Raw genomic sequence first — 46928 nt, forward strand, 5'->3', positions numbered from 1 at the left:
TTCGGCTGTTAACCGAAGGGTTGTTGGTTCGAGCCCAACTCGGGGAGTGAATGAGACCTGCAGGGATCCTGCAGGTCTTTTCGTATATTGAGTTGCCCTGTGTGATGTGATACAATAAGGCGTAGCTACTGTAAACGATGAAGGAGAAAAGAAAGATGAATGAAAGTTATACCAGTTTTGCCCAGGTATATGACATGTTCATGGACAACGTGGACTATCCTGCCTGGAGCAAATATCTGATTCAGCTTTTAAAAGAATATCAGGTGGAAGACGGACTGGTGCTCGATCTTGGCTGCGGAACGGGAAACATGACCGAGCTGCTCGCCAAAGAGGGCTACGATATGATCGGCGTGGACAATTCTGAGGATATGCTCGAGATTGCCAGTGAAAAACGCGCCGAGTCCGGCTTAAACATTTTATATCTGCTTCAGGATATGCGGGAATTTGAGCTCTACGGAACCGTGAAGGCGGTTGTGAGCATCTGCGATTCTATCAACTATATTCTGGAGGAAGATGATCTGCGGGAAGTATTCTCACTTGTCAACAATTATCTGGATCCGAAGGGCATGTTTATTTTTGATTTGAATACAAAGTATAAATATGAACAGATGGGTGAGACTACGATTGCGGAAAACCGCGAAGAGGCAAGCTTCATCTGGGATAATTACTATGACCCGGAGGAAGAAATCAACGAATATGAGCTCGCCATTTTCATCCCGGAGGGAGAAGATTCCGATCTGTACCGTAAATTTGAGGAGGTACATTATCAGAGAGCGTACGATCTTGCGACGATCTGCCGCTTATTGGAAGAGGCAGGCATGGAGTTTGTAACGGCTTACGATGCATTCACAAAGGATGCGCCGAGACCGGAGAGCGAACGTATTTATGTCGTAGCAAGAGAAAAAGGAAAAAGTGAGAAATAGGAGAGAAACATGGATTATATTGTAAGAGCAACAGCGGCAGACGGACAGATTCGTGCGTTTGCAGCGACAACAAGAGAAACCGTAGAGACAGCACGCCAGGATCACAACACGAGCCCGGTTGCAACCGCAGCGCTGGGCCGCCTTCTGACAGCAGGTGCAATGATGGGCGTTATGATGAAGGGAGATAAAGACCTTCTGACCTTGCGCATCCATGCCGGCGGACCGCTGAATGGCATTACTGTAACAGCAGATTCCAAAGGAAATGTAAAAGGTTACGTCGGAAACCCGGACGTCGTGATTCCGGCCAACAAAAAAGGAAAACTTGACGTGGCAGGTGCTGTCGGCGTCGGATTCATGGATGTCATCAAAGACCTGGGACTGAAAGAGCCGTACGTCGGACAGTGCGTTCTGCAGACGAGTGAGATCGCAGAGGATCTGACCTACTATTTTGCAACGAGTGAGCAGGTTCCGTCCAGCGTCGGACTCGGTGTGCTGATGAACAAAGACAATACCGTCCGTCAGGCCGGCGGCTTTATCATTCAGCTGATGCCGTTCTGCGATGAGAAAGTCATTGAAAAACTGGAGCAGCGTCTGGCAGAAGTCAATTCCGTTACCGCATTCCTTGACGAGGGCCTGACTCCGGAGCAGATTCTTGAAAAACTGCTTGGAGACATGGACCTTGTGATCAACGATACCGTGCCGACCCAGTTTTACTGCAACTGCAGCCGTGAGCGTGTATCGAAAGCGCTGATAGCGGTCGGAAGAAAAGAACTGAACGAGATGATTCAGGAAGCAAAACCGGTGGAGCTGAAATGCCATTTCTGCAACAGCGCCTATGAATTTTCTACCGAGGATCTGAAAGAATTATTGCGTAAGAGCAAATAGCGGAGGGATAAAGAGATGAAACAGGGATTCGTAAAAGTCGCAGCCGCTTCCTGTGCGGTGGCAGTAGCGGATGTCAGAGAAAATACGAGAGTCATTCTGGAAACCATTCATAAAATGGAGGACGAGGGCGCAAAAGTGATGGTGCTCCCGGAGCTGGCGCTGACCGGCTATACCTGCAGTGATTTATTCTGGCAGAGCCAGATGATCGACGCGGCGAAAGAGGGATTAAAAGAGATTGCCGACGGAACGAAAGGGACCGATGCACTGATTTTTGTCGGCCTTCCGTGGGAACAGGGCGGAAAGCTGTTTAACGTGGCCGCTGTACTCTGTCATGGAGAGCTGCTCGGCGTTGTACCGAAAAAGTATCTGCCGAACTACAATGAATTTTATGAGCTGCGTCACTTTACGCCGGGAAAAGAAGCGGTGACAACGACGGAATTTTTCGGAAAAGAGGTTCCGTTCGGCATGAATCTGCTCTTCCAGTGTGCGGAGATGCCGCGCCTCAAAGTTGCTGCAGAGCTCTGCGAGGATCTCTGGACCCCGAATCCGCCGAGTGTGGCGCATGCCCTGGCCGGTGCGACAGTGATCGTCAATCTTTCCGCGAGTGATGAGATGGTTGGAAAAGATAGCTATCGGAGAAGCCTCGTGAGTGCACAGTCGGCACGTCTGATCTGCGGTTATATTTATGCGACAGCAGGCGAGGGCGAGTCCACGACGGATCTCGTCTTTGGCGGACAGCATCTGATTGCGGAGAACGGAACGATTCTTGCCGAGGCAAAACGGTTTGAGAATCAGATCGTCTGCGCGGATCTCGATGTTGATCGTCTGACGAGTGAGCGCAGAAGAATGACCACATATCCGGAACAGAGAACCGACGGTTATCAGGTGGTTAAGTTCTCATTAACAATAGAAGAAACAAAGCTGATCCGTTACTTCGATCCGCGGCCGTTCGTACCGTCGGATAAGCACAACCGGGATCAGCGATGTGATGAAATTTTAAATATTCAGGCCATGGGACTGAAAAAACGTCTGGCGCATACGCACTGCCAGAGCGCGGTTATCGGTATTTCCGGCGGACTCGATTCGACGCTGGCACTGCTCGTCACTGCCAGAGCGTTCGATCTGCTCGGCCTTCCGAGAAACCAGATTCTTTCTGTGACCATGCCATGCTTTGGAACGACGGACCGCACGTATCAGAATGCCTGTGAACTGACGCGGTGCCTTGGTGCAACCTTAAAAGAGGTTGATATCAAAGAGGCCGTCAATCTCCATTTCCGCGACATCGGACAGGATCCGGAGAAGCATGATGTGACGTATGAAAACGGACAGGCGCGTGAGAGAACCCAGATTCTGATGGATCTTGCCAACCAGTCCGGCGGTATGGTCATTGGAACTGGTGATCTTTCCGAGCTGGCACTTGGCTGGGCAACGTACAATGGCGACCATATGTCGATGTATGCCGTCAATGCGTCCGTACCGAAAACCCTGGTGCGCCATCTGGTGCAGTATTATGCGGACACCTGCGGGGAAAAAGCACTTTCCGATATCCTTCTGGATGTGCTCGACACGCCGGTCAGCCCGGAACTGCTGCCGCCGAAAGATGGTGTCATTTCTCAGAAAACAGAAGATCTCGTCGGACCGTACGAGCTTCATGATTTCTTCTTATACTATATGCTGCGTGTGACGTACGAACCGCTCAAGATTTACCGTGTGGCAAAACTTGCATTTGCCGGTGTCTACGATGATGCGACGATCTTAAAATGGCTGAAAACGTTCTACTGGAGATTTTTCGCGCAGCAGTTCAAACGCTCCTGCCTGCCGGATGGCCCGAAGGTCGGAAGCGTTGCGGTATCCCCGCGCGGCGACCTGCGTATGCCGAGTGATGCGTGCGTGAAGCTCTGGAGAGAGGAACTCGACCAGCTGTAAAAAACAAAACAGGAAATACAGAAAGAAACAAAGATAATCCAAATTGGTGCAGGGAATCAAATTTTGAGATGCACGACAGAAAAAAGGCTTCGGAGCAGAAGAATGCTTCGAGGCCTTTTTGCATGGAAAGATCAGGATTCTGCGGAGGAAGGATTTTGAGCCTGTTCGAGCGCCTGATTGATCGCGGAGACGAGCAGTTCGGAGGTGTAGCGGTCGTCCTCTCCGTAGATGAGGCCTTCCGTCGTCTGATTCACATAGATCTGGCTTGCGATGGAATCGAGCGCGGGCTCCATGAGCGGATACATGGCGGCGGTGGTTTCACTTAAGTTATTCAGTGAAATCGCGGTGATGCGGTCCTGCTCAACATTGACCTGCACATCGAAGGTCTGGTCGCCGAGGGAGATCGTGGAGGTGTAGATGCCGGGAATGTAGCGTGCATTTTCGGCGGAAGCAGCAGTGGTGACAGAAGGTTTTTTCGCAGAATCCTTCTTCCCGGAGAACATGATCAGAAACACCACGAGAAGAATCAGCGCGAGAGCAAGAAAAACAGCGGTGTAAACCACTTCTTTCATATGTAGTACAACAATTTTCGTTTTGGAACTCATGGGCGGGCACACTCCTTTTTGAAAAGCCGTCTGCGGGGCGGGAAGCGGGGGCGGAACAGGCGGGCGTTTTTACTATAATGTATGTGGGAAGAATGGTTTTTATGAAGGTTGTTCTACAGCAGGTTGATTGCATCAAAAAAAAGAGTCTGCTATACTGTAGCTATGTTTATTTTGGGGCAGAAATGGATCAGAACAGGAGGAGCAAGGTATGAGTCTGCAGTTTATTATGGGAAATTCGGGGGCCGGAAAATCGCGGTATGCGTATGAAAAAATCCTGGCGGAAGCGGCGCGCCACCCGGAGAAAAATTATCTGATCGTCGTGCCGGAGCAGTTTACGATGCAGACGCAGAAAGAACTCGTGTCTCTGCATCCGGCGGGCGGAATTTTAAATATTGATATTTTAAGTTTTCAACGTCTGGCCTACCGTATTTTTGAGGAGACCGGAGGAAGCCTGTATCCGGTGCTTGAAGAGACGGGAAAAAGCCTCGTGGTGAAGCGCGTTGCGCAGGAAAAGAAAAAGGAGCTGACAATTCTTGGCAGCACGTTAAAAAGAACCGGTGCGGTTTCGCAGATGAAATCGCTGATTTCCGAGCTGAAGCAGTATCAGATTGCGCCGTCCGAGCTTGATACGTGGGCGGAAGAGACGGGAGAGAAAAAGCTGCTGGCGGCAAAGCTGAAGGACACCGGTGTGATCTACCGTGCGTTTGAGGAATATCTGGAAAACCGTTACGTGACGGCGGAGGATGTGCTGGAAGTTCTGGCGGGAAAGCTGGAAGAATCGGAGCTGATTAAAAACAGTGAGGTACTGGTGGATGGGTTTACCGGATTTACGCCGGTGCAGATCGGTGTGCTTGGAAAGCTGTTCCGGCTCTGTGCGAAGGTTTATGTGACGATTATTATGGATGAGCGGGAGGACCCGTATAAAAAGGCGATTCCGCATCAGCTTTTTGCGATGAGCCGCCAGCTTGTCCAGCAGCTCATGAAAGCGGCAGATGAAGCAGGGTGCCCGGTGGAGCCGGAAATCTGGGTCAGACGCTCGGGACATGGCCGTTTTCAGCCGGGAAGCACGATGGATCAGCTGGAGCAGAGACTGTTCCGGTATGGAAAGAGAGGATTTTCCGGAAATGGAATAGAAAAAAGACCAGAATCAGGAACGGAAGCAAAGACAGGAAATCCGGCAGCAGGATACGAGGCGAAACAGCAGGGCATCTACATCAGCGTCGCGCCGAATCCGCGTGCCGAGCTGGAAGAGACGGTGCGTCTGATCCGCCGCATGGTGCGCGAGGAGGGCATGCGTTACCAGGATTTCGCCGTTCTGACCGGAGATCTTTCTGTTTACGGCACGTATGCGCGGGAAATCTTTGAAAAATGTGGTGTTCCGTATTTCGTGGACGAAAAGCATTCCGTGCTGATGAATCCGTTCGTGGAATTTCTGCGTGCGGCGATCGAGATGGTGGTACAGAGTTTTTCGTACGAGAGCGTCTTCCGCTATCTGCGCTGCGGTCTTTCGAGTCTGGACCGCGAGGAGACGGATGCGATGGAAAACTATGTGCTCGCGCTTGGTATCCGCGGGCTGAAAGCGTATGGGGAAACCTGGACGAGGGGCTACCGCGGCATCAAGCCGGATGAAGTGCCGCAGCGCAATCTTCTGCGGGAGAAGTTCTATGCTGAAGTGCAGCCGTTTGCGGAGCGGATGAAGAAAAAAGATGCCACGGTGCGGGAGCGGACGGAGGCCCTGTACGCGTTGGCGGTACAGAATCAGATGCAGGAAAAACTCGAGGAGCGGCGGCAGCAGTTTGAACAGCAGGGCCAGGAGGCATTTGCAAAAGAATACAGTCAGATTTATGGCATCGTCATGGAGCTGCTGGACAAGATCGTCGAGGTGCTGGGTGAGGAGAAGATGACGCTGGCAGAGTATCAGGAAATTCTGGAAGCGGGATTTGCGGAGGCATCTGTCGGTATTATTCCGCCGACGGCGGACCAGGTACTGATCGGTGATAATGAACGGTCGCGTCTGAAGGACATCCGCGTGCTGTTTTTCGTCGGCGTGAATGACGGGCTGATTCCGCGCCACGACGCGGGCGGCGGCATTCTCTCGGAATATGACCGCGAGGAGCTGGAACGGGCGGATGCGAAGCTGTCCCCGACGGCGCGGGAGACGATGTATCAGCAGAAATTCCATCTCTACCGAAATCTGACAAAACCGTCGGAGCGGCTGTACCTTTCCTTTGCGAAAGCGGGCGCGTCCGGCGAGGCGCAGAATCCGTCGTATCTGATCAACGAAATACGAAAACTCTTCCCGGAGATTCCAGTGCGGGATATTGAAAAAGAGGAAAAACCGGAGGAAAAACTGGAAATGCCGCGTTCCGGCGAGGCACTGTTTCTGGAGGAGCTTGGCAGAGCGGCGGAGGGAGAGATCGATCCGCTGTTTGAGGAGCTTTACCGCTGGTATGCGGCGCACCCGGAGGCTGGAATTCCGGCGGAGACGTATCGAAAAGCGGCGTTTCTGCGGTGTGCGGACGGCGTAATCGGAAGGAGTGCGGCATCGGCACTGTACGGAGATACGTTAAAAAACAGTGCAACGCGGCTGGAAAAGTATGCGGCGTGTGCGTTTGCCCACTTTATGGAGTTCGGCCTTCAGATCCGCGAGCGGGATCAGTATGAGCTGAAAGCGGCGGATATGGGAACGGTCATGCATGAGGCGCTTGAGAAGTTTTCGAAAAAACTGCAGGAGAACGGTGAGACCTGGAAGACGGTGACCGATGATACGCGTGACCGTCTGATTGAGGAGTGTGTCGAGGAGACGATGGCGGACTATGGAAACACAATTTTTCAGAGTTCAAGCCGGAATCAGTACCGCATTATCCGCGTGAAGCGGATCCTGAAACGAACTGTCTGGGCACTGCAGCAGCAGATCCGGCAGGGAGAATTTGAGCCAGGGGAATTCGAGGTTTCGTTCTCGATGGAGGACTCGCTGTCGGCGATCAACATCGATCTGTCGGAGCATGAGAAAATGCGTCTGCGCGGACGGATTGACCGCGTGGATCTCTGCGAGACGGACGATAAGGTCTATGTGAAAATTATCGATTACAAGACGGGAAATACGTCGCTCGACCTGGTGGCGCTCTATTATGGACTGCAGCTGCAGCTTGCTGTTTATCTCGATGCGGCGGTGGAACTGGAGCAGAAAAAGCATCCCGGCAAGCAGGTGGAGCCGGCGGGCGTGTTCTATTATCATATTGATGATCCGATGCTCGATCAGGAGGAGGATGAGACCGACGAGGCGTGGGGCCGGCGGATGCTGAAAGCGCTGCGGATGGACGGTCTTGTGAATGCGGACCGGAAAGTTGTGGAGCTTCTCGACCGCGTGCTTGAGGACGGAACGACATCCGATGTGATTCCGGTTGGAAAGAAGAAGGATGGAAGTTATACGAGCTATTCGAAAGTAGCATCGCCGGAGCAGTTTGATGTGATCCGTACGTACACCAGAAAGAAGGTGCGTGAGATCGGCGAGGGCATTTTTTCGGGCAATGTAAAAATTTCCCCGTATCAGCGGGACGGTGCGACGGCGTGTGCGTACTGTGAATATCAGGGAATCTGCGGTTTTGACCAGAAAATTCAGGGATACGAGTACCGCAAACTGAAGGGCATGGACACGGAACTGCTGATGAAGGCGATGCAGGAGATAACACAAAGTGATCAAAAGGAGTGACTGCCTTCCGGAAAGGAAAGAGAAATGCAGTTTTCCATGTATGAGAAAGTAATCAGCCAGAAAGAAGAGGGAGAGATAAATGGCAGTAAAATGGACAGCGGAACAGCAGAAAGTCATTGATACGAGAGACCGGAATCTTCTGGTCAGCGCGGCGGCAGGTTCCGGAAAGACGGCGGTTCTGGTAGAGCGGATCCTTGCGATGGTAAAGGATCCTGTGCGTCCGATCGATGTTGACCAGCTGCTCGTTGTGACTTTTACGCGGGCAGCGGCAGGTGAGATGAAAGAGCGAATCGGCCGTGCGCTGCAGCAGAGTCTCGAGGAAGATCCTGAGGATGAGCATCTGCAGAGGCAGCAGACCCTGCTTCACCATGCGCAGATCAGCACGATTCACGGATTCTGTTCGTACGTTATCAAAAATTATTTTCAGATGATCGATCTTGATCCGGTGTACCGCATGGCGGATGAAGGGGAGATCCGTCTGATGAAAAGCGATGTGATCCAGAAGGTCATGGAAGAACGCTTTACGGAAAAGGAGTCTGCATTTACACGGTTTGTGGAGAGCTACGCGGCGGGAAAGCAGGATGACGGGCTCGATGCACTTGTGCTGAAACTGTATGAGTTTTCCATGAGCTATCCGTGGCCGGAGCAGTGGCTCGAAGAGTGCCGGGCGGCGTACCAGATGGATTCACCGGAAGCAGTGCAGGAGAGTATCTGGGTACAGGAGCTGATGAGCGAGGCGAAAAAGCGGCTCTCGAGTATTCTGGAAGGGATTCAGGAAAACCGGAAAACAGCAGTAAGCTCTGGAGGACCGTATTTATATGATGAGGCGCTGGCTTCTGACCAGCAGATGGTGGAAGAACTGCTGGAAACAGAATCGTTTGATGAACTGGTGCGCGCGATGGCCGGAATGAAGTTTAAAGCACTTTCGCGGAAAAAGGCAGACGATGTGAGTGAAACGCTGAAAGATCAGGTAAAGGCGGAGCGCGATGCATGCAAAAAGGAGCTGCAGAAGTTAAAAGAGCAGTTCTTTGAGAAGGACAGCGCTGCGATTGCGGAGGAGATTGCCGACTGCCGGGAGCCCATCGGGGTGCTGATTGATCTGACGGAGCAGTTTGCAAAAGCGTTTGCGGAGAAAAAACGGAGCAAAAATATTCTCGATTATGCCGATCTGGAACACTTTGCGCTTGAAATTCTCGTGCAGCAAAAAGACGGCTGCCTGGTGCGGACCGATGCGGCGCGGGAGCTGTCGGAGCAATTCCGGGAAATTATGATCGATGAGTACCAGGACAGCAACTTTATCCAGGAGGCACTGCTCTCTGCGGTGTCCGGTGAGGAGGACGGCAGGTGGAACCGGTTTATGGTCGGCGATATCAAGCAGAGTATCTACGGATTTCGTCTGGCGCGGCCGGAGCTGTTTCTGGAAAAATATCGCACGTATCAAAAAGACGGAGAAAGCCAGCAGAGGATTGATCTCGATAAAAACTTTCGAAGCCGGCCGGAGGTGCTTGCAGGGGCGAACTATGTGTTCCGTAAGCTCATGAGTCCGGAGCTTGGCGGCATTGCGTATGATGAGGCGGCGAGCCTCCATGCGGGTGCGGCGTTCCCGAAGAAAGAAGAGGGAAATACGGATCCGTGGCAGAGGGCATACGAAACGGAGCTTCTGCTGCTGGACGACCAGGCGCCGGAGCTGGAAGATGATAAATCCCGCGAGACGAAGATGGAAACGGAGGCGGCTGCCGTTGCGGCGCGCATCCGGGAAATGGTTGGAAATGAGGAAGTTGTGGATAAGGAGACCGGGGAATACCGGAAAATCCAGTACCGGGATATCGTCATTTTACTCCGTGCGGTCAGCGGCTGGTCGGAGACGTTTTCGCGTGTGCTCCAGGCGGCTGGAATTCCGGCTTACAGTACATCAAAAACAGGGTACTTTTCCACGCAGGAAATTGTTACGGTGCTGAATTATCTGCACCTGTGTGATAATCCATGTCAGGAGATTCCATTTACGGCCATTCTGCGTTCCCCCATCTGCGGATGCACAGACACGGAGCTTGCGGCGGTGCGTTGTGTGGATAAAGATGTGAAAATTTACGAGGCATGTGGAAAATATGCGGCGATGGGGGATGATGAAGCACTCCGGGAGAAGCTGAGGAGGTTCCTTGCACAGCTCGAAACGCTGCGAAGCCGCGTGCCGTATACGCCGATCCATGAGCTGATCACACAGATTCTCGAGGAGACGGGCTACGGCGGCTATGCATCTGCAATGCCGGGTGGTGTGCAGCGGCGGGCAAATCTGGAGATGCTGGTGGAAAAGGCGGTGGAATTTGAGGCGACGAGTTACCGTGGACTGTTCAACTTTATCCGTTATATCGAGCAGCTTCAGAAGTATGAAGTCGATTTCGGCGAGGTGAATATTTACGGGGAGAGCGCAGACACGGTGCGTATCATGAGTATTCACAAGAGTAAAGGACTGGAATTCCCGGTTGTGTTCCTCTCGGGCATGGGCAAATCGTTTAACCAGATGGACAGCCGTGCGGCGCTTGTACTCCATTCCCGCATGGGTATCGGCGCGGATGCGATCGATCCGGAGCACCGCGTCCGTCAGGCGACACTGCCGCGGCAGATCATCCGGCAGAGCATGAAGCTGGAAAATCTGGCGGAGGAGCTGCGGGTGCTTTACGTTGCCATGACGCGCCCGAAGGAGAAGCTGATTATGACGGGCATGGCGTCGAAGCTGGAGAGCCGCGTGAAGCAGTGCGCGGCACATGCGGGGCGGCAGGAGGAGCTGCTGTCGTATCAGACATTGAGCAGTGCATCCGGGTATCTCGACTGGATTTTGCCGGCATTTTCGAGAAACCGGTGTTTCGACGGGCTGTATGAACAATTCGGTCTGGCAGGGAATGTGGACAATCCGCTGTATGCAGAGAAAATTCCGGTAACGATCCGCCTTGTATCACCGGCAGGACTTGTTGAGGGAGAGGTGCTGCATCAGATGGAGCGCGCGGTGAATGAGCAGAAAATCATGGAAATTCCGAAGCAGCCGCCGAGAGAAGCAGCGCTGAAGGAACTTGTGGAGGAGCGGTTTGCCTACCAGTATCCGTATGAGAAGGAAAAACAGATTCCGGTAAAGGTTACCGTTTCACAGCTGAAGAAGGTCGGGATGGAGGAATCCGAAATCGGAAAAGAGCTGTTTGCGCAGGAAGAACTCGTACCAATTGTGCCGGGCTTTCTGAAAAAGGATCATGTTGCGGCTCTGACGGGCTCTGACCGCGGAACGGCGTACCACCGCCTGCTGGAATGTCTCGATTACCGCAGAGCGTACAGCATCACAGAGCTGATGGCACAGACGGAGGAATTGATTGCAGAAGGAAAGATGACGAAAGAAGCAGCGGAATGCATTTATTTCAAATCGATCCTCGCTTTCGCAAAAAGTCCGGTTGGAATGCGGATGCGGAATGCCTTTTTGAATGAAACCCTGAAACGGGAGCAGCCGTTTGTGATGTCCGTTCCGGCAAGTGAGGCAGATCCGTCCTATCCGGAAGACGAAACCATTCTCGTGCAGGGAATCATTGACGCATGGTTCCCGGAGGGGGATGAGATTGTTCTTGTGGACTACAAAACGGACCGTGTGAAAGAAGTCGGGGAGCTGAAAAAGCGGTATGAAAAACAGCTCGCCTACTACCAGCAGGCACTGGAGCGGACGACAGGAAAAAAGGTGAAAGAGAAGATTATTTATTCGCTGGCTTTGGACGAAGAGTTGGTATTGTAGGAAAAAACTACTAAAAAAAACAACTGTCAAAACAGGGATAAAGTATGATATCATGGTTGAGAAACAAACAGGTATTGAGAAACAAAGAGAAAAAAGGAGATTCAGTGATGATTCGAAAAATTGTTCAGATAGAGGAAGACAGATGTACAGGATGCGGGCTTTGTGCGCATGCCTGTCATGAAAGTGCGATTGCGATGGTTGACGGGAAGGCAAAGCTGATCCGGGATGACTACTGCGACGGATTCGGCGACTGCCTGCCGGTTTGTCCGGCAGATGCGATTTCGTTTGTGGAGCGGGAGGCGCTGCCGTACGATGAGGAGGCGGTAAAAGAGAACCAGCGGAAGGCAAAAGAGGCGGCCGGGCAGGAGAATACCGGAGCAGGAAAAGCAGGTGAAAACAGCTGGGCGATTAACCGTGCAGATGCGCAGGAAAATTCTGCAGCAGTTCCGTCCCGGCTCCGCCAGTGGCCGGTGCAGATCAAGCTGGTGCAGGAGCGGGCTTCGATGTTTGCAGGAGCAGACCTTCTCGTTGCGGCGGATTGTACAGCGTATGCGTATGGAAACTTCCACCAGGATTTTATTCGGGATCATGTCGTTCTCGTAGGCTGTACAAAACTTGACGATATCGATTATTCCGAGAAACTTGCGCGGATTTTCATGCGGAATGATATTAAGAGTATCACGGTTGCACGCATGGAGGTTCCGTGCTGCGCAGGAATGGAGCGTGCCGTGAAGATGGCGCTGAAAGAGAGTGGAAAGAAGATTCCGGTGAAAACCGTGGTGATTTCTACGGAGGGGGAAATTTTGTAGAAAATCAGATATAGTAATTAGCGTGTGCCCTTAAAAGTATTTTTACAATTGGTACATTCTGCTTTGTGGAATATGTAAGACGAAAAAAATGAAAAGCTCGGTAAGAGGTATTAGAAAAATGAGTATGACGAAGATACAAAAGGAGCTTCTTGGTGCGCTGATCGGTCTGGCCCGGTCGGTAGATGGAAGAGGAGAAGCAGCAAAAGGTGAATCGCAGGAGTTTTCCAGCGGTGACAGCAATGGTCACCGCCCGGACAAAGCCACGCATGAGATTCTGCTTGGCGGAATTTGTGCGGCAAATCCGGAAAAAGAGCTGAGGGAAGAAGAGGGGAAATCCTGGATTGTACGCGTGGAGGCAGAAAAGAACCGTCTGAATCCGGATTGCGCAGTGTGCAAGGGAAAATGCGGCAGAACAGATAACTATGATCTCGAAGAAATGGAGACAGATGAACCGTCGGATCGGGCACGAAAAGAGCAGATTCTTGCGGAATTGTTTCCGATGGCAGAAAAACTGCAGCAGCTTCGGAAAGAAACAAAAGAGCAAAACGAAGAATTGCAGGGGGCGGTTAATTTTTTGTATAAGGCATTGTTTGCGATTGGAAACTATGTCGGGGAAAAGAGTCTGCAGAGCGTGGTGCAGGAGATGAATAACCTTTTTGTTAAATTGGAAAATGTATTAAAATAAGTAGAAAATAAGAAAAATCCTCTGTCCGGAGTGTATAAAAAACCCCGGAAACAGGGGATTTTTTGCGTTCTGCGCCAAGTGCATAAAACGTATTATCGCGTTTTCACAAAGTTTTGCAAAAGCAGACAAAATTGCAGACAGGCGCTTGCAACAGAAAAATGAATAGGTTATAACATTATAACAAGGTGGCAGGAGAACCAATACAAAGAAATGAGATCCTAGTGGCATATAAACAGAAAGAATACAGGGAAAAGATGAAAAGGGACGGAAGCGGGATGGAGAAGAAAAAATATATCCTTCTGGATGTTGGCGGAACGGAAATCAAAGGAAGTGTGTCGGACAGAAATGGAGTAAGAACAAAAATCCGGAAATTTCCAGCACAGGCGCAGAAGAGCACAGAGAAGATTCTGGACAATTTTGCAAAGATCTGCCGGGAACTGATGAGAGAAGCAGACGGAAGTGTTGTCGGAGTTGGGATGGCGATTCCGGGTCCGTTTGATTATGAAAATGGAATCAGCCGGATGCAGGGACTGAATAAGTACGATGCCATTTACGGGATTCCACTGGAAAGAGAAATCAAGGCGCGCGTGCCGGAACTTGGATCAGCACGATTTTTGTTTTTACATGACATTGAAGCATTTGCACTGGGAGAAAGCTGGTACGGAAACTGTCGTGATGCGGATAAAATTCTGTGCGTCTGCATCGGAACCGGCGCCGGGTCGGCTTTTGTAGAAAACGGGAAAACGGTGAAAACAGGAAAAGGTGTGCCGGAAAATGGATGGATTTATCAACAGCCGTTTGGAGATTCCATTTTGGACGATTATCTTTCTGTGCGCGGTCTGGAGCAGATTAGCCTGGCTGTGACAGGAAAAGTGTGGAGTGGAAAAGAATTGTATGGTCTGGTAAAAGCGGGAAACATGGAGGCAGAAGAAGTCTGGAGAAGATTTGGAGCAGATGTGGCGGCTGGCCTTCTTCCTGTGCTGGAGAAATATCAGCCGGATCTGCTGCTTCTGGGCGGACAGATTGCAAAAAGTTTTTCCTGGTTTGGAAAAGAACTGGAAAGAGAGTGCGAGAAAAGAAAGATTCGGATTCAGATAGAAACGGAAACATCCGGCCGTGCCATGGAAGGCCTGTTGTCACAGTTTCCTGAAAAAACACAATAGAGCAAAAATATTTTCAGAAACAAAAATATAATGCTATGGAGAGAAAAGAAGAAGGAGAAACTGCAAAAATGGATAGAAATCCGGGAGCACCGCCGCTATATGCGCAGCTGGAACAGATTCTGAAACAGCAGATCGAATGCGGTACGTACAAAAAAGGAGATTTTCTGCCAACAGAAAAAGAGCTGATGGAAAAGTACGAGCTTTCGCGTGTGACAGTACGCCAGGCGATGGCGAATCTGGTACAGAGCGGTTACGCACGTGCACGGCGTGGCATCGGAACAGATGTTGTCTACGAGAAAGTCGAAGAGCAGATGGAAGGTGTCATCAGTTTCACGGAAGAAATGAAAAAGCATCATATCGAAATGCAGACAACATACTGCAAGATGGAACTGATAAGTCCCGGGGAAACGGTAGCAAGAAGTCTGCAGATTCCATTGACGGAGCCATGTTATTGCCTGAAACGTGTGAGGAATGCTGTGGGAAAACCCATGGTCTATACCATTACGTATCTGAAAAAAATCTGCGAACTGCCAACAGAGCCGGAGCCATACATGGAATCGCTGTATCAGTATCTGCGGGAGGAACATGGAATCTATATTGAATCCGGCCGGGATACGCTTGAGGCGGCACTTCCATCGGAAGAGGTGCAGAAAGCACTGAAAATTGATGCGCAGATGCCTATTTTTATCCGGACACGGCAGACATTCCGGAAGGGCGGCGAGGTTTTTGAATATTCGATCTGCTATTATCCGGGAAATCGTTATAAGTACACGGTGGAACTGTAAACATATGACATGTAAAAAAACGAAACCGGACAGAAGTGCGAAATCCGCCAGATGCGAAAGCGTTGAAACAAAGATGATAGGTCTGATCGGCGCAGGAAACACCCCAATGGATGGAAGAAAAATTAAGAAAAGGAAAAGAATCCAAATGAATTTAAAAAAGAAATATGGAAACTACGAATTACATCCGCAAATGAAAATCACAGGATATGAAAATGAAATCTGGGATGAAAAAAAGGAGATCATTGAAGAATTAAAACGGGCGGTTCAGGAAAAACAGAAAGAAAAGAAAACCTGTATTCTTTCCTTTGATCTGTACCCGGGTGTACGAAAAGAAGAAATAATGGAACTGGCCAATGCGCTGCAGCCAGACCGGATTTTTGATATCGAAGACTGTGCCAAAGACGAAGAAACGCTGTTAAGAGAATTTAAAGATTACATCACCGATGACCGTGTTTTCGGCATTATGTGTCATAAAACCATAGACACCTGGTTTGAGAGCGAAAAGCTGGAAACCATGAAAAAAGCAATTGAGACAGAACGTGCGGAAGAAAAAGATACAAACGGTGGTCTGATCGTGATCGTTGGTACAGCGGCAGAGCTTCTGACCGAGGCAGATCTACTTGTTTACTGCGATCTGACCCGCTGGGAAGTTCAGCTCCGCTATCGGAGCGGCATGCCAAACTGGCACAGTACCAATTATAATGATCCGATCCTGACGAAATATAAACGGGGATTTTTCATTGAATGGCGTCTGGCGGACCGCTATAAAAAAGAGCGGTATGAAAAATTCACGTATCTTCTGGATACGGAGAAAGAAAATGCACCGGTTCTTACAACGGGAAATGCCTTCCGAGGCGCACTGCAGCAGCTTGCCAGAAAGCCATTTCGTATGGAGCCGTATTTCGACCCTGGCGTATGGGGCGGTCAGTGGATGAAGGAAAACTTTGGTCTGGATGCATCGAAGGAAAATTTCGCGTGGAGCTTTGACGGAGTTCCGGAGGAAAACAGCCTGAATCTGGAAATCGGCGGAAAAGTCTTAAAAGTACCGGCACAGGATCTTGTCTTCTATGCGCCGCATGAACTGCTGGGTGAAAGAGTCCACGGCCGGTTCGGCGCAGAATTCCCGATCCGTTTTGACCTGCTGGATACGATGGGCGGTCAGAACCTTTCCCTGCAGGTACATCCGCTGACCGAATATATCTATGAAAAATTCGGCATGCCATATACGCAGGATGAGAGCTACTATCTTCTGGATGCCGATGAAGACGAGGAAACGTATGTATACCTCGGTCTCAAAGAAGGCGTGGATAAAAAAGAGATGGGGCGGGAACTTCGTGCAGCAGAAAAAGGAGAAGAACTTTTCCCAGCTGAAAAATATGTCAACAAAATTCCGGTCAAAAAACACGATCATGTGCTGATCCCGGCAGGAACGGTGCACTGTTCCGGCAAGAATACAATGGTACTGGAAATCAGCGCGACACCGTATATTTTTACCTTTAAGCTCTGGGACTGGGGCCGCCTTGGCATGGATGGACTGCCGCGTCCGATCCATCTCGACCACGGTATGAAAAATATCCAGTGGAACCGCGATACCAAATGGGTGTACGACAATATCGTCGGCCAGCAGAAAACGCTGGAAAAAACAGAAAACTGTGAAGTAGAGCGCACCGGACTGCACAGCCGCGAGTTTATCGACACAATCCGCTATACACTTTCCGGGCCGCACACCATCTCGATGGATGACACGGTTCATGTGATGAATCTTGTGGAGGGACGAAGTGCCCGCATCGAGAGCATGGATGGCAGCTTTGCACCGTTCACGGTACATTACGCAGAAACCGCCATCGTTCCTGCAGCGGTCGGAACATACCGGATTGTACCGGAAGAGGGCGAAATGATTAAAATGCTGGTGGCATCTGTGGGGTAAAGAGAGATAAAAATTTTGAGCAACATAGAACAGGAAAAGGAGAAATTATCATGACACACAAAATCAGAGAAGTCTACATCGTACATCATTCCCACACTGACGTGGGATACACCGATCTGCAGGAGCAGGTGATCTACAATCAGGCAAACAACATCCGCCGGGCAGTCGAACTGATTGAAAATGGAATCAAAAACAACACAACCCAGAAAGATCTGAAATGGAACTGTGAGACATGGTACTGCGTGGAGCAGTTCTTCAAAATGGCAACGGAGGAAGAAAAAGAAAAGTTTTTCGATCTGGTAAAAAAAGGAAACATCGGTCTGTCTGCCAATTATCTGAACTTTAATGATCTTGCCGACTGCAAATATCTGAAAGAAAAAATCCATACGATGCAGGAAATCTGCGGCGAAAAAGGAATCCAGATCAAAACAGCCATGATTGCAGATATTAATGGTATCTCCATGGGACAGCGCGATGCCCTGATCGAAAACGGAGTAGAATTTTTGTATACCAATATCCATACCCATCACGGCATGTATCCGCTGTATCAGAACCAGAAACCGTATTTCTGGGAAAATGAGAACGGACAGCGTCTGCTGGTATGGAATGGTGAGCATTATAACCTGGGAAATGCCCTCGGCATTGTTCTGAACAAAAATGTTAATTTTATGACGGAAAACTACTTCGGCAAAAAGAATGGTGATGTGACAGGACTTCTGGAAAATCTGCACACGAATCTGGCTGCGAGCATAAAGGAATATGAAGAAAACGGTTATCCGTACGATTTCTATATCACCAGTGTTTCCGGCGTTTTTTCGGATAATGCGCCGATCAACCCGGCCATTGCAGATACGGTTGCGCTGTTTAATGAAAAATATGGCGAAGAAGTCACCATGCATATGGTGACGCTTCAGGAATTGTATGACAAAATCCGGGATAAAGTGCAGGATGCACCAGTGTATCGGGGTGCCATCAATGACTGGTGGGGCAATGGCGTTGGAAGTACACCATATGCGGTAAAACATTACAAAGAAGCCGTACGACTGAACCATATCTGCGACCGACTGGAAGAAAAAACAGGGGTACATAACAAAGAACTGATTCAGGCATATGGCGATAATTCTCTTTTATATGCAGAGCACACCTGGGGTCATTCTGCTACGGTAACCAATCCGTATGATACCATGGTAACAAATCTGGATATGCGAAAAAACAGCTATGCTTCCAAGGCACATGAGGCCGCGGCAATGCGTAAAAATGAGCAGTGCCATAAACTGGGTGATATCCTGCGGTATTACAATCTGTCCGGCAAAGTGAAAGCTGTTTCCACAAGCCATCAAAAGAGAGTATTTCCGGTAGAATTTTACGTAGAAACTTTAAGTCTTTCTGCAGTTAAAGTAACCGATGACAAAACAAAACAGGAGATGGAGGTGCAGCTGTCTGCTCATCCGCGCGGAGTCCTGATAAGTTTTCTGGCAGAATTTGAGCCAATGGAAGAGAAAACGTTCACGTACGAAGAGCAGCCGGCTCCGTCCCAGACCCTGTTCACCAGAACTGCCTGGGTAGGCGCAGAGCGGGTGCGCGATATTGTGAACACGTACGATCCGGAAAGTTACAAACTGCCTTACGGTCTGGAAAACGATTTCTTTCAGATCAAATGGAAAGTCGGAGAGGGTATTACCTCCTTTTACAATAAAAAAGCAGAGGTTGAAATGTGCAAATCCGGTCTGGAAACGTTCTTCACGCCGGTTTATGAACGCACCGAAATACGGAAGGGGGTTTATGCGGAACGCAGTCTGATCGGAAGAAATATCCGCGGACTTCACGCAGAGCAGTATCAGGGTGACCTTACGGATGTGAAAATTCTGGATCACGGACCGGTGTTTACCAAAGTAGAACTGATCTTTACCCTAGAGGGAACGTATCACAGCAGTGTTGTGATCAAAATGTACCGTCATCTTCCGAAAATTGAGTTTTCTTACCGGGTAGCAAAAACATTAAGCGAGGATATCGAAAGCCTGTACCTTCCGTTATCGTTAAATCTTCCGAATGCGGAAGTGATGATCCAGAACGGAGGTGTTACCATGCGCCCTGGTATTGATCAGCTTCCTGGCACCAATATGGAATACTATATTGCGGATGAAGGGCTCGTTTACCGGACAAAAGATCAGACGATTCTGGTTAATACTTTTGACACACCGTTACTTTACATGGGGGAGATGGAATCCCACCCAATCCTTCTGTGCGATAACAAAGAGGAGAATAATAAACGGCCGGTTTACAGCTGGATTATGAATAACACATGGGAAACAAACTTCAAGATGGACCTGTCCGGATTCAGTGAGTTCCGTTATGGAGTGGAGATTGTGGAGCAGGAAACCGCAGAGAAAGATATGGAAAGCCTGTCGGATAATGACAAGGGTGTGGTTACTTTTATTTGCGGATAACTAAAAATATGGAAAAGAAAAAATATATTGTTCTGCTGCTGCAGATTGCAGCAGTCGCTGCAGCCGGGGTGATTGGCGGGGACACGCTGTTTGCCCTGGTAACAGCCCTGATCGGCATTACGTTTAATTTTATGGTGTCCATGAATTTTGCACCGGGATTCCTGATTGGCTTTGTCTATGCGATCTGCAATGGCATTCTGGCATGGCAGACGAAGATATATGCAACTTTTGTATTTATGATTTTTATGCAGGCTCCGATGGCTCTTTACAGCTTTTGGAAATGGAGAGGGAAGAAGAAACAGACGGAAACCATTATGCGGAAGATGAACCGCAGGGAGCTGAGCTTTACGGTTCTTGGAGCGATGATACTGTTTGGAATTATAGCGGCTGTCCTCTCAAAAGTAAATGGAACACTGGATATCAATGTTTTCTTTGATACATTCTTTTTTGTCTGCAGTGCGATTGCCTGTATCGGACTGGCGGCCTGTTATAAAAATGCCTATATTGTTAATCTGGGTTCCGGGATTGGCGGAACAATTTTATGGGTGTTCAAAGCAGTAACAATGGGAACAGGGATATCTGTAGCCGTCTTTTTTCTGGCGGTGGCAATCAATGCGGCTATGGCGATCCGGCAGCAGTACGGAAGATAATAGAAAAGTGAAAGGCAGCGAAAGGGCGACAACAAGACGAAAAAGTCAGACTTTCCGCTGCTTTTTCGTTAAAAATGAAAACAGGCGAAAAAGTACTGCGTTAATATTAAGATGTTATGTGACTTAACACAAGAACACAGATTTTCTGTCTAAAAAATCAAAAGAAACAGAAGAATACTCCTCGATCTATACAAATTAGGACTGGAAAATAAGAATTTTAATATACAAAATAACGAAAAGGCTATTGACAATCTTTCTAAAAGATGTTAACATCTAAACACAAGTTAAGAAACAAATAGAGGGGCTGTTGGTAACATGGCAGAGAGAAAATCAGTATCCATGCAGGACCTGGCAGATAAGCTGGGCATCAGTAAAGTAACAGTTTCCAAGGCGCTGAACGGAAAAGACGGCGTGGGAGAAGAACTGAAAGAAAAGATTTTTGCGCTTGCGAGAGAATCCGGTTATGTCCTTCCGGACTACGGAAAACGGAAGAGCAAAAAAGTCGGTATCATCATGAGTCCGCGGTTCAGCTCCGGAGACGAAGGAAAATTTTATATGGCAATGTACGAGCGGATCATCTACGAGCTGCAGAGAGCATCCTGTTCGAGTATCATGATTTCTCCGACAACAGCAACACTCCCGTCGGACATGAACACGATACAGACCAGAGGGCTGTTCGACGGCCTGATCTTTCTTGGTATTCTCGATAAGGGTGTCCGGGAGCAGATTGCACAGATTGATCTCCCGAAAGTGTATGTGGACATCTACGATCGAACCCACAAATCCGATTCCGTCATCACCGAGAATATTTACAGCTCCTATGAGCTGACCAATTACCTGATCCAGCAGGGCCACACAGACATCGGATTTGTCGGAACCGTAGGAAGTACAACCAGTATTTCCGACCGATATCTCGGATATCTGCGGAGAATGCTGGAGGAGGGAATTTCCCCGAAAAATGAGTGGAGAATCCCGGACCGAAGCGAGGAAGGCATTGCCATTCCGCTTTTGCTACCGGAGAAGCTGCCCACCGCATTTGTCTGTAACTGCGATGCCACCGCATTCAAATTAGTGCAGGCATTAAAAGAGCGTGGAATCTGCGTACCGGAGGATGTTTCCGTGACCGGTTTTGATGATTCCATTTATGCACAACTGTGCAGTCCGTCGCTCACCACGGTTGCGGTTGACACCGACGCGATTGCACGTCTTGCGGCAAAACGTATGATCAAACATATGAATGAACCGCAGAAAAAGAGCGGCGAGGTATACCGCATTCCCGGAAAGATTATTTACCGGGATTCCGTTTGTAAGATAAACGGATCAAGTGATAAGCCCGAGCAATCGGGAGAAGGAGGAAAAAATCTTGAGTAAACCAAGCAAAAAGAAAAAAGGACGCTGGACCAAGAATGACACGGAGCTGACCGTCATGGCGCTGCCGACCACCATCTGGTATATTCTGTTCTGCTTCCTGCCTATGTTCGGTCTGATCATTGCGTTCAAGAATTACAAAATCACCGGCGGAAAGAGTTTCATTTATAACCTGCTCCACAGTGACTGGGCCGGCTTCAAAAACTTTTCGTTCCTGATCAGATCCAACGACCTGTTCGTCATCCTGAGAAACACAATCCTGTATAACCTTGCATTTATCGTTCTTGGTATGGTATTTTCCGTAGGACTGGCTATCATGATCAGCCTGCTGCACAACAAAAGAGCGTCGAAGGTATATCAGACGATGATGTTCTTCCCATATTTCATGTCATGGGTTGTAGCTTCCTACTTCCTGGATGCATTCCTGAACCAGGACAACGGTCTGATCAACAGTATAATGAGAAATGCAGGCAAGGAACCGATTCAGTGGTACATGAGTGCCGGTGTATGGCCATTTATCCTGATCTTCATGTATCTGTGGAAATCTACCGGATACAACATGGTTATCTACCTGTCCAGCATTTCCGGTATTGATACCACACTGTACGAGGCAGCCGTTATGGACGGCGCCAATAAGAGACAGCAGGTATGGCACATTACCCTGCCTTGCTTAAAGAGTGTCATCATCATGATGTTCATCCTGAATGTCGGAAAGGTCTTCTACTCCGACTTCGGACTGTTCTTCCAGCTTTCTCAGGGAGCAAGCGGTTCGATCTTCAAAACGACAGCAACTATCGACACATATGTATACAACGCACTGCAGTCTTCCACTCCGATCGGAATGACTTCTGCGGCAACATTCTTCCAGTCTGTTGCATGCTGCATCACCATCCTTCTTGCCAATGCCATTGTGAAGAAGATTGATGAAGACAGCGCGATTATTTAAGGAGGTACAAAAATGGCAAAAAAGAAAAAAGATCTTGATCTGGCTTCCTCTTCACATTTAAATCAGATCCAGGGATCTACAAATGCAATTTTCAATGTTATTTTTGTGATCCTTGCCCTGGCCTGCATTATCCCGGTGGTATTCATCTTCATGATCTCGATTTCTTCCGAGCATTCGATCAAGATGAATGGCTACCAGTTTATCCCGAGTGCATACTCGCTGGATTCCTACAAATTCCTTCTTCGGGAAGGACAGATGATTGTGACTGCACTTGGCGTTTCCGTTGCGGTAACGGTTATCGGTACGGTAATCGGAGTTGCCCTTACGATGCTGATGGGTTACGTTCTTTCCAGAAGCACCTACAAACTGAACGGATTCTTCACCATGGTCGTTTTTATTCCAATGATCTTCAATGGTGGTATGATTTCTTCTTATGTAGTTAACACACAGTTCCTCAACCTGAAAAACAGTATCTGGGCGCTGATCCTTCCGCTTTGTGTTTCTTCGTTCAACGTTGTTATCTGTAAAACGTTCTTCAAGACCAACATTCCGGAATCCATCATTGAGTCGGCACAGATCGACGGAGCAACCCAGTTCCAGATTTTCGGAAAGATCGCCCTGCCGCTGTCGAAACCGCTGATGGCAACGATCGCCCTGTTCCTCACCTTCGGTTACTGGAACGACTGGTTCCAGTCTTCCCTGTACATCAGCGATACCAAGCTGTATTCCCTGCAGGCTCTGCTGGATCACGTACAGAGAAATATTGAGGTGATGGCAAACAACCCGTCTCTTGGCGTTACCACGGCACAGTACATGAACTCGATGCCAAAAGAGGGCGCCCGTATGGCGATGGCAATCATCATCATCATCCCGATCGCATGCTGCTATCCGTTCTTCCAGAAATACTTCATTTCCGGTCTGACGGTCGGTGCGGTAAAAGGCTGATCGACCATTTACCTTTATGGATCTCATACTGAAGCAAAAGGCTTCGGTTAAGGATAATTTCAACATTCTATATTTTATATCAGGAGGATGCTACAATGAAAAAGAAACAGTTTTTAGCTCTTGCACTTTCTGCTGTTATGGCCGGTGGCATGCTGGCAGGCTGCGGAAGCAGCAACGGAAGCAGCAGCTCTTCAAAGAGTGATGCAAAAGATGAAGTTGTTACACTGAAATGGATTCAGGTTGGTAACGGAATGCCGAAGGATTATGATGAGTGGCTTGCACAGATCAACCCATATCTGGAGGAGAAAATCGGCGTTAATGTAGACATGGAAATCGTTCCGTGGGGTGACTGGGATAACAGAAGAAGCGTTATCACAAACTCCGGCGAGTATTTCGATATCCTGTTCACCGACCAGAACCGTTACTCTTCTGAGGTGAACACCGGCGCACTGATGGACATTACAGATCTGCTCAAAGACAACGCTTCCGAGCTGTATGACATGATTCCGGAAGATTACTGGAAAGCAGTAGAAGTAAATGGAAAAATCTACGGCGTACCGACCTACAAAGACAGCTCCCTTTCCGAGTACTTTGTATGGGATCAGGATATTGCAGACAAATATAACATTGATGTAAATTCTGTAACAGATTTCAATACTCTGTACGATGCTCTGAAGACAGTAAAAGAGGGCGAAGGCGGATCTCCGTACTTCATGTCCAAAAATGGTGCAAACTTCCTGCTGAACCTGAACTACGATGATTTAAGCTCCGGACTTCCGGCAATCGGCGTTAAATACGGCGATGACAGCAAGACCGTTGTCAATCCGCTGGATGACGAAGAAATCCTTTCCAACCTGGATATCGTTCGTAAAATGTATCAGGAGGGCATCATCAACGGAGACGCTCCGACAGCAGATGATTCCAGCAAATACGCAATGTTCTTTGTTGCACAGGGATGGAGCGGCGCTGCAAAAACAACATGGGGTCCGAACAATGGTATCGCCAATTGTTCAGCAGTACAGTATGGCAACACAGTCGTTTCCAACACAACTGTACGTGGTTCCATCAATGGTATTTACTCCGGATGCAAGCACCCGGACAAAGCACTTCAGCTTCTGAACCTGGTAAATACGGATTCCAAAGTACGTGACTGGTTCTACTATGGAGCAGAAGGAAAAGACTTCGAGTACACCGATGACAATAAGGTACACCGCCTGACCACTGACTGGGGTATGGCCGGATATACCCAGGGTACTTTCTTCAACGTAACTCAGACAGACGATGTTGACTTCAACCAGTGGGATGAAGTAGAAGAGCTGAACGAGAAAGCAACTCCGTCTGAGATGCTTGGATTCAACCTGGATACCTCCAACATCGAAACAGAGCTTGCAAACTGCCGTGCCGTATATGAGAAATACTATTCTGAGTTATTCACCGGCGCACAGGATCCGAGAGAGCTTGTAAAAACAATCGATGCAGAGCTTGAGACCGCAGGCTGGGAGACCATCCGCGAAGAAGCTCAGAAACAGATTGACGCACAGAAATAAGTCTGATACATTAATTTTATAAGAACTACAACAGGGCATTTTCGATTGCGGAGATGCCCTGTTGTAGAATAACGGGAAATGAGAAAAATTGAGCGAAAGGATGAAAAAAGAATGAAAGAGACCTTACCAAAGTCCATTCAGGAGCTGATTTTAAGCCTGAGAGAAAAACTGAAAGACGAGCCGGAAATCGTTGATATGTTTGAACGATGCTACTCCAATACCCTCGACACAACCGTAAAGAAAATGGAGGACGGCAGCACCTACGTCATCACCGGAGATATCCCGGCCATGTGGCTGCGTGACTCGGTAGCACAGCTGCGCCCGTACCTTGTTCCGGCGCAGAACGACCCGGAGCTGGCTGACCTGATCGCAGGCCTGATCCGCCGCCAGTTTATGTGCATCAACATTGATCCATACGCAAACGCATTCAACGAAGGACCGAACGGCAACTGCTGGGAGAAGGACGAGACCGATATGGGACCGTGGATCTGGGAGAGAAAGTATGAGATCGATTCTCTCTGCTATCCGCTGCAGTTCTCCTATCTGTTCTGGAAGAACACCGGAAGAACGGATCAGTTTGACGAGGTTTTCTGGGAAGGTGTTGACAAAATCCTGACTGTATTTGAGACTGAAATGAACCACGAGGAGAAATCCCCGTACAGCTTCATCCGTAAAAACTGCTCCTACACCGATACGCTTTCCCGCGATGGAAAAGGTGCGCAGGTAAAATCCGGCATCGGCCTGATCTGGTCCGGCTTCCGTCCAAGCGATGATTCCTGCCGTTACGGTTATCTGATTCCGTCCAACATGTTTGCGGTTGTCGTTCTGAATTATCTGAAGGAGATCGCAGATTTCGTCGGCGGAAAAGAGGAGATTGCGAAGAAAGCAGAAGAGATGGCAAAGACCGTAAAACAGGCCATTGAGACTTACGGTACCACCCATATCTGGGGACTTGGCGATGTTTATGCTTACGAGGTAGACGGCTTTGGCCAGTATAATCTGATGGACGATGCCAATGTACCGAGTCTTCTGGCTATGAGCTATCTCGGCTACGAGCCGGAAAGCCAGGAAGTGGCTGACAACACAAGAAAGCTGATCTTAAGCGAGGCAAACCCGTTCTATTATGCAGGAACGAAGCTTTCCGGTATCGGAAGCCCGCACACACCGGTCCGCTACGTATGGCACATCTCCAAAGCCATCGAGGGACTGACCGCACCGACAAAAGAGGAGAAACATCAGATGATCCACGAACTGATGGCAACCGACGGCGGTACAGGACTGATGCACGAGGGTGTTTTCGTAGATGATCCGACCGTTTACACCAGAGAGTGGTTCTCCTGGGCAAACGCAATGTTCTGTGAGCTGGTGATGCAGTATTGCGGATATGAGATTAAGAAATAAAGATGAAAAAATAAAGATGAAAAACACGAAAAGAGGAGGCTGTGCTCAGTGCACGGCCTCCTCTTTTACCTACACCACAGAAAACTGTCTGCGACAGCCTTCACTGAAAGGAGAGACAGCAGTGGGGAGAATACTGCTGTCCCAGGGGAATATGGGATTTTCATCCCGCTTCTTTTCTCTGCCCACGGGGTATTATACACAGTTTTTTGCGATATGTAAAAGATATAATTGATATGAAAGATATAATAAATTGGCATGATGAAGAAATGTAAAAGAATCTGAGCATCAGAAAATCTTAGGAAATCTATAGGGATTTCTTTGGAAAAGAAGAAGCGGAATCCTAAGAATGTTTTGGTAGAATCCTCTTATCAAGTGAAGATGAGAGAGGAAAGAACATGACCTGGAAAAACGAGAAAAAATCAAAAGCATTACTTGTGGTATTCGGCATTTACCTGGCGCTACTTGTCTGGTGCATTTTATTCAAATTCGCTCTGCGCCCGGAAGAAATTCCGCACCTGCGGGGGATTAATCTGATTCCGTATGCGGCGTCGGTTGTGGTGAACGGGAAAGTGCAGATTAGTGAAATTATCGAAAATATGCTGGTCTTTCTGCCGTTCGGCCTCTGCATCTCAGCCTTCTATCCGGACAGCGAAATCCAGAACCGCATTCTCCTTGCATCGGGACTGAGCCTGTTTTTTGAGGTGACGCAGTATATTTTTGCGATCGGCGCGAGTGATATTACGGATGTGATCGATAATACGCTTGGCGCGGTGATCGGAATTCTATTGTATCTGGGGATGAAAAAAATCTGGAAAGAGAAGACGGGAAAGATCATTACCATTCTGGGAGCGGTGCTGGAAGTGCTGTTTCTGGCGTTATTGTTTTTTACGTTTGCGGCGAATAGGATGTTTTAAGATTGGAATTCAGGAAAGGATAGTGTATAATCGAGAAAAGGACAAATTCCGAAAGCAGGTGTGATGGATGGAAAAAGTAATCAGTATAGGAAAACAGAATTTTGCATCCTTAAGGGAAAACCATTATTTCTTTGTGGATAAATCTCACTTCATCAAGGACTGGTGGGAAAACGGGGATGAAATCACCTTGATCACCCGCCCCCGCCGCTTTGGCAAGACACTGAATATGAGCATGCTGGACTGCTTTTTCTCTAATAAATATGCCGTCCGGGGCGATCTGTTTGAAGGACTTGGCGTTTGGGAAGAAGGAAAATATCGGGAACTTCAGGGAACATATCCGGTGATCTTTTTGAGTTTTGCAGCCGTGAAAGCAGATCAGCTTTCGGAAGCGAAAATCCAGATCAAACAGCAGATTGCGAGAGTATATGAAGAAAACCGGTATCTTCTGGATGGGGATCTGCTGAGCGGAAATGAGAAGAAAGCATACAACGAGGTCAATCTGCATATGGGCGATGCGGAGGCCGCAGCGGCACTCAATAATATGAGTATGTATCTGGCGCGGTATTACGGCAGAAGAGTGATTATTCTGTTGGATGAGTACGACACGCCGATGCAGGAAGCGTATGTCCATGGCTACTGGGCGGAATTTACAACGTTTGTGCGGAGTCTGTTTAATGCGACGTTTAAAACGAATCCTTATCTGGAACGTGCGATGATGACCGGAATCACGAGGGTTTCGAAAGAAAGTATTTTTTCTGACTTAAATAATCTGCGTGTGGTGACGACGACATCGGATCTGTATGCGGACTGTTTTGGATTTACCGAAAAGGAAGTTTTTGCATCTCTGGACGAGTTCGGAATGGGAGACAAAAAGGACGTTGTGAAGCAGTGGTATGATGGATTTATCTTTGGCGGACACCGCGATATCTACAATCCATGGTCGATTACCAATTATTTAAAAGAAAAGAAACTGCGCCCGTACTGGGCAGATACGAGTTCGAACGGTCTGGCAGGAAAGCTGATCCGCACCGCCTCGCCGGAAATCAAAGAGTATATGGAAGATCTACTGAACGGACAGGCAGTCACGGTGAACTTTGATGAGCAGATGGTGTTTGAACAGCTGGATTACAATGAAAATGCAATCTGGAGTCTGCTTCTCGCGAGCGGTTATCTGAAAGCGGAAGAGGTGGAGTATCGCGGAATTACTTTGAAGCCGTGGTATCAGCTCCGTATCACCAATCTGGAAACGGTGAGCATGTTTGATGATATGTTCCGCGGATGGTTTGAAGCATCGGAAGCTGGGTACAGCAGCTTTGTGAAAGCACTGATGCAGGGCGATCTGGAAGCGATGAATTATTATATGAATAAAGTGTCACTTGCAACCTTCAGCCATTTTGACGTTGGCGGAGAGAACAGTGAAAGTCTGGAGCCGGAACGATTCTATCATGGCTTCGTCCTGGGACTGATGGCAGAGCGTGCGGAGTGTTATCAGATCCGGTCGAATCGGGAAAGTGGATTTGGACGGTATGATGTGATGATGATTCCGAAGAATAGAGAAAAAGATCCGGCGATTATTATTGAATTTAAAGTCTGCAGCCGGGTAAAAAAGGAGACACTGGAAGATGCGGTGCAGGAGGCTTTAAAACAGATCGTGGATAAAAAATACGACGCAGAACTGGTGGCCCTTGGCGTGCCGCAGGAAAGGATCCGGCATTATGGGTTTGCATTTGCGGGGAAGAATGTATTGATTGGAGCAGAATGAGAGAAACGGGTGATGAAGGTCATCCGTTTCTTTTGGCGTAAAATGGTATTCCTATTGACTCACTATGATATAGATAGTATGATAAATTTAATTTTTAAAATTTATTTTTACGTGAGGATATTTTATCTATGAAACGATTTTCTTCCACTACCTTAAAAACTGCTTTCGTAAAATCCATCCCGATTTTCTGCAGCTACGTTTTCGTCAGCATGGCCTACGGCATGATGATGGCATCCGCCGGCTTTCCCTGGTATGATTCACTGTTGGTAAGTCTGACGGTCTATACGGGCGCGTTCCAGTTCGTTCTGATTACGTTTCTTTCTAGCGGCGCTTCCCTCATCACCATTGCGCTCACTGCACTTCTGATGAACAGCCGCCAGAGTTTTTACAGCATTACCTTCCTGAAGGAATTCAAACAGATGGGGCGCCGCAAGCTGTACATGATTCACACGATGACCGATGAGACATACGCCGTAAACTGTACCTTAGATCTTCCGAAAAAAGAAAAAGAGGACACCATGTTCCTCGTCGCTCTGTTCAGCCGCTGCTATTGGATAGTTGGTTCGGTTCTTGGCGGCATTTTAGGCCAGATCGTTCCATTTGACCTGACGGGCCTTGATTTCTGTATGACAGCCCTGTTTCTCATTATCTTCATTGACCAATGGGAAAAAGCAGAGAAGCACACGCTGTCGCTGTCTCCGCTCTGATCACCTTCGGACTCCGTGCACTCCCGTTTCTTGCATTTTCCGGCAGCCGTAAAATGCCCGCATCACTCGAACGACTCGGCCAGGCACTGCCGTCTGCCATCATGGCGGTACTGATCATTTACTGTATGAAAGATATTCCCACCGGCGGTATCTCTGCCGCAGTACCGAAACTGCTCGCAGCAGCGGTCGTTTTTATCACCTACAAATGGAAACACCAGACCCTCGTCTCCATCCTTCTTGGAACCATTTCGTATATGATGCTTCTGCGTCTCTTTTAAAAAGAAACGGTGCAGTTCTGAATTCATGGCAGAAATTCAGAACTGCACCGTTTTTCTATTCTCTATATGCATTAGAAGGATTGGCAATTATTCGATGACTTCGTACTCTCCGTCGCCCGTCTTTTTGAATAACGGAAGCTTCTGCAGAAATACAATATCTTTTCGATCAGCAGCATCGCCCTCAGCAAGGATCGCTGCTTTTTTTACAACCTCTGCACTGGCATTCGCCATCAGGCATTCCAGTGCGTGCAGGGACTCGCCGGTGGAAATGACATCATCCAGCAGGCAGACACGTTTGCCGCGGATTTTATCTGCGTCTTTTCCATCCAGATAAAGATGCTGCTCACCCGCTGTTGTAATCGAATGAACGGATGCGGAAACCACATCTTTCATGTAGGATTTTGTGCTTTTTCGTGCAACGATAAATTCTTTATGGCCCAGCTCTTTGCTTACTTCATACGCTAGGGCAATACCTTTCGCTTCTGCGGTGACAATGGCATCGACTTCTCCGATTTTTGCGACCAGCTCCGGCGCACATGCACTTACCAGCTCGGTGTCACCAAGGACAACAAAGCTTGCAAACGCCATCTCCTCACTGATCGGGATAAATGGAAGTGTTCTTTTCACTCCGCAGAGCTCCATGCTGTATTCTTTCATACGATTTTCCTCTTATGTTACTGAATTTATAATCCAAGCAGTTTTGCAGCAACACCGGCCAGCATTCCGAGGAACGGGTTTGTTACTGCAGTGACAACCATTGTGGTTCCGCCGACGGCTGCATTGACAGCGAAGGCAGACGGCGCATCCAGTACAACGGTTTTGAAGATACCGAGTACAAACAGGAAACCTGCGATCGAAGAAGACGGAACAAATTTTCCGATTTTCGGAAGCAGTTTCAGAAGCAGAATTACACCGATCACAACCATCATGATGACACCAGCCCATACAGCGTGCGGTGCATTGGCAGTTGCGGAAATGATTGCCTCAACCGGGGCTCCTCCGAAAAAGGAAGAAAACATATCGGCCAGGGAAGAAATCACGGTCAGGTTATCGACGTTGTAATTTCCACCGGTTGCCATTCCTGCGGTAATTCCGCCGAAGGAAATGTTGGAACCAATGTTCAGGCAGACCATACCGAGTGCGCCGAGAATTACGTTGGCATTGATTGTAAATTTCTGGCGGACAAATTTATCATCCTCTACGACAATGCTGGATTTCTCTTTGTTGAAAAATGCATTGGCAATGCAGGATGCTACAACGGAAATGACGATGGTATAAACCAGGGTATTGGCACTGGCTTTGGTAAAGTAATAGGTGATCAGTGCTGCGGCCAGGGAAACACCGCCGGAAATGGCATCACTCTTGATCATATCGATCGCGGCCTTTACCAGAATGATACCGACACCGGCCATCATTCCATAGGCAACATCCTCACCTACAAAGTTTACGATTTTTGTCAGCAGTCCAAACACTCCGATCAGAGCCATAATCACACCGCCGATAAAAATCATCGTACAGCGTTCCGAACGGTCTTTTCCAGCCGTTCCGGCGTAAGTGATCGTCTCCGCCTGGAAGGAAATTGGTGCGACACTCTGCGTAATCGTATTGCCCACCGCACCAACAAAGAATGCCAGCGCCGTCGGAACCGATGCAAATCCAAACGTCAGAGCAAGAAGACCCTGCGGCAGACCATTCAGCACAACGCCGATGATTGCCAGAAGATCTGTTAAAATGGCTTTCATACTAAATACTCCTCCTCACTATGAAATATGTCGTTTTGAAGCAAAGAAAAGTGTAGCACCAAAACCGGTCAAAGTAAACCAGATCAGTCATGAAAGGTTTTTGTCAGTGATAATAAGTCAATCTTATATACAAAATATTATTATTTCTGTGTGCTAATAAATCAAGAGGATTTTTAAATGTCTGCATAACCAATAATCAATAGTTACAAAACTGGGTGCCATTATTTGGAATTGTGCATATAGAAGCGAAGAAAAAGATTTGCTATACTAAATCTGTATGAGGGTTTTTATCACAGTTATAAGAAATGGAAAGGGGATTTTTACTTATGGCAATTACAGAGACAAAAACAAAATATGGACAGATTCATGGTGTGCAAAAAGACGGCTACACGGTATTCCGCGGCGTTCCGTACGCAAAGCCGCCGGTAGGCGAAAAACGATTCTGCCCGCCGGAAGAGCCGGCGTGCTGGGAGGGCGTTTATAAGGCGGATCATTTCGGATGCGTCTGCCCGCAGACCGAGCATGAGCCGGACTCCTTCTATGGAAAAGAGTTTTATCTCGACCCGGAATTCGGCATGAAGCAGAGTGAGGACTGTCTGTACTTAAATATCTGGACACCGGCAAATACAGTGGATGAAAAACTGCCGGTTGCTTTCTGGATTCACGGCGGCGCGTTTATGCACGGCTTCAGCCACGAATCCGAATTTGATGGATCTGCTTACTGCGAACGCGGCGTGATTCTCGTTACGATCAATTACCGTCTCGGTGCTTTCGGATTTCTGGCACATCCGTGGCTGTCCGAGGAGAGCGGTGTCGGAAGAAGCGGAAACTACGCGATTCTCGACCAGATCGCAGCACTGAAATGGGTAAAAGAAAATATCGCAGCATTCGGCGGCGACCCGGAAAATATCACCGTATTCGGCCAGTCCGCGGGATGCATGAGCGTACAGACACTCGTCAGTTCTCCGCTGACTGAAAACTGGATCAGCAAAGCCATTTTCCAGAGCGCCGGCGGCTACGACACCGGACTGAACCGCGATATGCCGCTTTCCGAGGCAGAAACCATCGGCCAGGAATTTATAGAGCTTAGCGGAGCAAAATCGCTGGAAGAACTGCGTGCGATTCCGGCTGAGAAAATTGTGGAGCTGCAGGAGGAGTTTGGCCGCGTAAATCCATCGAGAATGCTGAGCTTCGTACCGAACATCGACAATCATCTGCTGACCTGCGGCTATAACGATGCCGTAACCGAAGGAAAAATCAAGGACATCCCATATATGCTCGGATCAACCGCAGACGACATCGGCGTGTTCCCGGAGATGAAAGAAAAAGGCGAGCACGGCGGCATCTATAAGGGATGCATCAACTGGAGCATTGCGCTGGAAAAACTCGGAAGAAAACCGGCTTACGTTTACTACTTCACCCGTGCCCTGTTAGGTGACGACGCCGGAGCGTTCCATTCCTCCGAACTCTGGTACATGTTCGGAACCCTGGGCCGAAGCTGGCGCCCGAAAACCGAAGGCGACTATGCCCTCAGCAAAGAAATGATGGACGACTGGACCAATTTCATGAAAACCGGAAACCCGAACGCAGAGGGAAAAGACGACTGGAAACCATGCACAAAGGACGACCCGTATGTGCAGGTGCTGGATGTGAGAAAATAAGCAGAAGGAAATAAAAATGGCAATCGAATATAAAAGACTTACCCAAAAGGAACTGGATTTTTTCATTCAGATGAGAATCCATCAGCTTCGCGAAGAGGGGGCAAAAGAAGAAATTGATTTAGCACCTGCGTTAAAAGATTACTATGAACGTCATATGGCGGATGGTACTTTTGTATCTTGGATTGCTGTTGACGGAGAGAGCATCATCGCAACAAGTGGAATGTCATTTGTAGAAAAACCTCCATACTTTGGATGCCCGAGCGGCAGAATTGGATTACTGTCCAGTATGTTTACAGATCCGGCGTATCGAAGAAGAGGTATTGCAAAAGAATTGCTGTCCCGTGTGATAGAAGATGCAAAAGAATATGGATGCGGAACAATACAGATTACGGCATCGGATATGGGCGTTAAGTTGTATACAGATTTTGGATTTGTGCACAATGGGAATTTTATGCAGTATAAATTGTAATGCCCCTCAGAAAGAGGAAAAATTAGAATAAAGAAAGAGCAGCATTTTACCGGCGTGTGAAAGGTAAAAATGCTGCTCTTTTTGCGTGGCAGAATCAGTCGTCCAGATCGTTGCGCTCGCGGAAGATCTGATAAATGGTGTCGATCAGTTCATCGTCATCGAGGCCTTCGAACTCGGCTTCGTTGACATCGAGATTCTCGGAAATGATGCGCAGAATGTGTACCGGTTCGTCATCGCCGCCGTCGGCCGGATAGAGAACGGCGTACTCATCCTCCTTGTATTCTACGATATCCAGAAGCTCAAAACGGACAGAATTTCCGTCCTGATCGGTAAGGACAATAAGATTGGAATCCATAATTGCAATATACTCCTTTATGTGTTATTTTTGCCGCTCAAAAACATGCAAATATAAATTTATTGCAACTGTTCAGAGTCAGCCTCCAAAATGCTACGCATTTCGTCGGTGTGGCGTATCCGTCAAATAAAATTTCAAAAACAGTTTTAAAAATGCAAGCATTTTATACCTGTTTTTTGAAATTTTATTTGGCTCTGAACAGTTACAATTTATTATACTATGAGCAGTTGGGTTTGAAAAGAAAAAAGTGTCTGGTGCGATACGCTTGATATTTTGCGCTGATACGGTATAATGACAACAGAGTAAAAACGGACGGCTGTGGCCGTGCCAGGAAAAATGGGGGAAAGGAAGAACTTATGAATTATCAGGTATTAGATGTCAAAGTAAAGGATACAGAAGAAATCGGAAAATTATACACGTATTTTCTGGACAATTCACAGGAAATTGATCCGAACCGTGTGCGTCCGGTCATCGTGATCTGCCCGGGCGGCGGATATGGAATGGTCTCCGACCGCGAAGCAGAGCCGATTGCGATGAGGTTTTTAGGAGCAGGTTATCATGCCGTTATTCTGCGCTACAGCGTTGCACCGGCAGCTCATTACCCGACCGCACTTCGCCAGCTTGCCTGGACTGTTGCGTATCTGCGGGAGCATGCGGCAGAATATCACATTGATCCGAACAAAGTAGTAGTAGCCGGATTTTCCGCAGGTGGCCATCTGGCGGCATCGTACGGTGTATTCTGGAAAAAGAAAACATTTCTTGCAGAAGAGCTTGAAGTAGACGCGAAGCAGCTTCGCCCGAACGGACTGTTGTTATCCTATCCGGTAATCACATCCGGTCCGAAGGCACACCGCGATTCCTTTAAAAATCTGCTGGGCGATCAGTATGATAACCTTGTAGATGAAATGTCTCTGGAAAATCAGGTCACTCTCGATACACCGAAAACGTTTCTGTGGCATACCGCGCCGGACGACTGTGTGCCGGTAGAAAACTCCATTCTGTTCTTTACAGCACTGCATGCACTGGAGATTCCGGTAGAAATGCATATTTATCCGGTCGGCGGCCATGGCCTTGGGCTTGCAAACGAAGAGACACAGAGCTATGAGTATCAAAATGCCGTGCGCGAAGAGTGCCAGAGCTGGATTTCTCTTGCGATTGACTGGATGCGGCATTTATAAAAAACGGAATTTTAAAGGCTGCCGGAATGAGAAAAAAATCCGGCATGAGATCAACAGGATGACAGCAGGCGAAAGGATAATATAGCATGAAGGTATTGATTGTAGTAGATATGCAGAATGATTTTATTGACGGAAGTCTTGGCACAAAAGAAGCGGTTGAAATTGTGAACCGTGTTGCAGAGGTGATGGATTCGTTTGACGGAGCCGTCATCTGCACCAGAGATACACATTTTGCAGACTATCTGAACACTTCCGAGGGCAGAAAACTTCCGGTAGAGCATTGTATCGAAGGAACGAAGGGTCATGCACTGCAGGATACAATTCAGAAAATGGCGGAGAAAAAACAGGCCGTGGTGACGAATAAAATCACCTTCGGTGCAAAAAATCTGCCGGAGGAGATCGAAAAACTGGCAGGCGGCGTGCCGGAATCCATTGAACTCGTGGGACTCTGCACCGACATCTGCGTGATTTCCAATGCCATGCTGCTGAAAGCATTTTATCCGGAAGTGCCGATTTCGGTCGATGCATCCGCGTGCGCGGGCGTAACGCCGCAGAGTCATAAAAATGCATTGGAAGCTATGAAAATGTGCCAGATTGACATTGTAAACGAATAGACGGAAAAGAGGAAAAATTATGAGCACAACAAGATTATTTGATCAGGATGCGTACCTGGGTGAATTTGAGGCAACCGTAGAACGGAGCGTCTGCGAGGGCGGCATGTACCGCGTGCTGCTGGATCAGACCGCATTTTTCCCGGAGGGCGGCGGCCAGCCGGCAGATGAGGGAACACTGGATGGAATTTTTGTAACGGATGTACAGGAAATCGACGGCGAAATCTGGCATACCGTGGAAGCACCGCTCGAGCCGGGCAAAACGGTAGTTGGAAAACTTGACTTTGAAAAACGTTTTTCCAATATGCAGAATCACTGCGGAGAGCATATCGTGTCAGGTATCGTGCATCGGATTTACGGTTTCAACAACGTTGGATTCCATATGGGAAGTGATGTCATTACCGTTGATTTTGACGGCGTTCTGACCGAGGAGCAGCTCTACGATGTGGAGCAGGAGGCAAACGAAGCCGTGCTTCGAAATGTTCCGGTTACGATCAGTTATCCGTCAAAGGAAGAGCTGGAAACCATGGATTACCGGAGCAAAAAAGAGATCGAGGGCCAGGTGCGGATTGTGACGATCGAAGGCTGCGACAGATGTGCGTGCTGCGGAACCCACGTTGCAAAAACAGGGGAAATCCGTCTGATCAAAATCTTAAGTGCCCAGAAATACAAAGGCGGCGTCCGCGTGACCATGCTTTCCGGTGAAAAAGCGTATGCGGATTACTGCTTAAAACACATCAATACCCTCGGCATTGCACGTTTACTTTCTGTAAAACCGGAAGAAGCTGGGGATGCTGTCGTACGGCTGAAACAGAAAAATATTGAGATGAAAAAAGAAATCAAACAGCTCAAAAAAGAACTGTATGCACTGCAGGGAGCACCGGAGAGAAAATAATGGCAAAAGAAAAAGAAATCAAAACAAATGCAATGCGGATTCTGGACCGCCAGAAAATCAAATACGAAGTTCTTCAATATGAATGCGATGAATTTATCGACGGGCTTCACACAGCAGAGAAAACCGGCGCGCCGGTCGAGCAGTCGTTTAAAACGCTTGTGGCACAGGGAAAAAGCAAGCAGTATTATGTGCTGGTGCTTCCGATCGCAGAGGAAGTGGATCTGAAAAAAGCGGCGAAAGCGGTGGGGGAGAAATCCATCGAGATGATCCATGTCAAAGATATCACTGCAGTCAGCGGATACGTCCGCGGCGGATGCAGCCCGATCGGAATGAAAAAACAGTATCCGACCGTGATTCAGGAATGTGCGGCACAATTTGATAAAGTTTACGTGAGCGGGGGAAGAATCGGAACCACGCTGTGCATGGCGCCGGAGGATCTGAAGAAGGTCAGCAGAGCGGAGTATGCGGATTTTATTCAGTAAAAACAGAAAAAACTGTATGGAAGCAGACCAGAACGAAGAAAAAAGTTCTGGTCTGTTTCTTTTTGCTGTGATGCGGCTGGAAAATTTCTTTCAAAAAAGGATCATAAAATAATAGCCAAAAAGCAGCGGCGAAATTGCGATACGATTCTACGAATCCGCGAAAAACGGAAAACCTTTCACACGATTTTTCTTTTTGGTGTGAGAAATTTTCATCCCGTTTTTGGAGGCAATTCACAAACCGGAAAAAATTGCCGAAAACCGCTGGACAAATCGAAAAGAGGCAACTATAATGACCTCACAATCAAGTTGACCCAAACGAAACGGGAGGTGAGAGACAAAATGTCTTTGCAGCACTGTCTGGTACTGACAGTTGCGACAGGGGCGGTATGGATGGATTTAAGAACACGCAGAATTGCAAATGAATGGATTATCACCGCATGGATCGCCGGGCTGGTTACACAGCTCATCCGCTATGGCGCCGCGGGAGTGGGTATTTTTCTTTTTGGGATGCTTTTCCCGATACTCGCACTTTACATTCTGTTCTATTTTCATATGCTGGGCGCGGGAGATATCAAACTCCTATCCGCTGTTGGAGGCTTTCTCGGTGTGCCAGCGATCCTGAAATGTATGATTGTGTCGTTCCTGTCTGGAGCGGTCTTATCTATCGGAATTATTCTCGTCTGCGGAAATTTACCGCAGCGTCTTACCAAATTTTTCAATTATTTCCAAACTTATTTTACCAAAAGAAAATACCAGAAAAAAACAGAGCCGGTTCCCTATTACGATGGGAAGTGGGGCATGGAGTGCATCCATTTTTCCGTTCCCGTGCTGATGGGAGTGCTGCTCTGGATTGGGGGATTTTATTGAATACTGCAAAGAAAAAGAGTGTTTTTGCAGTCTGTGACACGGAAATGGAATATGCACGCAATTTTATGGAATATCTGAACCAGAAGAGAAATATTCCGTTCGAAGTGCATGCGTTTTCCAGTGCGGAGATGTTCCTGGAGTTCGCAAAGAATAACGAAACAGAGATTCTTCTGATTTCGGATAAAGCGATGAAAGAAGAGATCCGCCGGTATCCGATCCGTCAGATTATCATTCTGTCTGAGGGCGTACACAGTCCGGTGCTGGATCAGTATCCGGCGGTCTACAAATACCAGTCATCGGAAAAGGTGATCCGCGAGGTTATGGCGTGCTACGGCGTAGAAAATGGTGTCGATACATCGCCTGCACTGCTGCCGAAAAAGGAAATGCGTATTATCGGCATTTATTCGCCGGTCGGACGGACGCAGAAGACCTCGTTTGCCCTGACGATGGGGCAGATTCTGGCGAAGGAGCGGGCAGTGCTGTATCTCAATATGGAAAGCTATTCCGGATTTGAACGGCTGCTGGAATGCAGCTACGACAGGGGGATGAGCGATATTCTGTATTATGCGAGACAGGAAAATCAGGGCATCATCTACAAACTGGGCGGAATGGTCCAGTCGATGCAGAACCTGGATTATCTGCCGCCCGCCGCATCGCCGATGGACATTCAGACTGCAAAATATGAAGAATGGAAATGGCTGTTTCAGGAGATTGAGAAGAACAGCAGTTATGAAGTGCTGATTCTCGACCTCGGGGATGGCGTGGCGGATTTGTATCAGATCCTGGATTTTTGCAATGAAATTTACGTTCCGATAAGGAATGATGTGATTTCTGCGGCAAAAATGGAGCAGTTTGAAAATTTGCTGCGCCGGTGGGACTGCCAGTCGGTGCTGGACAAGATGCGGAAAATCCACGTTCCGTTCCACACGGCAAACCGGACGGGAAAAGCCTACTTTGAGGAGCTTGTCTGGAGCGAGCTGGGCGACTATGTGCGTCAGATTCTGCGGGACGGCAGAAGAGGAGAAGAAACATGACAATGCCGGAAATTCTGCGGAGAAAACTGATGGAGCGGATCGATATCGCATCCGAACCGGATGACGGAGAGGTTCTCGAAGAGATTGACGGTCTGATTTTAGGGGAAGAAGAAACACGGTATCTTCCAGTGGCACAGAAGGCGGAGCTGCGCAGACAGCTGTTCTACAGTGTGCGGAGGCTCGATGTCCTGCAGGAGCTGCTGGAAGATGCGGGAATTACCGAAATTATGGTAAACGGTTATCAACATATCTTCGTGGAACGGAACGGCAGAATCGAGAGATACGGCAAAAGCTTTACCTCCGCGGAAAAGCTGGAGGATGTGATTCAGCAGATTGTAGGCCGGTGCAACCGCGTGGTGAATGAACAGAATCCGATTGTGGATGCACGGCTGGAAAATGGAGACCGCGTCAACGTTGTCATGAAACCGGTCGCATTAAACGGACCGATTCTGACCATCCGCCGCTTTCCGGAGCAGGCGGTGACGATGGAATTTCTGGTCTCCATCGGGAGTATTACAAAAGAGGCGGCAGAGTTTCTGCAGGCCCTCGTCCGGACCCGCTACAGCATGATGATCGGCGGGGCGACCGGATCTGGCAAAACGACATTTCTGAATGTGCTTTCCGCCTACATTCCAAAGGGCGAGCGCATCATAACCATCGAAGACAATGCAGAGCTGCAGATCCAGGGTGTGGAGAATCTGGTGCGGCTGGAAGCAAAAGAGGCAAATCTGGAATCAGGAACAGAAATTACGATCCGCGATCTGATCCGCGCAGCTTTGCGTATGCGGCCGAACCGCGTAATTATCGGCGAAGTGCGCGGAGCGGAAACGTTTGAATTATTATCCGCACTCAATACCGGGCATGCGGGATCTTTGAGCACGGCACATGCAAACAGCGTGAAAGATATGATCTCCCGTCTGGAAACGATGGTACTGATGGGAGTGCAGCTCCCGTTGGAAGCAATCCGCCGCCAGATTGCATCGGGAATCGAAATTCTCGTGCATTTAGGACGCGGGGAGGATGGAAGCCGTCGGGTGGAGGAGATCGCAGAGATCACAGGGATGGAGGAGGACGAAATCAAAACGGTTTCTTTGTTTCGAAGAGAATATGGGAGAGGCCTGCAAAAGACAGGCGAACTGGTACACAGAGAAAAACTGGAGGGGAAAACAGGATGAGAATACGTGAGGGAAGCCAGGCAAAGACGGGCATGGCAGAGGAGAAGGAGACGAAGGGGATCGATTATCAGACCTGGGAATTTACCGGTCGGGAATATCTCGAAATAGCGGGAATCAGTCTTGGGATTGCCGCCGCTGTGAACCTGCTCTGTTACCGGGCGTGGTGGGCATGCATTGCTGTGGTTCCGGTTGGAATCGTATGTTTTCACACGTATCGGAAAAACCGGATTCAGAGACGGAAAGAGGAGCTGTACGACAGCTTCCGGGATCTGATTGCGTGGATGCACACGGCACTGCGTTCCGGCTATTCCATGGAAAATGCAGTGCTGGAGGCGGCAGGACAGCTGGAACAGTCGCTGGGAAAAGAAAACATTCTGGTACAGGAACTGCGCCGGATGCGTCATAAAATGATGATTTCCGTGCCGGTGGAACAACTGTTTCAGGATCTTGCGGTGCGAAGCCGCATTGACGATATTGCGACGTTTGCAAGTGTACTGGTGATTGCGAAGCGGACAGGAGGAAATGTCTGCGAGATCTTTCAGAATACGTGGGATATTTTCTGTACGAGAATTGACACGATGCGGGAAATCCGTGCGGGCGTTTCTTCCCGGCGGTTCGAGCAGAATATTATGAGTGTTGTGCCGTTTGGAATTCTGGGATATGTACAGCTTTCCTTTCCGGAATTCTTAAGTGTGATGTATGGGAATGTAATCGGGGTTTTCTTCATGAGCGGATGCCTTGCCGTGTATCTGGCAGCATGGGTGCTTGGAAAGAAGATTCTGGACATTGAATTTTAAGAAGCAATTGAAATTTAAAAAGTAAGACTGCGAATCATAACGATTCGTCCGCAAAAAAGGGGAGGAATCAAATGTTGTGGATTTGTCTGACCGCATGGGCGGGGCTGTTCATCTGGTATTTCCGGATGAGAAAAAAGGCGGAAGATCACAAATTGGTGAGACGGATTTTCTGCCTTGCAGCGACAGGGTTTATAGCGGGCACTGCACTCTGCCTTCCGATCGGAGTGCGAAAAGTTTCAGGAGATGAAAAAGCGGAACTTCAACTGGAACGGGGTGCCTTAGGCAGCCAACCGACAGAGGAAAAACTTGAGGTTTCTGTTGGAAATCAGAAACCGGAAAGAATTACACTGTCTGTACCTGCAAGAGCTTACAGCGCAGAAGAGATAGAAGAGGCGTTCAGTGCGGCGATAGAGGCGCTGGATGAAATCATCTTAGGTGAGAATCTGTCTTTTCATACGGTAAACAGAAACATGGATCTGGTTACGGAAATACCGGGAAGCCCGGTGGCGCTTAGCTGGGAAACAGACAGGCCGTTGTTGATTGACAGCCGGGGTTTGCTGTCAGACGAGATTCCCGAAGAAGGAGTGGAGGTTACGCTGAAAGCGGAACTGGAACTTCAGGGGGAAACAACAGAATATATACGGAAGGTTCAGGTCTATCCACCGGAGATAAAAGGGCGGGATGCGGTTCTTAGGGCACTGAAAAAAGCAGTGGAAAAAGAAAACGAAGCGCATCCCGAAGAAACAGCCTATTATCTGCCGGAGACACTGAACGGAGAAACTGTAACATGGTCAAAAGTGCCGGATCTGACAGGTCTGGAACTTATGGCACTTGCCGCGGCGGCAGGAGCAGTCTGCTGGGCGGCAAAAGGAAGGGAACAAGAAAAAGAAAGGCAGAAAAGAGAAGAACAGATGCTGCGGGATTATCCCGAAATTGTCAGCAAAATGGTTCTTCTTCTGGGTGCCGGGCTTGGGATGCGGAAAGTACTCGAGCGGATTGCAGTGGATTACCGGAAAAATCTGGCGCTTGGCGGGCAGAAACGTTTTGCCTATGAAGAGATTGTATTTACCTGCCAGGAGATGGAAAACGGTGTTTCCGAGCAGGAAGCGTACCAGCGCATGGGAATGCGTATGGGAACCGGAGCGTATCGTTCCCTTGCTGTTCTGCTGACGCAGAATCTGAAAAAAGGCAGTAAAGGACTGCTGGAATTATTGAAACAGGAATCGCAGGAGGCCTTTGAGGAGAGAAGAAGGCAGGCGAAAACAACAGGAGAAAAGGCATCGACAAAGCTTCTTCTTCCGATGGGCATGATGCTTGCGGTTGTATTGGTCATACTCACGGTTCCGGCATTTTTGTCCTTTTATGCATAGGGGATGTTTTTATCCCCACAACAGCTGGTAAAGAGAGGGAGGTGGGAATTATGAAGCTGATATCGGAGTTCTGGAAAGAGGAAGATGCGGTGGGTGTTGTGGAAGTGATTCTGATTCTCGTTGTGCTGATCGGACTCGTACTAATCTTTAAAAAGCAGCTTGTGAGTCTGGTCAACAGTCTGATGGAGAAGGTCACAAACCAGAGCAACACCGTATAAACGGGAAAATGTCCAATACGGAACTCCAAAGAAAAATTTAGAAGCCGGTACGGACCTATATGTCATTTGCATATCTGTGTCTCGGTATATCCTTTATCCGATCCACGGCATCTAAAGTTCGAAAAAGTAAAAGTAAAGTGGAAGGAGCTGTATTCCATGAGGGAAACGGAAAGACAGAAAAGATGGGCAGCCGGAAGCATAACAGCATATTTGTGTCTCGTTCTGATACTGATGCTTTCACTGATTTCCGGGACAATTGCGTCGGTGCGAAATGCCCATGCACGGGTGATGACGGCCTGCGCAATGGAACAGGGACTGTATTCTCTGTTTGCCGGGTATGACAGAACACTGCTGGGACAGTACGAGCTGTTTTTTTATAACGGCGGGGATAAGAGCGGTGTCTGGAAACCTGAAACCATGAGCAGAAAAGTCGCAGAAACTGCGGGAGAAGTTCTGTCCCCCACTGCATCGGGGATGGGAATTCTATCAGGAAGTTTATCTGGCGGACAGGTTACAGAAGTTTATCTTAGCGGCTATCGTCTTGCGACAGACGAGGAGGGAAGTGCTTTCTCCCGTCAGATCTGTGAGGCAATGAAAGCCAGCCTTGGAACTTATGGAATACAGCAGCTTTCCCAGAAATTAAGAGGAGAACAGGAAACCGTGAAACGTCAGGAGGACGGACAGAGCGGTTACGAGGAAGAGGAGGTTTTAAAACAGTATGAAGAATCCAAACAGCCAGAAGAGGGAACAGAAAAAACAGAAGGTGAAGGAGAATCTGGAAACGGCACGCCTTCGGAACCGGATCAGAAGCAGCCGGTACCGGAAGATTTTGTGAATCCGATTGAGGTCATTCAAAAAGTAATGAAAATGGGAATTTTAGGACTGGTCCTCCCGGAAGGGCAGGCACTGTCGCAGGGGGAAACGGATGTATCGTTTCTTGCATCAAAACGGGAGCTGCAGAGCGGGTTTGGCATGGCAGAGTGTGGAAAAGAACTGAGCTTTGTGGATAAGATGCTTTCGTCCGAATATATTCTGTGGAAATTTCCGTGCTTTACTAGCAAGGAGAAGAAGGAAGGGCTGCAGTGCCAGGTGGAATATGTGCTCTGCGGAAAAAACAGTGACCAGGATAATCTGGCGGGAACCGTGAACCGTCTGATGGCGCTGCGGGAGGCGGCAAATCTGGTGTATCTGGCGAAAGATGCGCAGAAGCAGGGCGAGATGGAAGCAATGGCGGGGGTAATTGCCGCGTCATTTGGAGTTCCGGCGGCGATGCCGGTTGTGAAAATGGCACTTGCCGTGTGCTGGGCATTTGCAGAAAGCATTCTGGATCTGCGGGAACTGCTGGATGGTGGAAAAGTAGCACTGTTCAAAACGGCAGAATCGTGGCAGCTTTCTCTGGAACAGCTTCCGAAACTGCTGGAAACAGGGGATCAGAGCAGAAAAAATGCACCGGGCGGCATGGAGTATTCCGATTATCTGCGGCTGCTTTTGATGCAGAAATCGGGAAAAGCGGTAACGTTTGGAGCGATGGATCTGGTGGAATACAATATGCGGACAGAACAGCAGCAGCCGGTTTTCCGACTGGATTGCTGTGTCGATGAACTGGAAGCCGGTTTTACGGCGGTAATTGGGAAACGAGAGTATGAGATTACGAGAAATTATGGATATGAGATGCAGGGAGCAGCCTGAAAAATGGGATGACTCCGGCAGGGATACAAAAGGGTGTTCTTCTGAACGGCACATTTATTTCTGGAACCTTATCAAAAAACTTATCCACTCTTCCGGGAATTTTTATAAATCCGGATCAGGAGAGCAGCCTTTTGTAAAACGAAAATGGAACAGGGCAAGCCTGACGGTGGAAGCTTCACTGGCACTTCCTGTTTTTCTGATCGCGGTTCTTGTGTTATTAAAAATCGTGGATCTTTACCGGCTGCATGGAATGCTGACGGTATCTCTGCAGGAGTCCGCGCGGTATCTTTCCGTTTGTGCCTACGCGGTGGATGAGACGGGAAAAGAAACGTATGAAATACCAGAAACGGCCGCGTGCATTGCTTATGCAGAAGCAAAGATTCCAAAAGAAATCCGCGAAAATGGAATGGTGACACTGGCAGGAAGCCGTGTGAAAAATGGATGGCTGGAACTGAAAGCGATTTACTGGCCGAAAATGGGAAACCGCCTCGTTCCGGTGCGGAACCGGGGAATTGCAGCGTGTGCGAAAGTGCATCTGTTCTGCGGAAAGACAGAAGAGGAGGCGGATGAAGAAGAGGGCGAAGCAAAACAGATGGTGTGGGTGACTGAGAACGGCAGTGTGTATCATACCGATTCGTCGTGCAGTCATATCAATCTTTCGATCCAGGTTTCCTCACCGGGTGCGCTTGCGTGGAAACGGAATCAGGATGGAGAAAAATATAAGGAATGCGAACAGTGCGTGGGAAATGGCGCTGCGGGTGCGGAAGTTTACTATACGAAATACGGAAACCGGTATCATAACAGTCTTTCCTGCAAAGGGCTGAAACGTAAAGTAAAACTTGTAGCACTGGAACAGACGGATGGACTGCCGCAGTGCTCGAAATGCGCGAAAAAGGCGGCGTAAGAAAGCCGGATATGAGCAGAGCAGGTGTCTTCTTTCCGGGTGAGACCGGAAAGAAGGACGGTAAACAGAAACTCGGGTTTGCGGAAAGGAGGAAAATATAAGTAACTAAATATATTGTCAAATGTGATATAACGTGTTTAAATATGTAAAAGGAGAATCATATTATGAACACATCAAATATCACAAACTACAAGCCGAAAGATTTTGCTGAACTGTTAGGGATATCTGTTAAAACGTTACAGCGTTGGGACAGAGAAGGAATTTTAAAAGCAAATCGAACTCCGACCGACAGGCGTTATTATACGTATGACCAATATCTTCAATTCAAAGGCATAAATATCGAAAATGATAAACGTCAGGCAGTTATTTATGCCAGAGTATCTACAAAAAATCAAAAAGACGATTTGCAAAACCAGGTCGCATTTTTGCGACAGTTTTGTAATGCCAGAGGAATCATTGTAGACCAATGTATCGAAGAGTATGGAAGTGGTCTTAATTACAACCGCAAAAAGTGGAATAAATTATTAGATGAAGTAATGGAACAGAAAGTAAAAACGATCATCATAACCCACAAAGACAGATTTATCCGATTCGGTTATGATTGGTTTGAAAAATTCTGTATGAAATTCAATACAACGATCGTGGTGGTAAACAATGAAGAATTATCACCACAGGAAGAACTTGTACAGGACATTGTTTCCATACTTCATGTGTTCTCCTGCAGATTGTATGGACTTCGTAAGTATAAAAAACAAATAGAGAGGGACGAGGAAATTGCTAAAGAGCTTCAAGACGGAAATCCATCCGACAGAAGAGCAGAAAGTCAGGATTCATAAAACAATAGGAACTTGTAGATTTATTTACAATTTCTATCTGGCCCATAACAAGGAACTTTATCAAAATGGCGAAAAATTCATGAGCAGCAGTAAATTCAGAGTCTGGCTGAATCATGAATATCTTCCACAATATCCAGAATATTTATGGATTAAGGAAGCATACTCAAAAGCAGTGACCCAGGCGGTAAATCATGGACAAACTGCATTTAAAAAATTCTTCGATCATGAAAGTGCTTTTCCGAAGTTCAAAAAGAAAGGCAGATCTGATGTGAAGATGTATTTCGTAAAGAATAATCCGAAAGATTGTCGCTGCGAGAGACACAGAGTTAACATCCCGTCGCTTGGATGGGTTCGCATCAAAGAAAAAGGATACATTCCTACGACGAAAGAAGGATATACCATAAAAAGCGGGCATGTTTCCATGAAAGCGGGCAGATATTATGTTTCGGCTCTTATAGAAATTCCTGACAACAAAACTGCTGATCCTTCTAACG

41 protein-coding genes are annotated in these 46928 nt (G+C 48.2%); 37 read left to right on the plus strand and 4 right to left on the minus strand.

From position 1 onward, the window contains the following. Positions 1-155 precede the first annotated feature (155 nt). The 3 genes from DXD92_RS14865 to DXD92_RS14875 are packed head-to-tail and all read left to right on the plus strand — an operon-like array spanning position 156 to position 3734. Positions 156-923 carry a class I SAM-dependent DNA methyltransferase gene (locus tag DXD92_RS14865; RefSeq protein ID WP_117509992.1) on the plus strand — a complete coding sequence of 256 codons (768 nt, stop codon included), beginning with the start codon at positions 156-158 and terminating at the stop codon, positions 921-923. 9 nt (positions 924-932) lie between these two features. Next, on the plus strand, positions 933-1808 hold the full coding sequence (gene hslO, locus DXD92_RS14870; RefSeq protein WP_022462421.1) for an Hsp33 family molecular chaperone HslO: 876 nt from the start codon (positions 933-935) through the stop codon (positions 1806-1808). Positions 1809-1823: 15 nt separating this feature from the next. Next, on the plus strand, positions 1824-3734 hold the full coding sequence (locus DXD92_RS14875) for an NAD(+) synthase (RefSeq protein WP_118640903.1): 1911 nt from the start codon (positions 1824-1826) through the stop codon (positions 3732-3734). A gap of 131 nt (positions 3735-3865) precedes the next feature. Here DXD92_RS14875 and DXD92_RS14880 read toward each other — a convergent pair whose 3' ends face one another. Beyond that, positions 3866-4339 (minus strand): hypothetical protein, encoded by a 474-nt coding sequence (locus DXD92_RS14880; protein WP_022462423.1) that lies wholly within the window; start codon positions 4337-4339, stop codon positions 3866-3868. Between the two features lie 208 nt (positions 4340-4547). On the opposite strand from DXD92_RS14880, the gene DXD92_RS14885 reads away from it, so the two are divergent. The 18 genes from DXD92_RS14885 (at position 4548) to DXD92_RS14970 (ending at position 30151) form a co-directional block, all read left to right on the plus strand. Then, positions 4548-8051: a PD-(D/E)XK nuclease family protein gene (locus DXD92_RS14885; RefSeq protein ID WP_118640905.1), complete on the plus strand. Its 3504-nt coding sequence runs from the start codon at positions 4548-4550 to the stop codon at positions 8049-8051. 79 nt (positions 8052-8130) lie between these two features. Further along, positions 8131-11817, plus strand: coding sequence for a helicase-exonuclease AddAB subunit AddA (gene addA, locus DXD92_RS14890; RefSeq protein WP_118640907.1), 3687 nt, complete (start codon positions 8131-8133; stop codon positions 11815-11817). Positions 11818-11924: 107 nt separating this feature from the next. Then, positions 11925-12626: an ATP-binding protein gene (locus DXD92_RS14895; protein ID WP_118640909.1), complete on the plus strand. Its 702-nt coding sequence runs from the start codon at positions 11925-11927 to the stop codon at positions 12624-12626. A gap of 118 nt (positions 12627-12744) precedes the next feature. Then, positions 12745-13311 carry a hypothetical protein gene (locus tag DXD92_RS14900; RefSeq protein WP_117761899.1) on the plus strand — a complete coding sequence of 189 codons (567 nt, stop codon included), beginning with the start codon at positions 12745-12747 and terminating at the stop codon, positions 13309-13311. Between the two features lie 275 nt (positions 13312-13586). Then, entirely contained in the window at positions 13587-14474 is an 888-nt protein-coding gene (locus tag DXD92_RS14905) for an ROK family protein (RefSeq protein WP_117761927.1), read from the plus strand. Positions 14475-14542: 68 nt separating this feature from the next. Further along, positions 14543-15259, plus strand: coding sequence for a GntR family transcriptional regulator (locus DXD92_RS14910; RefSeq protein WP_117761900.1), 717 nt, complete (start codon positions 14543-14545; stop codon positions 15257-15259). Positions 15260-15404: 145 nt separating this feature from the next. Then, complete coding sequence (locus DXD92_RS14915) at positions 15405-17186, plus strand: class I mannose-6-phosphate isomerase (protein ID WP_117802496.1); 1782 nt, start codon at positions 15405-15407, stop codon at positions 17184-17186. Positions 17187-17236: 50 nt separating this feature from the next. Continuing rightward, a complete protein-coding gene (locus DXD92_RS14920) occupies positions 17237-19633 on the plus strand; it encodes a hypothetical protein (RefSeq protein WP_117761901.1) in 2397 nt (798 codons plus the stop codon). 8 nt (positions 19634-19641) lie between these two features. Beyond that, positions 19642-20283, plus strand: a complete 642-nt coding sequence (gene pnuC, locus DXD92_RS14925) for a nicotinamide riboside transporter PnuC (RefSeq protein WP_117761902.1) — start codon at positions 19642-19644, stop codon at positions 20281-20283. A gap of 315 nt (positions 20284-20598) precedes the next feature. Further along, positions 20599-21654, plus strand: coding sequence for a LacI family DNA-binding transcriptional regulator (locus DXD92_RS14930; RefSeq protein WP_117761903.1), 1056 nt, complete (start codon positions 20599-20601; stop codon positions 21652-21654). A gap of 55 nt (positions 21655-21709) precedes the next feature. Then, positions 21710-22597 (plus strand): ABC transporter permease, encoded by an 888-nt coding sequence (locus tag DXD92_RS14935; RefSeq protein ID WP_055265684.1) that lies wholly within the window; start codon positions 21710-21712, stop codon positions 22595-22597. Between the two features lie 12 nt (positions 22598-22609). Further along, positions 22610-23542 carry a carbohydrate ABC transporter permease gene (locus tag DXD92_RS14940; protein WP_117509975.1) on the plus strand — a complete coding sequence of 311 codons (933 nt, stop codon included), beginning with the start codon at positions 22610-22612 and terminating at the stop codon, positions 23540-23542. A gap of 95 nt (positions 23543-23637) precedes the next feature. Beyond that, positions 23638-25089 carry an ABC transporter substrate-binding protein gene (locus DXD92_RS14945; RefSeq protein WP_117509974.1) on the plus strand — a complete coding sequence of 484 codons (1452 nt, stop codon included), beginning with the start codon at positions 23638-23640 and terminating at the stop codon, positions 25087-25089. Between the two features lie 111 nt (positions 25090-25200). Beyond that, positions 25201-26490, plus strand: coding sequence for a glycoside hydrolase family 125 protein (locus DXD92_RS14950; RefSeq protein WP_055219311.1), 1290 nt, complete (start codon positions 25201-25203; stop codon positions 26488-26490). 395 nt (positions 26491-26885) lie between these two features. Further along, on the plus strand, positions 26886-27404 hold the full coding sequence (locus DXD92_RS14955) for a VanZ family protein (RefSeq protein ID WP_055226594.1): 519 nt from the start codon (positions 26886-26888) through the stop codon (positions 27402-27404). A gap of 67 nt (positions 27405-27471) precedes the next feature. After that, on the plus strand, positions 27472-29166 hold the full coding sequence (locus DXD92_RS14960) for an AAA family ATPase (protein ID WP_117509972.1): 1695 nt from the start codon (positions 27472-27474) through the stop codon (positions 29164-29166). A 128-nt stretch (positions 29167-29294) separates the two neighbouring features. Further along, on the plus strand, positions 29295-29873 hold the full coding sequence (locus DXD92_RS14965) for an AzlC family ABC transporter permease (RefSeq protein WP_117509971.1): 579 nt from the start codon (positions 29295-29297) through the stop codon (positions 29871-29873). Then, positions 29828-30151 carry a branched-chain amino acid transporter permease gene (locus DXD92_RS14970; protein WP_117509970.1) on the plus strand — a complete coding sequence of 108 codons (324 nt, stop codon included), beginning with the start codon at positions 29828-29830 and terminating at the stop codon, positions 30149-30151. The genes DXD92_RS14965 and DXD92_RS14970 overlap by 46 nt, the downstream gene beginning before the upstream one ends. Before the next feature lie 87 nt (positions 30152-30238). Here DXD92_RS14970 and DXD92_RS14975 read toward each other — a convergent pair whose 3' ends face one another. Further along, a complete protein-coding gene (locus tag DXD92_RS14975) occupies positions 30239-30808 on the minus strand; it encodes a phosphoribosyltransferase family protein (protein WP_117813466.1) in 570 nt (189 codons plus the stop codon). 26 nt (positions 30809-30834) lie between these two features. Then, the gene (locus DXD92_RS14980; RefSeq protein WP_117761904.1) at positions 30835-31893 is read right to left on the minus strand and encodes a benzoate/H(+) symporter BenE family transporter; all 1059 of its coding nucleotides are present in this window, start codon (positions 31891-31893) and stop codon (positions 30835-30837) included. Between the two features lie 326 nt (positions 31894-32219). On the opposite strand from DXD92_RS14980, the gene DXD92_RS14985 reads away from it, so the two are divergent. Both DXD92_RS14985 and DXD92_RS14990 read left to right on the plus strand, forming a co-directional pair. Continuing rightward, positions 32220-33554, plus strand: a complete 1335-nt coding sequence (locus DXD92_RS14985) for a carboxylesterase/lipase family protein (protein ID WP_117761905.1) — start codon at positions 32220-32222, stop codon at positions 33552-33554. Positions 33555-33570: 16 nt separating this feature from the next. Beyond that, positions 33571-34023, plus strand: a complete 453-nt coding sequence (locus DXD92_RS14990; protein WP_117761906.1) for a GNAT family N-acetyltransferase — start codon at positions 33571-33573, stop codon at positions 34021-34023. A gap of 94 nt (positions 34024-34117) precedes the next feature. On the opposite strand, the gene DXD92_RS14995 is transcribed toward DXD92_RS14990, so the two are convergent. Continuing rightward, on the minus strand, positions 34118-34378 hold the full coding sequence (locus DXD92_RS14995; RefSeq protein ID WP_022461956.1) for a DUF1292 domain-containing protein: 261 nt from the start codon (positions 34376-34378) through the stop codon (positions 34118-34120). A gap of 356 nt (positions 34379-34734) precedes the next feature. On the opposite strand from DXD92_RS14995, the gene DXD92_RS15000 reads away from it, so the two are divergent. The 14 genes from DXD92_RS15000 to DXD92_RS19070 all read left to right on the plus strand — a co-directional run. Then, positions 34735-35556 carry an alpha/beta hydrolase gene (locus DXD92_RS15000; protein ID WP_118640911.1) on the plus strand — a complete coding sequence of 274 codons (822 nt, stop codon included), beginning with the start codon at positions 34735-34737 and terminating at the stop codon, positions 35554-35556. 86 nt (positions 35557-35642) lie between these two features. After that, positions 35643-36170: a cysteine hydrolase family protein gene (locus DXD92_RS15005; protein ID WP_118640913.1), complete on the plus strand. Its 528-nt coding sequence runs from the start codon at positions 35643-35645 to the stop codon at positions 36168-36170. A 19-nt stretch (positions 36171-36189) separates the two neighbouring features. Then, complete coding sequence (locus DXD92_RS15010; protein ID WP_118640915.1) at positions 36190-37062, plus strand: alanyl-tRNA editing protein; 873 nt, start codon at positions 36190-36192, stop codon at positions 37060-37062. After that, a complete protein-coding gene (ybaK, locus tag DXD92_RS15015; RefSeq protein ID WP_055219087.1) occupies positions 37062-37544 on the plus strand; it encodes a Cys-tRNA(Pro) deacylase in 483 nt (160 codons plus the stop codon). The genes DXD92_RS15010 and ybaK overlap by 1 nt, the downstream gene beginning before the upstream one ends. Before the next feature lie 339 nt (positions 37545-37883). Next, the gene (locus DXD92_RS15020) at positions 37884-38411 is read left to right on the plus strand and encodes an A24 family peptidase (RefSeq protein WP_118640916.1); all 528 of its coding nucleotides are present in this window, start codon (positions 37884-37886) and stop codon (positions 38409-38411) included. Continuing rightward, a complete protein-coding gene (locus tag DXD92_RS15025) occupies positions 38408-39445 on the plus strand; it encodes a hypothetical protein (RefSeq protein WP_226906364.1) in 1038 nt (345 codons plus the stop codon). The genes DXD92_RS15020 and DXD92_RS15025 overlap by 4 nt, the downstream gene beginning before the upstream one ends. Beyond that, positions 39442-40620 carry a CpaF family protein gene (locus DXD92_RS15030; protein ID WP_055226604.1) on the plus strand — a complete coding sequence of 393 codons (1179 nt, stop codon included), beginning with the start codon at positions 39442-39444 and terminating at the stop codon, positions 40618-40620. Before DXD92_RS15025 ends, DXD92_RS15030 begins: the two co-directional genes overlap by 4 nt. Further along, positions 40617-41417 (plus strand): type II secretion system F family protein, encoded by an 801-nt coding sequence (locus DXD92_RS15035; protein WP_022461948.1) that lies wholly within the window; start codon positions 40617-40619, stop codon positions 41415-41417. The genes DXD92_RS15030 and DXD92_RS15035 overlap by 4 nt, the downstream gene beginning before the upstream one ends. Before the next feature lie 71 nt (positions 41418-41488). Then, positions 41489-42787 carry a type II secretion system F family protein gene (locus DXD92_RS15040; RefSeq protein ID WP_055219115.1) on the plus strand — a complete coding sequence of 433 codons (1299 nt, stop codon included), beginning with the start codon at positions 41489-41491 and terminating at the stop codon, positions 42785-42787. A 50-nt stretch (positions 42788-42837) separates the two neighbouring features. After that, positions 42838-43005: a Flp1 family type IVb pilin gene (locus DXD92_RS15045; protein ID WP_022461946.1), complete on the plus strand. Its 168-nt coding sequence runs from the start codon at positions 42838-42840 to the stop codon at positions 43003-43005. Between the two features lie 156 nt (positions 43006-43161). Then, entirely contained in the window at positions 43162-44694 is a 1533-nt protein-coding gene (locus tag DXD92_RS15050; protein WP_118640917.1) for a DUF5702 domain-containing protein, read from the plus strand. Further along, complete coding sequence (locus tag DXD92_RS15055) at positions 44648-45598, plus strand: TadE/TadG family type IV pilus assembly protein (protein WP_147342475.1); 951 nt, start codon at positions 44648-44650, stop codon at positions 45596-45598. The genes DXD92_RS15050 and DXD92_RS15055 overlap by 47 nt, the downstream gene beginning before the upstream one ends. A gap of 179 nt (positions 45599-45777) precedes the next feature. After that, positions 45778-46434 (plus strand): IS607 family transposase, encoded by a 657-nt coding sequence (locus tag DXD92_RS15060; protein WP_172680768.1) that lies wholly within the window; start codon positions 45778-45780, stop codon positions 46432-46434. Continuing rightward, positions 46373-46928 (plus strand): RNA-guided endonuclease InsQ/TnpB family protein (locus DXD92_RS19070; protein WP_243104919.1); only part of this gene is annotated, 556 nt, incomplete at its 3' end. The genes DXD92_RS15060 and DXD92_RS19070, both read left to right, overlap by 62 nt.

It is taken from the genome of Blautia sp. TM10-2 (assembly GCF_003480845.1).
Taxonomy (GTDB): Bacteria; Bacillota; Clostridia; order Lachnospirales; family Lachnospiraceae; genus Fusicatenibacter; species Fusicatenibacter saccharivorans.

Excerpts from the sequence above, each read along its gene's own strand:
- DXD92_RS14865 (WP_117509992.1), top strand. The coding sequence starts at position 156 with ATGAATGAAAGTTATACCAGTTTTGCCCAGGTATATGACATGTTCATG.
- hslO (WP_022462421.1), top strand. The coding sequence starts at position 933 with ATGGATTATATTGTAAGAGCAACAGCGGCAGACGGACAGATTCGTGCG.
- DXD92_RS14875 (WP_118640903.1), top strand. The coding sequence starts at position 1,824 with ATGAAACAGGGATTCGTAAAAGTCGCAGCCGCTTCCTGTGCGGTGGCA.
- DXD92_RS14880 (WP_022462423.1), bottom strand. The coding sequence starts at position 4,339 with ATGAGTTCCAAAACGAAAATTGTTGTACTACATATGAAAGAAGTGGTT.
- DXD92_RS14885 (WP_118640905.1), top strand. The coding sequence starts at position 4,548 with ATGAGTCTGCAGTTTATTATGGGAAATTCGGGGGCCGGAAAATCGCGG.
- addA (WP_118640907.1), top strand. The coding sequence starts at position 8,131 with ATGGCAGTAAAATGGACAGCGGAACAGCAGAAAGTCATTGATACGAGA.
- DXD92_RS14895 (WP_118640909.1), top strand. The coding sequence starts at position 11,925 with ATGATTCGAAAAATTGTTCAGATAGAGGAAGACAGATGTACAGGATGC.
- DXD92_RS14900 (WP_117761899.1), top strand. The coding sequence starts at position 12,745 with ATGAGTATGACGAAGATACAAAAGGAGCTTCTTGGTGCGCTGATCGGT.
- DXD92_RS14905 (WP_117761927.1), top strand. The coding sequence starts at position 13,587 with ATGGAGAAGAAAAAATATATCCTTCTGGATGTTGGCGGAACGGAAATC.
- DXD92_RS14910 (WP_117761900.1), top strand. The coding sequence starts at position 14,543 with ATGGATAGAAATCCGGGAGCACCGCCGCTATATGCGCAGCTGGAACAG.
- DXD92_RS14915 (WP_117802496.1), top strand. The coding sequence starts at position 15,405 with ATGAATTTAAAAAAGAAATATGGAAACTACGAATTACATCCGCAAATG.
- DXD92_RS14920 (WP_117761901.1), top strand. The coding sequence starts at position 17,237 with ATGACACACAAAATCAGAGAAGTCTACATCGTACATCATTCCCACACT.
- pnuC (WP_117761902.1), top strand. The coding sequence starts at position 19,642 with ATGGAAAAGAAAAAATATATTGTTCTGCTGCTGCAGATTGCAGCAGTC.
- DXD92_RS14930 (WP_117761903.1), top strand. The coding sequence starts at position 20,599 with ATGGCAGAGAGAAAATCAGTATCCATGCAGGACCTGGCAGATAAGCTG.
- DXD92_RS14935 (WP_055265684.1), top strand. The coding sequence starts at position 21,710 with ATGGCGCTGCCGACCACCATCTGGTATATTCTGTTCTGCTTCCTGCCT.
- DXD92_RS14940 (WP_117509975.1), top strand. The coding sequence starts at position 22,610 with ATGGCAAAAAAGAAAAAAGATCTTGATCTGGCTTCCTCTTCACATTTA.
- DXD92_RS14945 (WP_117509974.1), top strand. The coding sequence starts at position 23,638 with ATGAAAAAGAAACAGTTTTTAGCTCTTGCACTTTCTGCTGTTATGGCC.
- DXD92_RS14950 (WP_055219311.1), top strand. The coding sequence starts at position 25,201 with ATGAAAGAGACCTTACCAAAGTCCATTCAGGAGCTGATTTTAAGCCTG.
- DXD92_RS14955 (WP_055226594.1), top strand. The coding sequence starts at position 26,886 with ATGACCTGGAAAAACGAGAAAAAATCAAAAGCATTACTTGTGGTATTC.
- DXD92_RS14960 (WP_117509972.1), top strand. The coding sequence starts at position 27,472 with ATGGAAAAAGTAATCAGTATAGGAAAACAGAATTTTGCATCCTTAAGG.
- DXD92_RS14965 (WP_117509971.1), top strand. The coding sequence starts at position 29,295 with ATGAAACGATTTTCTTCCACTACCTTAAAAACTGCTTTCGTAAAATCC.
- DXD92_RS14970 (WP_117509970.1), top strand. The coding sequence starts at position 29,828 with ATGGGAAAAAGCAGAGAAGCACACGCTGTCGCTGTCTCCGCTCTGATC.
- DXD92_RS14975 (WP_117813466.1), bottom strand. The coding sequence starts at position 30,808 with ATGAAAGAATACAGCATGGAGCTCTGCGGAGTGAAAAGAACACTTCCA.
- DXD92_RS14980 (WP_117761904.1), bottom strand. The coding sequence starts at position 31,893 with ATGAAAGCCATTTTAACAGATCTTCTGGCAATCATCGGCGTTGTGCTG.
- DXD92_RS14985 (WP_117761905.1), top strand. The coding sequence starts at position 32,220 with ATGGCAATTACAGAGACAAAAACAAAATATGGACAGATTCATGGTGTG.
- DXD92_RS14990 (WP_117761906.1), top strand. The coding sequence starts at position 33,571 with ATGGCAATCGAATATAAAAGACTTACCCAAAAGGAACTGGATTTTTTC.
- DXD92_RS14995 (WP_022461956.1), bottom strand. The coding sequence starts at position 34,378 with ATGGATTCCAATCTTATTGTCCTTACCGATCAGGACGGAAATTCTGTC.
- DXD92_RS15000 (WP_118640911.1), top strand. The coding sequence starts at position 34,735 with ATGAATTATCAGGTATTAGATGTCAAAGTAAAGGATACAGAAGAAATC.
- DXD92_RS15005 (WP_118640913.1), top strand. The coding sequence starts at position 35,643 with ATGAAGGTATTGATTGTAGTAGATATGCAGAATGATTTTATTGACGGA.
- DXD92_RS15010 (WP_118640915.1), top strand. The coding sequence starts at position 36,190 with ATGAGCACAACAAGATTATTTGATCAGGATGCGTACCTGGGTGAATTT.
- ybaK (WP_055219087.1), top strand. The coding sequence starts at position 37,062 with ATGGCAAAAGAAAAAGAAATCAAAACAAATGCAATGCGGATTCTGGAC.
- DXD92_RS15020 (WP_118640916.1), top strand. The coding sequence starts at position 37,884 with ATGTCTTTGCAGCACTGTCTGGTACTGACAGTTGCGACAGGGGCGGTA.
- DXD92_RS15030 (WP_055226604.1), top strand. The coding sequence starts at position 39,442 with ATGACAATGCCGGAAATTCTGCGGAGAAAACTGATGGAGCGGATCGAT.
- DXD92_RS15035 (WP_022461948.1), top strand. The coding sequence starts at position 40,617 with ATGAGAATACGTGAGGGAAGCCAGGCAAAGACGGGCATGGCAGAGGAG.
- DXD92_RS15040 (WP_055219115.1), top strand. The coding sequence starts at position 41,489 with ATGTTGTGGATTTGTCTGACCGCATGGGCGGGGCTGTTCATCTGGTAT.
- DXD92_RS15045 (WP_022461946.1), top strand. The coding sequence starts at position 42,838 with ATGAAGCTGATATCGGAGTTCTGGAAAGAGGAAGATGCGGTGGGTGTT.
- DXD92_RS15050 (WP_118640917.1), top strand. The coding sequence starts at position 43,162 with ATGAGGGAAACGGAAAGACAGAAAAGATGGGCAGCCGGAAGCATAACA.
- DXD92_RS15055 (WP_147342475.1), top strand. The coding sequence starts at position 44,648 with ATGAGATTACGAGAAATTATGGATATGAGATGCAGGGAGCAGCCTGAA.